The following is a 54,826-nucleotide window of genomic DNA, read 5'->3' as shown; positions in this document are numbered from 1 at the left end:
CACCCACGCCTACAGCCTGCCAGCCGACAATCAGGTGGTTGTCACGCCGCGCAACCACGCGCACAAAGCCGGTTTTGGATTCCAGGGTCATGGCGCGGCCATTGGCCGCAAACGGGAAGCTCGACACGATGCAGTCCATTCCCGCGGCCTTGGCTTCGTCCGGGGTCTTGCCAACCACCACCAATTCCGGGTCTGTAAAGCACACCGCCGGGATCGCCGCCGGGTTGAATTCGCGGGATTTACCGCTGATCAGTTCGGCCACCATCTCGCCCTGAGCCATGGCGCGGTGGGCCAGCATCGGCTCGCCGCTCAGGTCGCCGATCGCCCACACGTTGCGCATGCTGGTCTGGCAACGGCTGTCGATCCTGATCGCCGAACCGTTCATGTCCAGGTTCAGCGCTTCCAGGTTCCAGCCCTGGGTATTGGGTGTGCGACCCACAGCCACCAGCACCTGATCGGTTTCCAGAGACAAGGTGTCGCCATTGGGATCGCGCACTTGCAGGCACTGGTTCTCAAAACCGGTGACGCTGTGTTTCAGGTACAGCTTCACGCCCAGTTGCTTGAGGGATTCGGCCACCGGCAACGTCAGCTCGGCGTCATAGGCGGGCAGGATATGTTCCTGCGCCTCGACCACACTGACTTCGGCGCCAAGCTTGCGGTAGGCAATGCCCAGCTCCAGCCCGATATAGCCGCCGCCCACCACAATCAGACGCTTGGGCACATGCGTGGGTGCCAGGGCTTCGGTGGAAGAGATGATCGGCCCGCCAATCGGCAACATCGGCAGGTTGACGCTCTTCGATCCGGTGGCCAGCAGCAGGTGTTCGCATTGGATACGCTGGTCGCCGACGTCGACCGTCTTGCCATCGGCCACCTTGGCCCAACCGTGGATCACTTGCACTTTGTGCTTTTTCAGCAGGGCGGCGACGCCTGTGGTCAGGCGATCGACAATGCCGTCTTTCCATTCCACGCTCTTGCGGATATCCAGCGTCGGCACGTCGACTTCGATGCCCAACTGCGAACCCTGGCTGTGGTGCACGGTTTGCTGAAATTGCTCAGCCACGTGAATCAAGGCTTTGGACGGAATGCAGCCGATGTTCAGGCAAGTGCCGCCCAGCGCCTGGCCTTCGACCAGAATGGTCGGGATACCCAACTGGCCAGCGCGAATCGCCGCGACGTAACCGCCAGGGCCGCCACCGATGATCAGTAGCGTGGTGTGTAATGTCTGGGACATGCCTTACTCCAAAAACAGGCTGGCGGGTTGTTCGAGCAGGCCGCGAATGGCCTGGATGAATTGCGCCGCGTCCATGCCGTCGACCACGCGGTGATCAAAGGAGCTGGAGAGGTTCATCATCTTGCGGATCACGATCTGGCCCTTGATCACCATCGGCCGCTCAACGATGCGGTTGACGCCGACGATGGCGACTTCCGGCAGGTTCAGCACCGGCGTGCTGACGATGCCGCCCAAGGCGCCGAGGCTGGTCAGGGTAATGGTCGAACCCGACAGCTCGTCGCGACTGGCCTTGCCATTGCGTGCGGCGGTGGCCAAACGCGCGATTTCCTCGGCATTGCCCCACAGGCTGCGCGCTTCGGCGTGACGCACCACTGGCACCATCAGGCCGACGTCGCTCTGGGTAGCGACGCCCACATGCACCGCACCAAGGCGGGTGATGACTTGGGCTTCGTCGTCGTACCGCGCGTTGATCTGCGGAAAATCGCGCAACGCCACGACCATGGCGCGCACGATAAACGGCAGCAGGGTCAGCTTGCCGCGCGTGGCACCGTGCTTCTCGTTGAGGTGCACGCGCAACTCGTCGAGGGCGGTGACGTCGATTTCTTCCACGTAGCTGAAATGCGCGGCGCGCCGGGTGGCGTCCTGCATGCGCTGGGCAATCTTGCGGCGCATGCCGATCACCGGGATTTGTTCTTCGTCGGTGCGTTCGGCATAGGGGTTGGCAGCGGTTTTATTTTGCGCCGGACGCTGGAGCAAGAAAGCCTCCAGATCTTCGTGCAAAATCCGGCCCGCCGGACCAGTGCCCTGCACCAGGCGTAGCTGGATGCCAGCATCCAAGGCATGTTTGCGCACGGCAGGGGAGGCCAGTGGGCGTTCGTCAGCTTCACGGGCCACGTGTGGTTGAGCTGCAACCACAGGCGCGCGCGCAGGCTTGCTTGGCGCTGGCACGGGTTTGGCTTCAGCAACCGCAGTTGGCGCAGGCGCAGCGTTTGCCGGTGCAGCCACCGCCGGTACATCCTTGGCGTTACCCGCGCCTTCCACTTCAATGCTGATCAAAATACTGCCCACGGCCATGACTTCACCCGGCTCGCCGCCGAGGGAAATCACTTTGCCGTGCACCGGCGAGGGAATGTCCACCATCGCCTTATCGGTCATCACATCCGCCAGCACCTGGTCTTCAACCACCAGGTCGCCGACCTTTACGTGCCATACCGACAGTTCAACTTCTGCGATGCCTTCGCCAATGTCCGGCATCTTGATAACGTGCGTGCCCATTCAGACCTCCATGACCCGTTTCAACGCCGCGCCCACACGGGACGGCCCTGGGAAATACGCCCACTCTTGCGCGTGCGGGTAGGGGGTGTCCCAGCCGGTGACGCGTTCGATCGGCGCTTCCAGGTGATGGAAGCAATGCTCTTGGACCAGCGACACCAGCTCGGCACCAAAACCGCAGGTGCGCGTGGCTTCGTGCACCACCACGCAACGGCCGGTCTTTTTCACCGACTTGACGATGGTTTCCAGGTCCAGCGGCCACAGGCTGCGCAGGTCGATGACCTCGGCGTCGATGCCGGTTTCTTCGGCGGCCACTTGCGACACATACACGGTGGTGCCGTAGGTCAGCACGGTGACGGCCGAGCCCGGACGCACGATGGCGGCGACGTCCAGCGGCACGGTGTAGTAACCGTCCGGGACTTGCGCTTGCGGGTGTTTCGACCACGGCGTTACCGGGCGGTCGTGGTGGCCGTCGAACGGGCCGTTGTACAGGCGTTTGGGCTCGAGGAAGATCACCGGGTCATCGTTTTCAATCGAGGCAATCAGCAGGCCTTTGGCGTCATAAGGGTTGGACGGCATCACCGTGCGCAGGCCGCAGACCTGGGTGAACACCGCTTCGATACTCTGGCTGTGGGTCTGGCCGCCATAGATGCCGCCGCCGCAGGGCATGCGCATGGTCAGCGGCGCAGTGAACTGGCCGGCCGAGCGATAACGCAGGCGCGCAGCTTCGGAGATGATCTGGTCGGTCGCGGGGTAGACGTAGTCGGCGAACTGGATTTCTGCCACCGGGCGCAGGCCGTAGGCACCCATGCCCACCGCCACACCGACAATGCCGCTTTCGGAGATCGGCGCGTCGAATACCCGCGAGCTGCCGTACTTGTTCTGCAAGCCCTCGGTGCAACGGAACACGCCGCCGAAGTAACCGACGTCCTGGCCGAATACCACCACGTTATCGTCACGCTCAAGCATCACATCCATGGCCGAGCGCAAGGCCTGGATCATGGTCATGGTGGTGGTGGTCATGGCGGTTTCCACTTCGATACGGTTGTTGTGATCGTTCATGGTCAGATCCCCAACTCTTGACGCTGGCGCTTCAAGTGCTCCGGCATCTCTTTATAAACGTCTTCGAACATGGTCGCGGCGCTTGGAATCTGGCCGCCGGCGAGGGTGCCGTACTGTTCGGCTTCTTTTTGCGCCTTGACCACTTCGGCTTCAAGTTCGGCACTGACCGCCGCGTGTTCCTCTTCGGACCACTGGCCAATCTTGATCAAGTGCTGCTTGAGGCGCGTAATCGGGTCGCCGAGCGGGAAGTGGCTCCAGTCATCGGCGGGGCGGTATTTGGACGGATCATCCGAGGTCGAGTGCGGACCGGCGCGGTAGGTGACCCATTCGATCAGCGTTGGCCCAAGGTTGCGGCGTGCACGCTCGGCCGCCCAGGCGGAGGCGGCGTACACGGCGATGAAGTCGTTGCCGTCCACGCGCAGGGAGGCGATACCGCAACCCACACCGCGTCCGGCGAAGGTGGTGGCTTCACCGCCAGCAATGGCCTGGAAGGTGGAAATGGCCCACTGGTTGTTGACCACGTTGAGAATCACCGGCGCACGGTAGACGTGGGCGAAGGTGAGGGCGGTGTGGAAGTCGGATTCGGCGGTGGCGCCGTCGCCGATCCAGGCCGAGGCGATCTTGGTGTCGCCCTTGATCGCCGAGGCCATGCCCCAGCCCACACCTTGTACGAATTGGGTGGCGAGGTTGCCGGAAATAGTGAAGAAGCCAGCGTCCTTGACCGAGTACATGATGGGCAACTGGCGGCCCTTGAGCGGGTCGCGCTCGTTGGACAGCAGTTGGCAGATCAAGTCCACCAGCGGCACTTCGCGCGCCATCAGAATGCTTTGCTGGCGATAGGTTGGGAAACACATATCGTCGATGTTCAAGGCCAGGGCCTGGGCGCTGCCGATGGCTTCTTCGCCGAGGCTTTGCATGTAGAACGACATTTTTTTCTGCCGCTGGGCGACCACCATGCGGTTGTCGAAGATCCGCGTCTTGAGCATGGCGCGCATGCCTTTGCGCAGGATCTCGACAGGAACGCCTTCGGCCCATGGACCGAGTGCCTGGCCCTGGTCGTCGAGCACGCGGATCAGGCCTTTGGCCAGGTCGGCAGTGTCGGCGGGTTCTACGTCGATGGCGGGTTTGCGGACCAAACCTGCGTCAGTCAGACGCAAGTAGGTAAAGTCGGTCTTGCAGCCTGGGCGGCCCGAGGGTTCGGGAACGTGCAGGCGCAGTGGTTCGTACTGCTGGGTCATGGCTTTCTACGCTCTATCTTGTGAATTTCTTGTAGTGGGCGCGCTAGCTGACAGTCCGTCTCCGGGTAGGAGAAATCTTGTCCTACAACAATCATAGGCGTGGCGTAGAAGAATATTTATCTGTGTTTCGTTGCGCTCGCGATCATTTGCGGATAAAAAAACTGCATAAACATAATAAACAGGTGATTTTGTCTCATGCGCAAACTGGACCGTACCGATATCGGCATTCTCAACGCCCTGCAGGAGAACGCGCGCATCACTAACGCCGACCTGGCCCGCTCGGTCAACCTGTCACCCACACCGTGTTTCAACCGGGTCAAGGCAATGGAAGAGTTGGGCCTGATTCGCGATCAGGTCACGCTGCTCGATGCCGATTTGCTCGGGCTGCACGTCAACGTGTTTATTCATGTGAGCCTGGAAAAGCAGAACGAGCTGGCGCTGCAGCAGTTTGAAGGTGCGATCTCGGACCGCCCGGAAGTGATGGAGTGTTACCTGATGGCCGGTGATCCGGACTACCTGATCCGCGTGCTGGTGCCGACGATCCAGTCGCTGGAGCGCTTCATGATGGACTTTTTGACCAAAGTGCCCGGCGTCGCGAATATCCGCTCCAGCTTTGCGCTCAAGCAAGTGCGCTACAAGACGGCGCTGCCTTTACCCGCCAATGGCATCAACCTCGGCACATGACCTCAGCCGCGCCGCTGTAAAAAAGTGGGCGCGGGCTTGCTCGCGAAAGCGGTGTGCCAGGCACACGATGAGTTGACTGACCCGCCGCTTTCGCGAGCAAGCCCGCTCCCACGTTTAGATCCTCTTTCAGAGTTGATTAAGCGGAATCTTCAGGTAAGTCATACCATTCGCCTCAGCAGGCGGCATATGCCCCGCCCTCACATTCACCTGAATCGCCGGCAACAACAGCGTCGGCATCCCCAGCCCGGCATCACGTTTCGTGCGCATCGCAACAAACGTCGCCTCATCCACCCCGTCATGCACATGAATATTGCCCGCGCGCTGTTCCGCGACTGTGGTCAGGCACTTGGCCTCGCGGCCTTCAGGCGGGTAGTCATGACACACGTACAGTTCTGTTTCCAAAGGAAAGGCCAGCAACTTACGCATCGACGCATACAACTGCCGCGCATCGCCACCCGGGAAATCGCAGCGCGCCGTGCCCACGTCCGGCATGAACAGTGTGTCACCCACCAGAATCAAGCGGTCGTCGATCAAGTAGGCCATGTCCGCCGGGGTATGCCCGGGCACATGCAGCGCCTGCGCTTTCAGGTTGCCGATATGAAAGACCTCATCGGGCGCAAACAAATGGTCGAACTGCGAGCCATCGACGCGAAATTCCGGCTCTAGGTTGAACAGGTTCTTGAACACGTCCTGGACCTTGCTGATCGATTGACCAATGGCGATCTTGCCGCCCAGCGTACGGCGCAGGTACGGCGCGGCAGACAAGTGATCGGCATGCGCATGGGTTTCCAGCAGCCATTGCACCTGCAGGCCGTGCTCACGCACAAACGCGATGACTTTGTCGGCCTGGGCCGTGTCGGTGCGCCCGGAGGCCGGGTCGTAGTTGAGCACCGAGTCGACGATGGCACATGGGCCGCCGTCCATTTCATGGATGACGTAGGTGAAGGTCGACGATGCCTCGTCCAGAAAAGCGTGAATCAACGCTGGCATGGCGGCTGTCCCTGTTGAGGAAGAAAAACGATGAAGAAAAAAGTCGTTACAATCAGTTTACGTTTACACATAATGTTTTTAGCTTAAGTGACGTAAAGGACCCGAAGCAAATGGAATCTACTCTGAGTGAGGGCGAAGTCGCCCAGTTGCGCGCATCGGCGTCCAAGGCCTGCTCCTTGCTCAAGGCGTTGGCCAACGAGGACCGTTTGTTGATCCTGTGCCAATTGACCCAGGGCGAGCGCAACGTGGGTGAACTGGAAGCGCTGACCGGCGTGCGCCAGCCCACGCTGTCTCAACAGTTGGGCATCCTGCGTGACGAAGGGTTGGTCGCCACCCGTCGGGAAGGCAAATACATTTTCTACGGGCTGGCCAGCCATGAAGTGATTCAAGTGATGAAAACCCTGTCCGGGCTGTACTGCGGCGCGGTCATGAAAAGCTGGGCGTGACGCCATCCGGCAGCGACCCTTGTGTGCATGTAAAAGAAAGGCGATTGACCATGAATGACCAACACTGTGGCCCTACCATCAGTGGCGATATCGTAGTCATCGGCGGCGGTTCGGCGGGCATCGGCCTGCTGGCCAGCCTGCTCAAACGTGACCCGCACCTGAACATCACCCTGATCGAACCGAGCGACTATCACTGCTACCAGCCGGCCTGGACCCTGGTCGGCGGCGGCGCCTACGACGTCAAAAAGACCCGGCGGCCACTCGCCGATGTGCTGCCCAATGGCGTCACCTGGGTGCAGGCCGCCGTCACCGAAGTGCTGCCCGAGGCGCAGACCCTGGTGCTCGACAGCGGCCAGCGCGTTACCTGGAACAACCTGATCGTGTGCCCCGGCCTGCGCCTGGCCTGGGAAAAGGTCGAAGGCCTGCAAGACACCTTGGGCCAAAACGGCGTGACCTCCAATTACAGCTACGAGCATGCCGCCTACACCTGGCAACTGGTTCAGCAGCTCAAGGGCGGCAAGGCGATTTTTACCCAGCCGGCCATGCCGATCAAATGCGCGGGGGCGCCGCAAAAGGCGATGTACCTGTCCTGCGATCACTGGCGCAAACAAGGCCATCTGAAAAACATCGACGTCGAATTCGATCTCGCGGGCGCCGCGCTGTTTGGCGTCGCGACCTTTGTGCCGCCATTGATGAAGTACGTCGAAAAATACCAGGCACGCCTGGCGTTCAATTCCAACCTGGTCAAGGTCGATGGCCAGGCGCGCAAGGCCTGGTTCGAGGTGAAAGACGCTGCGGGCACGGTCACGGTTCAAGAGAAATCCTTCGACCTGCTGCACGTGGTCCCGCCGCAAGTCTCTCCGGACTTTATCCGCCAAAGCCCGCTGGCCGACGCCGCCGGCTGGTGTGAAGTGAACCCCCACAGCCTGCAACACCTGCGTTACCCACACATCTTTGGCCTGGGCGATGTGTGCGGCACCACCAATGCCAAGACCGCTGCCGCTGTGCGCAAGCAGATCGTGGTGGTCGCTGAAAACCTGCTGGCCCTGCGTCAACAGGCGCCGCTGCCGCTCAAGTACGACGGCTATGGTTCCTGCCCACTGACGGTGGAGAAGGGCAAGGTGGTACTGGCCGAGTTCGGCTACGGCGGCAAACTGCTGCCGACCTTCCCACTGGACCCGACCCGGGCGCGCCGCTCGATGTGGTTTCTCAAGGCCACGCTGCTGCCGTGGTTCTACTGGAACGGCATGCTCAAGGGCCGCGAGTGGCTGACCCGTCTGAGCAAGGTGGATTAAATGCTGCTGGCAAGCGTGTTGGGCGTGTTGATGGGTCTGGTCATGGGCCTCACGGGCGCGGGCGGCGGCATCCTTGGGGTGCCGGCGCTGGTGCTGGGGTTGGGCTTGACGATGACCCAGGCGGCGCCGGTGTCATTGCTCGCGGTGGGCGCGGCGGCGGCGGTCGGCGCAATCGACGGCTTGCGCCATGGTCTGGTGCGTTACCGCGCGGCCTTATTGATCGCCTTGCTCGGCGCACTGTTTTCGCCCCTGGGTGTATTTTTCGCCCATCAACTGCCGGAGCCCGTGCTGATGGGGCTGTTCAGCGCATTGATGGTGCTGGTGGCCTGGCGCATGTTGCAGCGCGAAAAGGTCGACGCCGGGCCCAGCGATCATGGCGCCGCGTCGTGGGGCCAGAAGAACTGCATGCTTGATCAGCAGACCGGGCGCCTGGCCTGGACGGCCAAGTGCAGCGCCACGTTGGCCGCCCTCGGCGCGGTGACCGGTGCGGTGTCGGGTTTGCTCGGCGTGGGTGGCGGCTTTCTGATCGTGCCGGCGTTCAAGCAGCTGACGGATGTGCAGATGCGCGGCATCGTCGCCACCTCGTTGATGGTGATCAGCCTGATCTCGCTGATTGGCGTCGCGGGTGCGTTTCATGCCGGGGTGAGCATCGAGCCTGTGGGCTGGGTGTTTATCGGCGCGAGCATCGTCGGCATGCTGATTGGGCGGCGCCTGTGTTCGGTGATCAAGGCGCGCACCCTGCAAGTCGGCTTTGCCAGCCTGTGCGTGGTGGTGGCTATTGGCATGGTGCTCAAGGCCACACTCTGACCGACCTGAAATACATTCCAACGGTGGGAGCGGCTTGCTCGCGAAAGCGGTGTGCCAGACACCGAATGAGTCGACTGACCCACCGTCTTCGCGAGCAAGCCCGCTCCACCGTTTTGAACGTGCCCGTTCAAGAGTTCAATTGCTGCCCTGACATGGCAAGATGAACGTCTCTCAGGTTTACTACTCCCTGAGTAATGGATTCACCGACCTTGCACGTCGGCTTATCAAGGCCATCGAATGGACAAATACACCCCCCACACCTGGCAGCCCCACGAGCGACCGAGCCTGCCCGGCTCGCCGTCGACGCCGCTGCACCCCACGCACAAGCGCTGGTTGTTTGCGATGGTCGGTGTGCTGGTGGCAATCACCGGTGGGCTGGGCAACGCGCTGGTGATCGCCAACCTGCAATATTTGCAAGGCGCCTTGGGCGCGACCACCGCCGAAATGGCCTGGCTGCCCGCCGCCTATGTGATGACCAATGTGTGCATGAACCTGCTGCTGGTGAAGTTTCGCCAGCAGTTTGGCCTGCGCGCGTTCACCGAGGTGTTTCTGGTGCTGTATGCGCTGGTCACCTTCGGCCACTTGTTCGTCAACGACCTCAGCTCCGCCATCGCGGTGCGGGCGGCCCACGGTATGGTGGGCGCGGCGCTGAGTTCGCTGGGTTTGTACTACATGATCCAGGCGTTCCCGGCCAAGTGGCGCATGAAAGCCCTGGTGCTCGGCCTGGGCACGGCGCAGCTGGCACTGCCACTGGCGCGGTTGTTCTCTGAAGACCTGCTGCAAATTGCCGAGTGGCGCGGGTTGTACCTGTTCGAACTGGGCATGGCGCTGATCTGCCTGGGTTGCGTCTTCCTGCTCAAACTGCCGCCCGGCGATCGCTTCAAGACCTTTGAAAAACTCGATTTCCTCACCTTCGGCATCCTCGCCACCGGCGTGGCGCTGCTCTGCGCGGTGTTGTCGCTGGGGCGTATCGATTGGTGGCTGGAAGCCCCGTGGATCGGCGTGGCGTCGGCCTGTTCCCTGGTGTTGATCATGGCCGGCCTGGCCATCGAGCATAACCGCGCCAACCCATTGCTGATGACCCGTTGGCTGGGCAGTGGGGTGATGATTCGCCTGGCCCTGGCGGTGGTGTTGATTCGCATGGTGTTGTCGGAGCAATCCACTGGCGCCGTGGGCTTCATGCAAATGTTGAACATGAGCTACCAGCAGATGCACACCCTCTACGTGGTGATGCTGGCCGGGGCAATTGCCGGGCTGGTGGTCAGTGCGCTGACGATCAACCCGGCGCACCTGTTGATGCCCTTGATCATCTCTCTGGCGCTGATGGCCACCGGCTCGGTGATGGACAGCTTCTCAAGTAACCTGACCCGTCCACAGAACCTGTATATCAGCCAGTTCCTGCTAGGCTTTGGCGGCACCTTTTTTCTGGGGCCGACCATGGTGCTGGGCACGCGCAACGTGCTCACCAACCCGCGCAACCTGGTGAGCTTTTCGGTGATGTTCGGCATCTGCCAGAACCTCGGCGGCCTGATAGGCGCGGCGTTGCTGGGCACTTTCCAGATCGTGCGCGAGAAGTATCACTCCAGCATGATCGTCGAGCACCTGACCTTACTGGACCCGCGTGTGGCCGCGCGGGTGCAAAGTGGCGGTTCGGCGTATGGCGGTATCATCGCCGACCCGCAATTGCGCAACCTGATGGGCATTCGCAGCCTGGCCACGGCGGCTACGCGTGAGGCGAATGTGATGGCCTACAACGATGTGTTCATGTTGATTGCGATCATCGCGATCCTCACCATGCTCTGGATCTTCATCCGCAGTCTGTGGCTGATGAGCACCACCAAAGCAGCAGCCCCTCCCGTTCAACCCAGCGGCGTTACTTCATGACCGAAACAACCACGACCACCACCAACGCCATCGCCTCCACCCCGGAAGGCACCGCTCCACCGGGAGCAACCGCGACTGAGCCACGCTCACTGCGGGTGCGCGTCATCTCATCGCTGGGCTTTGCCGCAATTGCCATCGTCGGCGTGCTGATCGTGCTGTATGCCTGGCAATTGCCGCCCTTCAGCAGCGCCGTGGAGAGCACTGAAAACGCACTGGTACGCGGCCAGGTGACGATTATCGGCCCGCAACTGAGCGGCTATGTGTATGAAGTGCCGGTGCAGGACTTCCAGTTCGTCAAGGCCGGCGACCTGCTGGTGCGCCTGGATGATCGCATCTACAAGCAGCGCCTCGACCAGGCGTTGGCGCAACTGGCGGTGCAGAAAGCCTCGTTGGCCAACGTGGTGCAGCAACGCAACAGTGCCGAAGCCACCATCAAGCTGCGCCAGGCCGCGCTGGTCGACAGCCAGGCCCAGGCGCGAAAAAGCACCGCTGACTTGCGCCGTAACGAAGAGCTGATCAGCGATGGCTCGGTGTCCAAGCGTGAACTGGACGTGACGCGCGCCGCCAATGCGCAGACCATCGCCGCCGTGGCCCAGGCCCAGGCCAGCCTGGAAATCGCCCGGCAGGACCTGCAAACCGTGATCGTCAACCGCGGTTCACTGGAGGCCGCCGTGGCCAGTGCCGACGCGGCAGTGGAGCTGGCGCGTATTGACCTGTCCAACACCCGCATCCTCGCGCCGCGTGACGGCCAGCTCGGGCAGATCGGCGTGCGCCTGGGCGCCTTCGTCAACTCCGGTGCGCAGTTGATGGCATTGGTGCCGCCCCAGCTGTGGGTGATCGCCAACATGAAAGAAACCCAAATGGACAATGTGCAGGTGGGCCAGCCGGTAACCTTCACGGTGGACGCGCTGAACCACCGCAAGTTTCACGGCACGGTGCAGCACATTTCCCCGGCGACCGGTTCGGAATTCAGCCTGTTGCAGGCGGACAACGCCACCGGCAACTTTGTGAAGATCGCCCAGCGAGTGCCGGTGCGGATCACCGTTGACCCGGATCAGGCCGAGAGCGAGCGCCTGCGGCCGGGGTTATCGGTGGTGGTGAGTATCGACACGGCGGGGCGCCTGAAAGACACCCCGCCCTGACACAGCACAGGTCACCCTGCGGACGCGGGCGTGCTCGCAAAAGCGCAGTGCCGCAAAGCGCGTGGTTACCGACCCACGGCTTTCGCGGGCAAGCCCGCGTCCCCATGGGCACTGTATTTGAGGGTGAAATCGAGTTGGGTCGACTGGCCTTGCTCCAATAATCTCAGCCCCGGCCTGCCGGGCAGGTGATGGGCATTCACCGGATGGCTCACCGGCTCGATGCAAAAGAATGCCAACCCCGGCGGGCAATACAGCAGGAAGTAATCCGCCCCGGTCGCCCGGCATTCCAGGGTGTAGCCCAAGTGCGGCTGCTCGATCCGGCAATGCCCGTCCCACTGGCAGAACCCATTGTCCACCAGGCCTTCGGGCAAGGCGTTCAATGTGCTGAAATCCCAAGCCTGCGGCACTGGCGCCAATCCTGTGGGCAGCTTTGAGGCATCGCTCATCCATACCTGCCCAGCCTTGGCCTGCAACCGCGTGCCCGACGTACGCGGCAAGTACGGGTGCAAGCCTAAGCCATGCCACGCCGCCTGTTCGGCCAGATGCGTTACGCGCAACGCGATGCTCAGCTCACCGTCGCGCAAGGCAATGCGCTGTTCGGCGTGATAGGCGAACGGCGTGTCGCACCGCAGCCCCAGCACCACTTCATCCGCCGCCTGGCTGACCACGTGCCACGCCTGTTGCCAGGCCGAACCGTGAATCGGCAACGGATCGGTCAGGCTGTTGGCGGTGAGCGCCAGCCAGCCGTCGGGGTTATCGAAACCGCCTTGGGCGATCCGGTTGGACCAGGGCACCAACGGGTAGCACCCCAACTTGCCCGGTAAACCGGTATTTACCGCGTGCTCGTCACTGTGTCGCAACAACGGCTGCCCTGTGGCGCGCTCCGACCAATTGACGATGCTGCCACCCAGGGCCGGGGCCAGGGTGAGGTGGGTGAGTGGGTCGATGAGCTCGATCAAGTCTGAAGGCATGGGTGTCCCGCCGCATGAATAAACCAACACAGAGGTGATTTGTGGACGCTGGCAAGCCTGCGTCCACCGTTGAACCTCGGCCTCGGATAAAGGGTTACAGCACCAGGCCCGGCAGCCACAGCGACAGCGCCGGGATGTAGGTGACGGCCATCAGCACCAGAAACAGCACGCCATAAAACGGCAGCAGGGCTTTGACGGTTTTCTCGATACTGACCTTGCCCACCGCCGCGCCGACAAACAGCACTGCGCCCACTGGCGGGGTGATCAGGCCGATGCCCAGGTTCACCAGCATGATCATGCCGAAGTGCACGGGGTCGACGCCGATGCCGAGAATCACCGGCAGCAGGATGGGCGTGAGGATAAGGATCAGCGGCGCCATGTCCATCACGGTGCCGAGCAACAGCAGCATCATGTTGATGCACATCAGGATCACGTAGCGGTTGTCCGACAGGGTCAGGAACATCGTGGTGATCTTCGCCGGGATCTGCATCAGGGTCATGATGTAGCCGAAGCTGGCGGCGAAGGCGATCAGGATCATCACGATGGATATGGTGCGCACCGTGCGGTGCATCAGCTTGGGCAACTCGCGCCATTTGTAGTCGCGGTAGATGAACATGGTCACGAAAAACGCCCACAGCACGGCAATCGCGGCGGACTCGGTGGCGGTGAAAATACCCGAGAGGATGCCGCCAAGAATGATCACCATCGCCATCAGGCCCCACAGCGCGTCGACGCAGATTTTCAGCGCCTGCTTCAGCGGGATGACTTCACCTTTGGGGTAGTCGCGTTTCTTCGCGAAGATCAGGCACAGCACCATCAGGCACGCGCTCATCAGCAGGCCCGGGACCACGCCGGCCATGAACAGCGAGGCGATCGACACCGTGCCGCCGGCCGCCAGGGAATAGAGCACCGAGTTGTGGCTGGGCGGGGTCAAAAGCGCCTGTACCGAGCCGCTGATGGTCACCGCCGTGGCGAACTCCCTGGGGTAGCCGCGGCGCTCCATTTCCGGAATCAGCACCGAGCCGACCGAGGCGGTGTCTGCCACTGATGAGCCGGAAATGGCGCCGAAAAACGTCGAGGCCATGATGTTGACCAACGACAGGCCGCCGCGCACAAAGCCCACCAGCACGCCGGCAAACGCCACCAGCCGGCGCGACATGCCGCCTTCGGCCATGATCGCCCCGGCGAGCACGAAGAACGGAATCGCCATCAGCGAAAACTTGTTCACCCCGCCTGCCACCTGAATCATCAAGGCCTGGAACGGAATGTCGATCCACCACGCGCCGATCAGCGCCGACAGCCCCAGGGCGTAAGCGACCGGCATGCCGATCAGGATCAACGCGATAAAGCTGCCCAACAGAATCAATGCGTCCATGTCAGGCAGCCCCTTCGCTTTCTTCAACCAGGTCAAAGCGCACCACGCGCCGGTGGCTCTGGTCGCCGAGCAGGAGTTTTTCCAGCACGAACACCAGGGTCAGCAAGCCGCCAATCGGGATCGGCATATAGGTGATGCCCACGCGCAGGGTGGGGATGGCGCTCATGAACTGGTTCCAGGTGGACAGGCACAGCTTGCTGCCCCAAATCGTCATGAACAGGCAGATGGTCGCCATCAACAGTTGCGAGACGATGCCGACGAGTTGGCGTTGGCGCGGTGGCAGGCGGTCGGTGATCATGGCCACCGACATATGCGCCCCGGCGCGGTAGCTGGCGGCGGCGCCGATAAAGGTAAACACCAGCATCAGCAGGATGGCGCTGGGCTCTGGCCAGCTTGCGCCTGTGCCGAGGATGTAGCGGGCGAAAATGCCCCAGGGGATGATCAGCGCGACGCCTAATACCGAGAGTCCGGCGACCCAGATGCAGGTCATGTAGAGGCGGTCGTTGAAGCGCAGCAGTTGATTCTTCATGGCGTTCACCGTAACCGGGCACGTCAAAGCGGACCGCGCCGGGCCTGACTAAGAGGAGGAGGGGGCTTACTCGACGGCGTCGATGCGCTCGATGATGTCGGCGTAAGCTGCGCCGTACTTCGCGCGAACAGGCGCGGTGGCCTCATAGAAGGGCTTTTTGTCGACAGTGATGAACTCGACGCCGGCGGCCTTGAGCTTGGTTTCGCTGCTGGCGGACTTGGCGTCCCACAGCACGCGCTCATCGGCCTGAGCAACCTTGGCGGCGTTTTTGACCATGTCCTGTTGCACGGGGGTGAGTTTGTTCCAGGTGATTTTCGACATCACGATGGGTTCGGGCAGGATCAGGTGTTCGGTGAGGGTGTAGAACTTGGCGTTCTGGAAGTGGTTGTGCTCCAGCAGGGTCGGCGGGTTGTTTTCCGCGCCGTCAATCACGCCGGTCTGCAACGCGCTGAAGATCTCGCCGGTGTCCATGGCAATGCCGTTGGCGCCCATTTCATTGAAAGCGTCGATAAACAGCGGGTTGCCTTGCACGCGAATCTTCATGCCCTTGAGGTCTTCGATCGTACGCACCGGTTTCTTGGTGTAGATATTGCGCGTGCCGCCGTCCATCCAGGCCAAGGCTACCAGGCCGAATTCGGAGTCGGTGATCTTGGCGAGGATCTCGTCGCCGATCGGGCCATCGATGACCTTGCGCATGTGCGCCTGGTCGCGGAACACGAACGGCAGGTTGAACACGTTCACGTCCGGCACCACCGGGCCGACGATGCCGAGGCTGACCCGGGTCATCTGGATCGCGCCAACCTGGGCCTGTTCGACGACTTCTTTTTCAGAGCCCAGGACACCGCCTGGGAAGTACTTGAAGGTCAGTTCGCCGTTGCTTTGCTGGGTCAGGGCTTTGCCCATGTTCTGTTCAGCGACGACGGTGGGGTAGCCGGCGGGATGGATGTCGGCGAACTTGATTTCCAGCGCGTGGGCGGCGCTGCTGAGGGCAACGAGTGTGGCGGCGAGCAAGGTGCGTTTGAAGTCCATGGAATGTCACTCCTGTGTTGTTATTTTTGTATTCAAGGCACAGCCATGCAGCTAGAGGGTGAAGCGGGGTTCGGGCAGTCCTTGTACGCCAGGGTTGAGGGCGAAGACGCCGCCGGACAGCGACTGTTCACTGTGGTCATCACGGATCGAGGTGACGAACAAGGTGTCCAGGCGGCTGCCGCCAAAGGCGCACATGGTGGGTTTTTTCACCGGCACGGTGAGGGAACGGTCCAGGCGACCGTCGGGGGTAAAGCGATGAATCAGCCCCGCGTCGTTGGCGCAGATCCAGTAGCAGCCGTCGGCGTCGACGGCCGCGCCGTCGGGGCGACCGAGAAACTGATGCATGTCGACAAACACGCGACGATTGGAGGGCGTGCCGGTCTGGGTGTCGTAATCGAAGGCCCAGATCTGCTGCACCAGCGGGTGTGAGTCCGAGGCATACATCGTGCGGCCGTCCGGGCTGAATGCCAGGCCGTTGAGGGTGATAAACCCGTCCAGTTGGGCATGCGGCGCGCTACCGCAGGCGTAGCGGTAGAGCGTGCCCTGGGCCGCATTCAAGCCCATGTTCAACACCATGCTGCCGGCCCAGAAGCGACCCTGGCGGTCACAGCGGCCGTCGTTGAGGCGCATGTCGGGGCGCGGGTGCTCGACGCTCGCCAGCGCGGTGGTGTCCAGGCTGCCGTCATCGTGTGGTGTAAGTTGGAAAAACCCGGTTTCCATCCCGGCGACCCAGTTGCCTGCCGTGGTGCGCGCAATGCAGGCGAGCATCTGCGGGGCTTTCCAGGCGGCACTGTGGCCGCTGGCAGCGCTCCAGCGCTGCAGGCCGCCGTTGGGGATGTCCACCCAGTACAGCGCGTTTTCCTCAGGCACCCACACCGGGCATTCGCCCACGGCATTGCGGGCGTCAACAATCAGTTCAGCAGTCATGGCAACTCATTCCCTTGGGTGTGCAGTCAGTCACCGAACGGCCCCGCCGCGCAGAAGGCGCCGCCCTGATAGACCTTGGCCGGGTCATCGGCGGCCACCGGTGGCTGGGTTTCGACCTGGGCGCGGAACACTTCGGAGCTGTCCTTGGGGGTGAAACCCAAGTGCGCGGCGTAGCGGTTGTCCCACCAGGTATCGAGGTTGTCCGACATGCCGTAGACCACCGTGTGACCGACGTTCGGCGTGTACAGCGCGCGCTCGAGCAACTGAGTGAGGTCATCGAAGCTCAGCCAGGTGTGCATCATGCGGCGGTTCTGCGGTTCGGGGAACGAGGAGCCAATGCGGATGCTCACGGTCTCGATGCCGTAGCGGTCGAAGTAGAAACTTGCCATGTCTTCGCCATAGGACTTGGACAAACCGTAGTAGCTGTCCGGGCGGCGAGGCGAGCGGGCGTCGAGGGTTTCGCCTTGCTTGTAGAAGCCGATCACGTGGTTGGAGCTGGCGAAGATCACACGCTTCACGCCGTGGCGGCGAGCGGCTTCATAGATGTGGAACACGCCGCTGATATTGGCGCCGAGGACCTCTTCGAACGAGCGCTCCACTGACACGCCGCCGAAGTGCAGGATGGCGTCGACGCCTTCCACCAAGTGGTGCACGGCTTGTTTATCGGCCAGGTCGCAAGGTTGCACTTCCTCGGATGCATCGGCCGCTGGCGCCATGTTGGCGATGTCCGACAGGCGCAGGACTTGGGCGTAAGGGCGCAGGCGTTCGCGCAAGACTTTGCCCAGGCCGCCGGCGGCACCGGTGAGCAGCAGGCGGTTGAATGGAACAGGCGTGATGGTAGAGGTGGTCATGAGGGTTCCATTGTTGTTGTAGGTTGTCGTATGACTTGCTGGAAGTATCGTTAGGGATTCCCCAGGTTGTCAACGCTGCCAGACGACAGGTTTGAAAAAAGTGAGAGCTGGCTTGCCTGCGATAGCCGTCTGTCAGTGGATAGGCGTTTTGCTGAAACACCGCTATCGCAGGCAAGCCAGCGGCCACATTCATCGCATCACAGCAGCGAAATCGGATAGCTGATAAAAATCCGATTCTCATCAAATTCATTGTTGCTGAAGTCCCGACGCAGGGTCGAATTCCTCCACCGCACGTTCAAGTCCCTCAGCGCGCCGCTTTGCACGGTGTAGGCCAGTTCCGATTCGCGTCCCCATTCCTTGCCGTCGGTGATCGCCCCGGTGTGCACGTTACTGCCGCTGATATAGCGGTTCATCATGGTCAGCCCCGGAATGCCAAGCACCACAAAGTTGAAGTCATGGCGCACCTGCCAGGATTTTTCCTTGGCGTTATCGTAGCTGGCGTTGTAACTGTCGTTGGCGAGTGTGCCGCCGCTGGTGCCGTTGACCCGCATCCACAGGCTGTCACCGGTGAGTTTTTGCAGGCCGACATAAAACGTGTTGCCGTTGTAGCGTGCCGAGAGCAGGGCGGACACGGTCTTGTTATCGAGGTCTCCGGCCAGGGCGCTGCCGTCTTCCTTGCCGTTGAAATAACCGAGGTTGGCGCCCAGGGTCCAGTTGCCTACCGGCTGGCTGTGGGTCAGGTTGAAATACTGCTGCTGGTAGATATCCGTCAGCTCGGCATACCAGACGCCGACCTGTGTGCGCTTGTCGTTGAAGCTGTACTCGCCGCCGCCAAAGTTGAAACGGTCGGAGGTGAACGCGGCTTTGCCGTTCATGAACATGGCTTCCATGCTCGCGTCATTACGGGGGCTGTTGCCGCGAAACTGCCCGCCGTAGAGCGTCAAGCCGGCAATTTCATTGGACGTGACCTGACCACCGCGAAAGGTCTGGGGCAGCGAGCGGCCGTCGTCCGAACGCAGGATCGGCAGCACCGGCATCCATTCGCCGACTTTCAGTTCGGTCTTCGACAGTTTGGTTTTCAGGGCCACGCCCAGACGGCCGAAATTGTCGGCGGGCCGGCCGTCGCTGTGGATCGGCAGCAGCTGCGTGCCGCCGGTGCCTTTGCCGCCATCGAGCTTTTGCGAATACAGGCCCAGCACATCAATCCCAAAACCCACAGTGCCCTGGGTGAAGCCGGATTTGGCATCGAGGATGAAGTTTTGCGTCCACTCCTCGGCCTTGGCCTGCGGGTAGGTCGGGTTGGTGAAGTTACGGTTGAAGTAGGCGTTGCGCAGGTTGAGCGTGGCTTTGGCGTCTTCAAAGAAACCGTCGGCCTGGGCGCTGAGGGGCAGGGTGAACGCCAGGCTGCCGAGACCGATAAGGCCGATACGCGAGGAGGAATTGCGGGCGAATTGATTCACAGAGAAGCTCCCTTTTTCTTTTGTTGTTTTTATTATTTGTTATACGTTGTCGTACAACATTTGACGGGATATTTACGGGGTTTTCGTAGGGTGTCAAGCGGAAGTTGTACGATGACGTGGTGTGTTTCGATCAAAAGCAGGCACAGTTAATGTAGTTGCTGGCTTGCCTGCGATGTAGACACCTCGGTGCATCAGGTGCACCGAGTGGATGCCATCTCAGGCAAGCCCGCTCCCACATCGATTGCATGTCAAAAGAGATGTTCAGTTGGCCATGACCATCGGCGGAAGGGTGCCCAGGAGCGAAACGGCGGCAACTGCACACACCCCCAATCCCCACTCCAGCATCACACTGGCCTTCAAACTGGCCCGGCGCTCTTCGCAGCGCTCAATACGCAACCGGTTCAGCAACGCCAACGCCAGCATGCCCAGCACCAGCAGCACTTTGATCAACAGAATCAGCGCGAACCCGTTGAACAGCGGTGTGGGCCACAGTTGCCCGGTCAGTACGCGCACGTTGATCAAGCCCGTCACCAGCAACCCGCCGACCAGGCCATAACCCACGCCGCTGAAGCGCTTGAGGATCGGCTGCAGCGCATAACCCTGCGGCTGCCTGAAGATCAGCACCAGCACGAGCAGCCCGCCGAGCCACGCGCCGACGCACACCAGGTGCACCACTTGGTTGAGGATCAGAAATTGCCCGCTCAAGCCATTGAGCATGGCGCCATGGCCCACAGGTGCCAGCGTTGCCAACAGCAGCGCAGTCAGTGGCAGGCGCAGGGCGGACCAGGGTTTGATCAGCGCGATCACCAGCAACAGGTTCAGCAGCAGATGCCAGACCCACACCTGGCCGAAAAAGGTCTTGCCCAGCACCAACTGCACGGTGGCCGGTTGCAAGGCCGCGTCCCAGCTGCCGGCCATGCTGGCGGTGATCAGCAGCAGCCAGGCCACGCCAGAGCCCAGCCCCAGCCAGGCCAGCGCGCGGGTGAGGCGCAGCAGTTGCCGGTCCAGCGCCGGCTGCGGTTCAGCGCCCAATAGCCAGGGCCTGAACACACAGGCCCCGAACATCAACAGCACGACGATGAAATGCAGGAAGCGGCACAGCACCAGCAGGGTCGCCATGGGTTATTGGCCGACCTTGAAGCTGTAACTGCCTTCACTCTTGTGGGTGTCCACGGACACGGCGTGCCATTCCACTTTGTAGGTGCCGGCCGCCAGCGGTGCCGCCGGCGTGACCACCAGGACTTTCTTGTCGGCGTCCGGGGTTTCCAGGCCTTTGATCGCGACTTCGGTGCCGTCCTTGCTCAGGGACACTTTGGTGAACGTCGCTTCAACGCCTTCGGTGAAGGTCAGGCGCAGGTCGGCGGGCGCGGCGACGGAGCTGTCAGCCGCCGGTGTCGAACTCTTGAGGTGGGCATGGGCAAAGGCTGCCGAGGCGCCCAGCAAGGAGGCGAGCAGGGCGACGGTGGTCAGGGTTTTCTTGATCAACATTGTTCAATACCTTCAGGTTTAGGGAGTCGGTAAGGCCATGTGCAGCAAGGGAAAGGGTTTGCCTTCGCCATCCAGCGGCGAGCGCGCGACCTGGATAAAACCATAGTGCAGGTAGAAGCCCACGGCCTGCGGGTTTTGTTCGTTCACATCCACCGTCAGCGTGTCGTGGCGTGCGCGGGCGTGGTCGAGCAATTGGCGGCCGATGCCCTGGCCACGGCGATCGGGGTCGATAAACAGCATTTCTACATTGTGGCCGCCGGTGCCGATAAAACCGGCTATGCCGTTCTGGTCTTCATAGACCCAAACATCGAGGGCCGGCATCGGCAGGTAAGCGTCGCGTACCAGTGGCAGCAAACGCTGGATGTCATCCTCGGGGAGGAAGTCATGGGTGGCCCGCACCGAGCGCTCCCACAGTGCTCCCAGCACTGGGTCGTCGGCGGCCACGCGAGGTCGGATAGTCATGGCAATGATCCTTCATGGGGATCGCGATCCTAACCAATCCGTTTTGCAGGGGAAAGGTTCGCGTAAGAAGTTTCATTATGCCCTGTCGCCGCGATCTAGAGCCGATGGTAGTCTTGAGGCCATGTTGTTGTCGGGGAGCCCTTATGGGCAATCACAAGATCGGAATTCGGCGGGTCAACGTCGAAAAAATCCTGCTGGCGGCGGAGAAAATCTTCGCTGAAAAAGGCTACGGCAGCACCGCCATGGCTGACATCGCTGAAGAAGTGCAACTGCCACGCTCCAACCTGCATTACTACTTCACCACCAAAAGCGAACTGTACAGCGCGGTGCTGTTCGACCTGCTGGAGCTGTGGAAGCAGGATGCCCTGAGCTTTGAAACCTTTGATGATCCGCGGGTGGTGCTCAGCAGCTACATCCGCGCCAAGATGCAGCGCTCGCGTACGCGGCCCTATGGCTCGAAAGTCTGGGCCAATGAAATCATCCACGGTGCGCCGACGCTCGGTGAGGCACTGGACGAAAGCCTGTACGACTGGGCCAAGATGAAAGAAGCGAAAATTCGCCAGTGGGTGGAGGACAAACGCATCCTGCCGGTGGAACCGTCGAGCCTGCTGTACATGATCTGGGCATCGACCCAGCACTATGCCGACTTTGATCACCAGGTGAAGATTCTGAATGATCACCAGCCGTTGTCGGACATGCAGTTCGAAAAGGCGATTCAGACCGTGACCGCGGTGATTTTGCGCGGGATTGGGTTGGAGCCTTGAGCCTTGTGTGAGGGCTTATGGCCCTATCGCAGGCAAGCCAGCTCCCACAGTTGACCGCGTTTTGCCTGAAGGAATGCTGTCGGCTGTGGGCGCGGGCTTGCTCGCCAAGGCGGTCCAGTGGGGTTGGAGCTTTGAGCCTTGTGTGAGGGCTGATGGCCCTATCGCAGGCAAGCCAGCTCCCACAGTTGACTGCGTTTTGCCTGAAGGAATGCTGTCGGCTGTGGGCGCAGGCTTGCTCGCCAAGGCGGTCCAGTGGGGTTGGAGCCTTGAGCCTTGTGTGAGGGCTGATGGCCCTATCGCAGGCAAGCCAGCTCCCACAGTTGACTGCGTTTTGCCTGAAGGAATGCTGTCTGCTGTGGGCGCAGGCTTGCTCGCCAAGGCGGTCCAGTGGGGTTGGAGTCTTGAGCCTTGTGTGAGGGCTGATGGCCCTATCGCAGGCAAGCCAGCTCCCACAGTTGACCGTGTTTTGCCTGAAGGATTGCTGTCGGCTGTGGGCGCAGGCCTGCTCGCAAGGCGGTCCAGTTGGGCTGGAGCCTTGAGCCTTGTGTGAGGGCTTATGGCCCTATCGCAGGCAAGCCAGCTCCCACAGTTGATGGGTGAACACATTCAAGTGTGGGAGCTGGCTTGCCTGCGATAGCGGTCTACAGGACTACACCGCCTCCCGATACGGATTACGTGGGTCCTGTGTCCAATTCAAAAACGGCTTGCCCGTCTCCATCGGCACCATCTCGATGCAATCGGCCACCGGGCAGGTGATCTGGCACAAATTGCAGCCCACGCACTCATCATCGATCACCTCGTATTTATGCGTGCCATCCAGTTGCTTCAAGCTCGCGATAGCCTGGTGCGACGTGTCCTCACAGGCAATGTGGCAACGGCCACAGCCAATGCAGGCTTGCTGGTCAATCTTGGCGATCACCTGATAATTGATATCCAGGTACTTCCAATCGGTGGTATTGCCCACCGCCCGCCCGGAAAATTCCTGCAGGCTTTTGTAGCCTTGGCTGTCCATCCACCGCGATAGGCCGTCCTTCATCTCTTCCACAATCCGAAACCCATGCAGCATCGCCGCCGTGCACACCTGCACCGCGCCGCAACCCAGCGCGACGAATTCCGCCGCGTCGCGCCAGTTGCCGATGCCGCCAATCCCGCAGATCGGCAGGCCTTGGGTCTGCGGGTCGCGGGCGATTTCCGCGACCATGTTCAACGCGATCGGCTTCACGGCCGAGCCGCAATACCCGCCATGGGTACTTTGGGTGCCGACCACCGGCAGGGCGACCATGCGCTCAAGGTCGACACTGGTGATGGAGTTGACGGTGTTGATCAGCGACACCGCGTCCGCACCGCCGCGATACGCCGCACGCGCGGCCACGCGGATGTCAGTGATATTGGGCGTGAGCTTGACGATCACCGGCAGCGAGCAATACGTCTTGCACCACCGCGTCACCTGCTCCACGTACTCCGGCACCTGGCCGACCGCTGCGCCCATGCCTCGCTCGGGCATGCCGTGGGGGCAACCGAAGTTCAGCTCGATGCCGTCGCAGCCGGTGGCTTCCACCAGCGGCAGGATGTTTTTCCAGGATTCTTCAACACAGGGCACCATCAGCGACACAATCAGCGCGCGGTCCGGCCAGTCCTTTTTCACCTGTGTGATTTCGCGCAGGTTGATCTCCAGCGAGCGGTCGGTGATCAACTCGATGTTATTGATGCCCAACACTTCACGGTTGGCGCCGAAGTGCGCCGAGTAGCGTGACGACACGTTGACCGCCGCCGGGTCTTCACCGAGGGTTTTCCAGACCACGCCGCCCCAGCCGGCTTCAAAGGCGCGGACCACGTTGTAGGCCTTGTCGGTGGGCGGTGCGGAGGCCAGCCAGAACGGGTTGGGGGCTTTGATACCGGCGAACACAATCGAGAGATCGGCCATTACGCAGCCTCCACATTCAGCATGAGTTGGGCGTGCATGGCTTCAGCCGCCAGCTTGCCGTGTTGTACCGCCTGCACGGTGAGGTCCTGGCCAAGGCTGACGCAATCGCCGCCGGCGTACACCCCGGGAATACTGGTGCGCAGGTGTTCGTCAACAAAGATGCGTTCGCCCACGCGGTGCAGTTGCTGGGCCAGCGGGTCGTGCAATGCCTCGTTGTCGAAGCCCTGACCGATGGCTTTGAAAATCGCATCGGCAGCCAGTTCAAAGGTCTCGCCGGTAGGGTGCAGGCGGCCGTTGTCCATGCGTGTGCGAGCGAAGCGCATGCCGCGCACGTGGCCTTGATCATCGAGCAACACTTCTTCGGGTTGGGCCCAGGTCAGCAGGCGCACCTGATTGGCCTTGGCGATGTCCTGCTCATGGTGGGTGGCGCCCATGTCCGCCAAGCCACGGCGGTACACCAGGTTCACATCGCGGGCGCCGAGGCGGGCCATTTGCACGGCCATGTCGATGGCGGTGTTGCCCGCGCCAAGCACGATGCAGCGGTCGGCCAGCGGCAGTTGGGTAAGGTCATCGGCCTGGCGCAATTCGCGGATGTAGTCGGTGGCGGCCAGCAGGCCGGGGGCGTCCTCGTGTGGCAGGCCGAGCTGTTTGCTGGCGGCGAGGCCGAGGCCAAGAAACACGGAGTCGAATTGCTGGTGCAGCTCGCTCAAGGTCAGGTTGTCACCCAGGCGCTGGCCGTGGCGGATCTCGATGCCGCCAATCTGCAGGAGGAAATCCAGTTCCTTCTGGGCAAAGTCATCCACCAGTTTGTACTTGGCGATTCCGTATTCATTCAGGCCGCCGGCTTTTTCCCGCGCTTCGAAAATCACCACGTCATGGCCGTGCAGGGCGGCGCGATGCGCACAGGCCAACCCCGCAGGCCCGGCGCCGACCACGGCGATGCGCTTGCCGGTGGGCGCGGCGCGCTGGAAGGGGTGTTCGCTGAAGTGCGCATTGTCGATGGCGTAGCGTTGCAACAGGCCGATCAGCACTGGCGCGCATTCTTCGGCGTTGTTACGCACGCAGGCCTGCTGGCACAGAATTTCGGTGGGGCAAACCCGTGCGCAACTGCCGCCGAGGATGTTGGCCGAAAGAATCTTCTGCGCCGCGCCCTGAACGTTTTCAGTGTGGATATTGCGAATGAACGACGGGATATCGATCTCGCTAGGGCACGCATTGACGCACGGCGCGTCGTAGCAATACAGGCAGCGCGACGCTTCAAGTGAAGCCTGGCGCGCATTGAGGGGCGGCGCCAGGTCGGTGAAATGGCTGGCGAGTGTCGGCCCATCTTCATGGGGATGGGGGAGGTGGGTCAGGGTCTGGATCACGGTTTGGCCTCACGGTTATTGAGGTGCTGCCTCTGATGGGCATTGGTTTTTGTGTTGCCTGGGCTGGCCTTGTCGCAGGCAAGCCAGCTCCCACAGTTGGATTGTGTAAACCCGATCGAATGTGGGAGCGAGCTTGCCCGCGATTGGCGGTATCAGCGTTTCACAGCGACAGGCCTGGAATGCTCCGCCCGCTTGCTCAACTGCTCGAACACCGACGGGTATGCCGGGCGTTCTACATAGCGCCCGGCGCCGCGTTCGGCGCGCAGGTCGCCATCGGCCCAGACCAGCTTGCCCTGGCTGACGGTGTGGCTCGGCACGCCGCGTACGGTCTTGCCTTCGAAGATATTGAAATCGACTTTCTGGTGGTGGGTCTTGGCCGAAATCGTCCGCGTACCCTCGGGGTCCCACAGCACCAAGTCAGCATCGGCACCCACGCGAATCGCGCCTTTGCGTGGGTAAAGATTGAAGATCTTTGCAGTATTGGTGGAAGTCAGCGCGACAAATTCCTGCATCGACAGGCGCCCGGTGTTGACGCCTTCGTGCCACAGCAACGCCATGCGGTCTTCGATACCGGCAGTGCCGTTGGGGATTTTGCTGAAATCGTCACGGCCGGCGGCTTTTTGCTCGGCGCAGAAGCAGCAATGGTCGGTGGCGGTGGTGTGCAGGTTGCCCGATTGCAGGCCGTGCCACAGCGCCTCCTGATGCCCGCGCGGGCGGAATGGCGGGCTCATCACGTAGCCGGCAGCGGTTTGCCAGTCAGGGTGTTGGTAAACGCTGTCGTCGAGCAGCAGGTGGCCGGCGAGCACTTCGCCGTACACCGCCTGGCCCTTGCCACGGGCATAGGTGATTTCATCCAGCGCCTCCTTGGTCGATACGTGCACCAGGTACAGCGGCGTGCCGATGGTTTCGGCGATACGAATCGCACGGCTGGCGGCCTCGCCTTCGACCTGGGACGGGCGCGACAGCGGGTGCGCCTCCGGCCCGGTGATGCCCTGGGCCATCAGCTTGCGTTGCAGGTGATACACCAGCTCGCCGTTTTCTGCGTGCACCGTCGGCACTGCGCCGAGTTCAAGGCAGCGCTCGAAGCTGGCGACCAGGGTGTCATCAGCCGCCATGATCGCGTTCTTGTAGGCCATGAAATGCTTGAAGCTGTTAATGCCGTGGTGGCTGACCAGTTCGGCCATTTCCTCGCGCACCTGTTCGCTCCACCAGGTGATCGCCACGTGAAAACCGTAGTCGGAGGCAGACTTTTGCGCCCAGCCGCGCCACTGGTGGAAGGCTTCCATCAAGGATTGCTGCGGGTTGGGAATCACAAAGTCGATGATCGAGGTGGTGCCGCCCGCCAGGCCTGCCGCGGTGCCACTGAAAAAGTCTTCACTGGCCACAGTGCCCATGAAGGGCAATTGCATGTGCGTATGCGGATCGATGCCGCCGGGCATCAAATATTGGCCACTGCCATCGAGTATTTCAGTGCCGGCGGGAATATCCAGATCCGTGCCAATAGCGCGAATTAGACCGCCTGCGCAAAACACATCGGCGCGGTAACTTTCATCATGGGTAATAACGGTGGCGCCACGGATCAACAGCGACATGTCGAGTTCCTCACAGGCTTGACCGGCTTGTGCCAGTTCTAAGTGTTGTAATGCTGCTTGCCGATGAACAATTAAATCCTGTCATCGGTGACAGGAATAGAAACTAGCCGGAGTTTTTCGAATGAGCAAGAAGATTTTTTATAAGCTTATATTTGTTTTAAGTTATTGATTAATAACGATAAAAATATAAATTCACCAAAATGTGGCGACCGTTCACCATTTTGACGCACTTGACAGGTTCTTGATTTGAGCAACATTTCTTATTGCAAATCAGACGCTTGAGATATGCCCCTTGACGGCGACAGGAAATAAAAATAATTGTGTTGCACCAGATTGAGTCCTGACAGTTCGGCAACTTCGCATTATGTAGCCTGAGTGAGGCGGCAAGTTCCGAAGGCGCAATCGGAAAGCTGATTAACATCAGCACGTTATATAAGCGGTGCGGGTTCAAGGTGGCAGGTCGGCACGGTTATTGAGTGCAGTGGCGGCTGGCCGGGCCCGTGATGTCATGTTGTTTACGAGGTACTCCGGCCACCCTGCGCTTAGCGTTGGGTGAGCAACAATAATTCGAAAAAACCGTGGAGCGGCCATGCAACAGAACAGATCGCAAGTCATTGAACGCAACGGCCTGTACGAACTCGACGCCGGCGCCGACGTCCTCGACAGCCCCCGCTACAACCACGACATGGCACCGACCAAGGTGCACGAACGCACCTGGAACAAATGGCACATCACCGCGCTGTGGATCGGCATGTCGATCTGCGTGCCCACCTACACGCTCGGCGGGGTGCTCACCGCCTACTTCGGCTTGTCGGTGGGCGAGGCGCTGATGGCGATTTTGCTGGCCAATATCGTGGTGCTGATCCCGCTGACCCTTAACGCGTTTCCCGGCACCAAGTACGGCATTCCGTTTCCCGTCTTGTTGCGTTCTTCGTTTGGCATCCTCGGCTCCAACGTACCGTGCCTGATTCGCGCGCTGGTCGCGTGCGGCTGGTTTGGCATTCAGACAATGTTCGGCGGGCTGGCAATTCACCTGTTTCTGGGCTCGATTTTCGAGGGTTGGAAATCCCTTGGCGGTACCGGTGAAGTCATCGGTTTCATGATTTTCTGGTGCCTGAACCTGTGGGTGGTGCTGCGCGGCGCCGAGTCGATCAAACGCCTCGAAACCCTGTCTGCGCCGTTGCTGGTGGCGGTGGGGATCGGCCTGCTGGTGTGGGCAATGCCGAACGTGTCAATCAGCGAGCTGATGGCGATTCCACCCAAGCGCCCCGAAGGCGCGAGCCTCACCGGTTACTTCATGGCGGGGCTCACGGCGATGGTGGGTTTCTGGGCGACATTGTCGCTGAATATTCCCGACTTCAGCCGCTACGCCAAAAGTCAGAAGGACCAGATTCTCGGGCAGATTTTCGGCCTGCCGCTGACCATGTTCCTGTTCGCTGCCCTTGGCGTGATCATGACCGCCGCGTCGGTGAAACTGGTGGGCGTCAGCGTCTCCGACCCGGTGACCTTGATCGGGCACATCCAGAGCCCGGTGTGGGTGGCCATCGCCATGCTGCTGATCATCATCGCCACCTTGTCCACCAACACTGCGGCGAACATCGTCTCACCGACCAACGACTTCCAGAACATCGCGCCCAAGCTGATCAACCGCACCACTGCGGTGATCCTCACTGGCCTGGTGGGGCTTGCGTTGATGGGCCATGAACTGCTGAAAAAACTCGGGCTGATCGTCTCGGACGTGAGCCTGGAAACCGTGTATTCGAACTGGTTGCTGGGCTATTCAAGCCTGCTGGGGCCGATTGCCGGGATCATGGTGGTGGACTACTTCATCACCCGCAAACAGCAGCTCGACCTGGCCGGCTTGTACCGTGACGACGTGTACCCGGCGTGGAACTGGAGCGGTTTTATCGCCTTCGGCGTGCCCGTGGTGCTGACCTTGCTGTCGCTGGGCAGTGATGCGTTCAGCTGGTTCTACAGCTATGGCTGGTTTACCGGATCGGCGCTGGGTGGGTTGTTGTATTACGGGTTGAATGCCAAACGTGGTATCAGCCCAGTCACCGCTAAATCACCTTTGTAAAAACGGCCAATGTAGGAGCTGGCTTGCCTGCGATTGCATCACCTCGGCTCTGCAGGAATATCGAGCCGCCTGGAGCGCAGGCAAGCCAGCTCCCACACATATCGGCTCCCCCTATTTGAGCGAGTCAATTCATAAGAACAGTAGCCTGAGGAGATCCCCATGAACGCTGCCATCGACGTGCTGCAATCCACCCATCAGCACATCAACCGCGACCGCTTGTGGCAGTCGCTGATGGACCTGGCCAAATTCGGCGCCACACCCAAAGGCGGTGTGTGCCGACTGGCCCTTACCGACCTTGATCGCAAAGCTCGTGACCTGTTTGTGCAGTGGTGCGAGGAAGCCGGTTGCACCGTGACCGTCGACGGCATCGGCAACATCTTCGCCCGTCGCCCGGGTCGCAATCCCAACTTGCCGCCAGTGATGACGGGCAGCCATATCGACACCCAGCCCACGGGCGGCAAGTTTGACGGTTGCTTCGGCGTGTTGGCGGGTGTGGAAGTGCTGCGCACGCTCAATGACCTCAAGATCGAAACCGAAGCACCGCTGGAAGTGGTGGTGTGGACCAACGAGGAAGGCTCACGCTTTCCGCCGTGCATGATGGGCTCTGGCGTGTTTGCCGAAAAATTTACCCTGGCCGAGACCTTGGCCAAGGTGGATGTGGAGGGCGTGAGCGTGGGGGATGCGCTCAATGCCATTGGCTATGCGGGCACGCGGCCGGTCAGCGGGCATAAAGTCGGGGCTTACTTCGAGGCGCATATCGAACAAGGGCCGATTCTTGAGGATGAAAAGAAAACCATCGGCGTGGTGTTGGGGGCATTGGGACAGAAGTGGTTCGACCTGAAACTGCGCGGTGTTGAGGCGCATGCCGGGCCTACGCCGATGCACTTGCGCAAGGATGCGTTAGTGGGCGCGGCGGCCGTGGTGGCGGCGGTGAATGCGGCGGCGCTGGGGCATCAGCCGCATGCGTGTGGCACTGTCGGTTGCCTGCAGGCGTATCCCGGCTCGCGCAACGTGATTCCGGGTGAGGTGCGCATGACCCTGGACTTGCGTCACCTGGAACCGGCACGCCTGGATTCGATGATTGCCCAGGTGCGCAAGGTGATTGACGAAACCTGTGCCAAGCATGGGCTGACGTTTGAGCTGGAACCCACCGCCGATTTCCCGCCGCTGTATTTCGATAAAGGCTGCGTGGACGCTGTGCGGGATGCGGCGAATGGGCTGGGGCTGTCGAACATGGACATTGTCAGCGGGGCAGGGCACGACGCGATCTTCGTCGCCGAACTCGGCCCGGCCGGGATGATCTTTGTGCCGTGCGAAGGCGGCATCAGCCACAACGAAATCGAGAACGCCGCACCGGATGACCTTGCGGCGGGGTGTGCGGTGTTGTTGAGGGCGATGGTGGCGGCTTCGGCGGCGATCGCCAGCGGCAAGCTGGCTGCCTGACCGGCGGTTGAAAAATGTGGGAGGGGACTTGCCCCCGATGGCAGTGGGTCATTTAGCTGAGCTGGCTCTGATACACCGCGATCGGGGGCAAGCCCCTCCCACCTTTGAACGGGTTTGCTGGGCGCTAGATCCAAATCGCGTCCCATAAAGGGTAGTCGCCAATCCGTTCCACCAACCCGGCCCGCAGTGGATTGGCCACCACATACCTGGCCATCTTCACCACGTCATCTTCCTTACGCAGCGCTCGGTCATGGAAACTTTCCTGCCAGAGCCTTCCCTTGCGCCCACTTGCGCCATTGACGGACCGCGTGCTCTTGGATTTCACATGCCGCATCAAATCCGCCAGCGAGCCTTTTTGCAGTTCGATAATCCAGTGGAAATGGTCCGGCATGATCACCCACGCCAGGGAGTTGGCGAGTCCTTGGTATTGGGCCAGCCGAAATTGCCAGACCACCAGGCGACCCAGATGGAAATTGCTAAAGATGGGAAGACGTTCGTAAGTGTTGGTGGTGATGAGGTAGATGCGGTTGGGTTCGCTGAAGCGTCCAATGCGCAGGCGGTGTGAAGCGGGTAAGTCAGGCATTCCTTGGCCTCTCTCTGGATGGGTGTTGAGAGGCTAGATCGAGTAATCCAGGAGTGATCGACAGGCTTTTGGCAGGATGTGTCTGGAGGGACGCCATCGGGGGCAGGCCCCCTCCCACATTGGATCTGAGGTGTTCATACATGTTGTGTCTGGCGCAGAACCCCTGTGAGAGGGGCAAGCCCCCTCCCACATTGGATCTGAGGTGTTCATACATGCTGTGTCTGGCGCAGAACCCCTGTGAGAGGGGCAAGCCCCCAACCAAATTGGATCTGAGGTGTTAATACATCGCGTGCCTGGCGCAGGCCCCCCTGTGGAAGGGGGCTTGCCCCCGATAGCGGTGTATCAGATACAAATAAGCCTTATGGCACACCGCCATAGGGGGCAAGCCCCCTCCCACATTGGATCTAAGGTATTCATACATTTTGTGTCTGGCGCAGAACCCCTGTGGGAGGGGGCTTGCCCCCGATTGCGGTGTATCAGTTACAAATAAGCCTTATGGCACACCGCCATCGGGGGCAAGCCCCCTCCCACATTGGATCTGAGGTGTTCACACATTGTGTGTCTGGCGCAAAACCCCTGTGGGAGGGGGCTTGCCCCCGATTTCGGTGTATCAGTTACAAATGAGCCCTATGGCGCACCGCCATCGAGGGCGAGCCCTTTCTCACCTTTACAACCGAGCTGAACCTCCAGGCGATCTCAGGCGCCCGGGTGCCACCCACCACCCAGGGCCGTGACCAACCCCACACTCGCCTGCAACTGCCGCGTCTGCACCGCTTGCAAGGTCCTTTGCGCCTGCAGCGCCGCTGTCTGCGCGGTCACCACGTCCAGGTAACTCACGGCTCCGGCCTGATAGCTGTTCATCGCCAGAGATTGCGTGTGCTGCGCCGCATCTGCCGCCGCTTGCTCATCCTGCGCTTCCTGCTGCAAATCCCTTAGCTGCGCCAGGTTGTCTTCCACCTCGCGCACGGCTTTGAGCACGTGGCTGCGGTACTGCGCCGAAGCCTCTTCAAACTCGGCTTTGGCCTGACGTTCATTGGCACTTAAGCGCCCGCCATCAAAGATCGGCAAGTTCATCAACGGCCCCAGCGCCCAGTAGCGGTTACCGGCGGACAGCAGGTTGCCAACTCCCTGAGTTTGCCCGCCAATCAACCCGGTCAAGCTGAAGTCTGGGTACCATGCGGCCTTCGCCACGCCGATATTGGCATTGGCAGCAAACACTCGGCGTTCCGCCGCCGCGATGTCTGGGCGCCGTTGCAACAGGTGGCTGGGCAACTGCGACGGAATCCCTGGCAGCGCAATCAATTGCTGGCTGGGCGGCAAGCTGAAGTTACTGGCTGCCACACCCACCAGTTCGCCAATCGCATGCTCGGTGAGGTTGCGTTGCCCGCGCACTTCGTCGAGTTGCGCCTTGGCTTCGGCCAGTTGATTTTGCGCACGGGTGAGGTCCAGCTCTGAAGCAATCTGGCCCTCGTAACGGCTGCGCGTGAGTTGCAATGCCTGGCTGAAATCATCCAGTGAGCTGTTCAGAATCCGGCTCTGCGCATCCAGCCCGTTGAGCTGCACATACAGCGTCGCCAGTTGATGTTGCAGGCTCAGGCGTGCCACCGCCAGGTCATCGCCGGATGCTTGCGCCTGGGCATCGCCGGCCGCGACCTGGTTGCGGATTTTACCCCACAGGTCCAAGTCGTAGCTCAGCGAGAAGCCCGCCGTATTGCTGTTGTACACCGACGGCTGTGTGTCCCCGCGCAGCGGCCGCGAATCCGATTGGCGCTGACGCAGCGGCTGCGCACTGGCGGTAATTTGCGGGAACAACCCGGCGTGCAACTGGCTGGCATACGCCTGGGACGCGTCGAAATGCGCCAATGCCGCCGCCAGGTCCGGGTTGGCCTTGAGCAGTTGCTGTTGCAGGTCAGTCAGGCGCGGATCGTTGTAGAGCTTCCACCACTCGGGCGCCAGTTGGTCGGACGGTTGCGCGCTGTGCCACGGGCCATCGCTGGTCTGTTCGCGATAGCCGGCCGGCAGGTCCACCGACGGCACCTTGTAGGTGGGCGCCATCGAGCAGCCCTGCAACAGCAGCAGCATCAACGCCGCCAGGGGTTTAAGCCTTGGGCGCATGCGCACCTCCGGCGTCGGCCAGTTGCACGGGGTCGCCTTCGCGCAGGGCATCGGGCGGGTTGTCGACCACGCGGTCGGCGGGTTTCAGGCCTTGGTCGATCACCAGGCGTTCGCCGAGGTCGAGGCCGATGTGGATGTCTTGCAAGTGCACGTGATTTTGCGCGTCCAGCACCGCAACCTGGGTACCTTGGGCGCGGAAGATCAGTGCGCTGGCCGGGATGCTCACGCCGTGGGTGTCCGCCGGAATCGGCAGGGTGGCTTCGGCGTAATCACCGGGCAGCAATTCGCCGTTGGGGTTGTCGGCGACGAACTGCGCAAGCAGGGTGCCGGAGCGGCGGTCGATGGCGGTGGAGTCGCCGATCAGGCGCGCCTTGAAGTGTTCGCCGGGGTGCTCGGGCACCGTCAGCTCGGCTTCTAACCCTGGATGAATCACGGCTGCATAGTTCTGCGGCACCGGCACGTAGAGTCTGAGCTGATGGGTATCGGCAATGTTGAACAGCTCTGGGTCGCTGTCGGTGTCGGCCTTGATCAACTGGCCGATGTCGGTGTTGCGCGCCGTGATGGTGCCGGCGAACGGCGCGCGGATGGTCTTGTAGCTTTCCAGTGCCGACAGCCGTGCGTAGTCGGCGGCGGCCGCCTCGGCGTTGGCTTTGGCGGCGGCAGCGTTGGAGGTTTTTTCATCGGCCTCCTGACGCGACACCGAATGGCTGGCCAACAGGTTCTGCCAGCGCGTGGCGGTGGTTTGGGCCAGGCGTGCGTTGGCCTGCTCCTGCACCAGGCGCGCGTGGGTCTGCGCCATTTGCTGGTCGAGGTCGGGGCTGTCGATTTCGGCGAGCACTTGCCCGGCTTTGACCTGGGTGCCGATGTCGGCTTTCCAGTCCTTCAAGTAGCCGCTGACGCGCGCGTGGATCGGCGCCTTGCTCCATGCCTCAAGGTGCGCGGGCAGGCGCAAGGTATCGCCGGCCACGTTCTGTTTGGGTTGGAACACCATCACTTGCGGGATGGCGGCGGTTTCGGTCCAGGCACTCACCGACTGTTCGTGCATCGTGCGGGCGTGCAGGCCGTTGGCGACCAACAGGGCGGCCAGTGTCAGGCCGCCGACACCCATGAGCATCAGACGCTTGCGCGAGGGTTTGTGATCAGACGACATGTGAAGTTTCTCCAGCAGCAGCGCGAGTAGGGTGACGACCGTGGACCAGGCTGAAGACCACGGGTACAAACAACAGGGTGGCGACGGTGGCGAAGATCAAGCCGCCGATCACCGCCCGGCCAAGGGGCGAGTTCTGCTCTTCGGACAACGCCAGCGGCAACATGCCGATGATCATCGCCAGGGCCGTCATGCACACCGGCCGGAAGCGCGTGTAACCGGCCTCCATGGCGGCCTTCAACGCATCGCCATGTTCGGCCAGGCGTTCACGGCAGAAGCTCACCACCAGGATCGAGTTGGCGGTGGCCACGCCCATGCACAGGATGGCCCCGGTCAACGCCGGTACCGACAGCGAGGTGCCGCTGAGGAACAGCATCCACACGATGCCCGCCAGCGCGGCCGGCAAGGCGGTGATGATCACGAACGGGTCAGCCCAGGACTGGAAGTTGACCACGATCAGCAAGTAGATCAGCACCACGGCGCCGAGCAGGCCGAAGCTCAAACCACTGAAGGCTTCGTGCAGCGCATCGATCTGCCCATGCAGGCTGATCACCGCGCCTTTGGGGCGCATGGAGGCGGTGTCATCCAGCACTTTTTGCACGTCGCGCGCCACGCCGCCGAGGTCGCGGCCCTGCACGTTGGCATACAGGTCCAGGGTGGGTTCGATGTTGTAGTGGGTCACCACCGCCGGGCTTTGCACGCGGGAGATGGTGGCAACGCCGCCGAGGATCTGCGACTGGCCATCGGCCCCGGTGACCGGCAAGGCTTCCAGTGACGGCAGGCTGTCGAGACGGTATTGCGGCGTTGCGGCCACGATGGAGTACGACACGCCGTTCGCCGGGTTGAGCCAGAAGGTCGGCGCGGTTTGCGAGCTGCCGGCGAGGGAGGCGACCATGCTGTTGGTCACGTCCCGCTCGGTGATGCCCAGGCCATTGGCGCGCATGCGATCAACATTGACTTGCAGCGACGGGTAGCCGGTGGACTGCTGGATGCGCAGGTCGGCGATGCCCGGAATGTGCGAAAGGCGACGTTCGAGTTCCACCGCGTAGGTGCGGTTTTCTTCATCGCTGCGCCCGGAGATTTTCACGTCCAGCGGGGCCGGTGCGCCGAAGTTGAGGATCTGGCTGCTGATGTCTGCCGGCAGGAACGCGAAGTGGCTGCCGGGGAAACTTTCGGGCAAGGCTTCACGCAGTTTTTTCACGTAGTCGGCGGTGGGCGCGTGGTCCTTTTTCAGCGTGACCTGGATGTCGCCATCCTGCGGGCCGATGGTGCCGCTGCTGCTGTAGGCCATGTCGATGCCGCTGAGCGGAATGCCGATGTTGTCGACGATGGTGTCGAGTTCTTCGGCGGGTATCACTTCGCGAATCCGCGCTTCAATACGGTCGAACGCCGCCGCGCTTTCTTCAATCCGCGTGCCCAGCGGCAAACGCACATGAAGGGCGAGGGCGCCGGCGTCGGTGGCCGGGAAGAAGTCCTGGCCCAGGCTGGGCAACAGCAGGAACGAGGCGAGCACGCAGGCCAGGAAACCGACGATAAAGCGCTTGCGGTTGCCCAGCGCAAGAATCAGCAAGCCGTGGTAGCTGTCGCGGATATTCGAGAAGTGGCGCTCGAAGCCTTGCTGAAAATTAAGCACCGATTGCAGCACGGCGTTGCGCGGTTTTTTGTGCTGATCGCCTTCGTGGTGGTTGATGAATGCATCTTCGGGGTGATGCCCGGCGCCTTGTTCCGGTGTGTGCGGCTTGAGCAGGAACATCGCCAGGGTCGGCACCAGGGTGCGCGAAAGGATGAACGAGCTGGCCATGGCGAAAATCACCGCCAGCGCCATTGGCCGGAACAGGTAGCCGGCGATGCCTTGCAGCAGGAACATCGGCACGAACACGATGCAGATGCACAGCAGCGAGACGAACGCCGGGCCGACGATTTGTGCGGCGCCGTCGAGGATCGCGGTCTTCACCGCCTTGCCTTGTTCCAGGTGCCAGTTGATGTTTTCGATGGTGACCGTGGCGTCGTCCACCAGAATCCCCACCGCCAACGCCAGCCCGCCCAGGGTCATGACGTTGAGGGTTTGCCCGGTGACCGCCAGCAGCGCGATCGCCGACAGCACCGCCAAGGGAATCGACGCGGCGATGATCAACGTCGAACGCCAGCTGCCGAGGAACAGCAGGATCATCGCACTGGTCAGCAGTGCGGCGATGATGCCTTCCTGGGCCACGCTGCCCACCGATTGCTTGACGAACACCGAGGCGTCGCCCAGCAGCGAGGTCTTCAGCGACGGCGGCAGGGTTTCGTTGATGCGCGGCAACATCTGGCGGATGCCGTCGATGATCGACAAGGTCGAGATGCTGCCGTTTTTCAACGCCGGCATCAGCACCGCACGGTGGCCGTCGACGCGCACGATGTTGGTCTGCGGCGGCGAGCCGTCACGTACGTGGGCCACTTGGCCGATGGTGATCAATGCGCCATCGACCGTCTTGATCGGCAGGTCGTTGAGCTCATCAATCGCCTTGGGGCTGTTGTTGAGCAGAATCGTGTATTCGTCGGGGCCGAGTTTGGCGGTGCCCACCGGGATGATCTGGTTTTGCAGGGCCAGCGCGTTGCCCACGTCCTGAGCCGACAAGCCTTTGGCCGCCAGCGCTTGCGGGTCGAGGTCGAGGGTGATCTGGCGCTGCTTGCCGCCCATGGGCGTGGGCATGGCCAGGCCGGGCAGGGCGCTCAGCGGCAGGCGAATGTTGTTCTGCACCAGGTCACGGATCTTGGCTTCCGAAAGGCTGGGGCTGGAGAACGCCATTTGCAGGATCGGCACCGTGGAGGCGCTGTAGTTGAGGATCAGCGGTGGCGTGATGCCCGGTGGCATCTGCTTGAGCACGGTTTGTGACACCGCGGTCACTTGCGCGTTGGCGGTGCGGATGTCCACCCCGGGCTGGAAAAAGATCTTGACGATGCCCATGCCGGGCAGCGATTGCGATTCGATGTGTTCGATGTCGTTGACGGTGGTGCTCAGGGAGCGTTCGTAGGTGTAGATCACCCGACCGGCCATGGCGTCCGGCGACAGGCCGTTGTACTGCCAGACCACCGCGACGACGGGGATGCCGATATCGGGGAAAACATCAGTAGGGGTTTTCAGGGCCGCCATCGGCCCGACGATACAGATGAATATGGCCAACACGATAAACGTGTACGGCTTTTGCAGTGCGGTCTTTACCAGCCCGAGCATGCGTGAACCTCCGAGGGAGCAGGATTGCAAACCCCGGCAGTCTTGCCCGACCCACCTAACACGCACCTTTCAGCCAGGTGAAGGAACATTTAGTTAACGGCTGAAGATCGTTTCATATGTATTCATTTGTTCTACAAAGGGCAGCTCTCCAAGCTTGTCTCCCATCGGACGCGACACATTTGTACGCCGTCCAACGTTTTTTTCTGATGTCCTTTGGAGCCCTGCCATGTCACTTAAACCGTTGTTGTTGATTCCAGCCCTTGGTGCTGTTTTGTTGTTGTCGGCCTGCGCCGGTCCGATTCCCAAGGCTGACCCGAGCGAAGCCTGGATTGGTTTGAAAGAAGAGGCACCGAACGACCTGATGGCCGAGCGTGTCGACGGCAAGCGCGTGGACGACGGGCGCTTTTTCGAGGTGACACCGGGTGACCATCGCCTGGATGTGACCTTATTCGAGGAGGAGGCAGGCGATGACAATCAGCAGGACTGCCAGGGCCGGGTCGAGTACAAGCATTTCCAGGCGGGTGAGCATTACACCCTGACCGAATCGAGCCTGGGCACCACCGTGCGTGCCGTCCTCAAGGACGGGCACGGCAAGGAAGTGGCAGCGACTCAAGACTTCAATTGCATGCCCGGCTAGGCGTGATGCGCTGCAGCCTTGGGGTGTTCGGCCGGTGCAGCGGGTTTGACGTGGGGGTGGTGATGCCGGCGAGTTACGCGCATGACCCCCCACAACATGGCGCTGGCTACCGCCAGCCAACCGCAGATCAACAGGAAAATCGTTGTTGCAAGGCTCATTAGGGCCTCCTTTCGCCCCGCAGGGGGCACACACAGTCTTCTCAATGGACAGTCTAGCTACCTGGCGGTTGCCTGCTATTGACCAATGGTCGAGTCCATCCAACTTGTTTGCTCTATCCAGCGCATTTTACTGACGCCTCGGGCTATACCCGCCTTGCGGAGCATCCTATGATCAGGGCCCTTACCGGCAGTCGATCAAGAGAGTAAAAAATTGCGGTTACGGTCGAACGTTAAAACATCCCTGCTGCTGGCCTGCGCCCTGGGGCTCGCGGCCTGTTCCGGGCATCCGTCGAGGCTGGCGGGTCTGCCGGAGCGTGTCGAACTCAACGGCGTGCCGACCTTTCGCAGCGAGGCTTACCTGAGTGGCCCCTCGGCTTTAGCCAGCATGCTGTCGCAACAAGGCATTGTCATGACACCCGGTTTGCTCGATAAGCCTCTGCACTTGCCAGGCGGCGAGGCGGACCTGGAGCGCAACATGCAGGTGCTGGCGCGTGAATACGGGCTGATGGTGTATCCGCTGGACAACCAACTGACTGCCGTGCTGGCGCAGGTGGCGGCGGGTTACCCGGTGATGGCGCGGATTAACCCGAGCTTTTGGTCTGGCACGCGCTATGTCGTGGTGGTGGGGTTCAATCAACAGAAGAGCACGGTGCTGTTGCGCTCGGGCATGGACCGGCGTTTGTTGATGAGCTTCAGCGACTTTGAGTCAGCGTGGAAGAGCGCAGGCAACTGGGCCATCCTGACTCAGCGCCCGAGCCAGTTGCCGGCGAATGTGGATGCGCAGCGCTGGCAGGCGGCGGCGAACGCCACCGCCCAAGCCGGCCAGGAGCAGGCAGCGGCGCAGGCGCTCAAGGTGTTGGCGGAACGCAAGTAAAGGCAACGCAGATCCAAACAGGTGGGAGTGGGCTTGCTCGCGAAAGCCGAGTCTCAGTCGATACATTCATGACTGACCCACCGCCTTCGCGAGCATGCCCGCTCCCACATTGACACTGTGGTGCCTAGCGACGCACTTCTGCGGCGTTAGGGCGGTTCTTCAGGTTTTTGTCAGCCTTGTAGCGCAGCGCTACGTCCGGCACTGAGCCGCTCTTGCCGGTTTCAACCCAGTTGCGAATACGCCCGGCATCGGCAAAGTGGGTGAACTTGCCAAAGGCATCCAGAATCACCAACGACACTGGGCGGTTACTCATGCTGGTGACCAGCACCAGGCAGTGGCCGGCCTGGTTGGTGAAACCGGTCTTGGTCAACTTGATGTCCCAGTTGGCGCGGTTGATCAGGTGGTCAGTGTTGGAGAAACCCAGGGTGTAGTTGGGTTTGCGAAACGACACGGTCTTCTCCTTGGTGGTGCTCAACTGACTCAGCATCGGAAACTTGCGCGCATAGGCCAGCAGCTTGCTCAGGTCGCGCGCAGTGGACACGTTGTGAATCGACAGCCCGGTGGGTTCGACATAGTGCGTGCTGGTCATGCCCAGGGCTTTGGCCTTGGCGTTCATTGCGGCAATAAAGGCTGGATAGCCGCCTGGGTAGTGGTGGGCCAGGCTGGCGGCGGCGCGGTTTTCCGAAGACATCAGGGCAATCAGCAGCATTTCCTTGCGCGGCATTTCGCTGCCGATTTTCACGCGCGAGAACACGCCTTTCATTTCTGGCGTGTCTTTAATGTTGATGTCGATGTACTCGTCCATGTTCTGCTTGGCTTCAAGCACGATCAGGCCGGTCATCAGTTTGCTGACGGATGCGATGGGCACGACCACGTCGGGGTTGCTGGAATAGATGACTTTGTTGGTCTGCAGGTCAACCAGCATGGCGCTGCCGGAAGCGATCTGCAGTTTGGAGGTGTCGCGCGGGGCCAGAGTGGTTTCGGCTGCGTGCGCGAAGGTGCCTGTAAATACAAAAAATAGGCTGACAATAGAGAGACGAATTTTCACGCGGGTGAACTCGCTAAAAAGTAAGGAAATACCGTTCAGGAACGGGTTATATGACAAATGCCGTTACATTTTAGGAGTATGGATCAGAAAGCGATAGAGGCCTTTAAATAAAGGCTGTAAGCCGATGATTGGTAAGGGTTGTACCGATTTTGTACCAATCATTGCCTGCTCAAGCTTTCCGACTTCTGACCAGTCCGTGGTTGACGAAAGCCACTTTGCATAGGTCGTCAACAGCACTTGGATGCTGTGCCCAAGCTGTCCCGCGATGAAGGCAGAGTTCATTCCAGCCATCAAACACATAGTGGCATAGGTATGGCGGCAGTTGTACTGGGGCCGAGGCCGTATTTCCAGAGCAGCCAGTGCCTTGGCGAACTGCTCTCCGGTCTGGGAGGGTCGACCGATAAAATCCGAACTGCCCGAAGGCGGGAAAACATACGGCGACTCTGTTTTGATCCTCCTCCGCTGTAGCAAGCGGTCGTCGGCGATTTGCCTGGCCTGCCGCAAGGCATTCAGAGCACGACTGTTGAGCATTACCGTTCTAGCGTACTTCGTCTTGGTACGCTCTTCTACTTCCCCGTCCACAACGATGCGGCATACGTGCGCGGTGCGCGTATCCATGTCGACCTCGCCCCAGCGCAAAGCCGCTATCTCTCCTGTCCTCATCCCGCTGAAAAAAGCGAACTCAAAGTAGGCCGCGAATATCCGCGCGCCAGGCTTACTGAAGTTCGCATACATCCAGTCAATGATTGCAGTCGCCTCAACACCAGAAAACGGGTCCACCTGCTTTTTTGCCTTCTTCGGCAGCTTGATCGGTGTCGCCGGGTTGCGGTCGATTAACTCATCTTGCACCGCGGCCTTGAGCAGCGAGGTGACCCGGGCTATGGATTCACGTTTAATCGATTGGGTTTCCCATACGGTTTCGCTGATGATCCTGCGCAGCACCATGGTGGTGATTGCCGTGATCGGGAGCTGACCGAGCCACGGCATCCAGTAGGTGTTGATCGTTGCACGATAGTTTCTGCGCGTGCCGGGCACGATCTCTAGGCTGTTGATCCAAGCCTGGGCGTACTCGCCGAACGTCATTGTCAGTGAAATTGGCATGTAACTAGAGTTCGGGAAAAGTTCAGCGTAGCGCTGATCATCCAGAACCCCATGCTTTGCCAGGCTTATTACTTGATCGCGTAGATCGGCTGCCGCTTTAATCCCTTTTGGTGTTTGTGGGTGTGCGAGAGTCTCGCAGCGTCGCTCGCCGCGCCAGGTGAACCGAATGCGAACGGACTGGCCAGCGAATTCAACTCCTGTGGGCAGGCCCATTGGCTTTCTAGCCATGCTTCATATCTCCTTAAGCTATAAAAAATCCGACCATCTATCTTGTTCCACACACCCTCAGGGATGACGCCGCGATCCCGCTTGCCTTCCAGGGCGCGCTTGGTGGTGCCAATGATTTCGGCCATACGCGCCTCGGGCACTTTGTCGAGCTGAAACGCTTCTGGTCTTTCTTGTGGCTCAGGCATAGCTACCTCCCGCCGGCCGCCGTGGGCCGAGCTGTCTTTATGATGTGGATGAAAATGCCGAAAGTGATCAGCAGCCAGATGCACGTGCCTGCAAAGGCACCGAGGATGTCTGCCGTCTCGCCATCCATGAGCAGGCAGGGGCCGATCCAAAAGAACCAGCAGGCCGTGGCTGACACGTAGAGCAGAACGCCCAGCATCAGCAGGGTGAGTTTTATTGCGTACATGTGTTGTCCTTGCCGCGCTGGGCGGCAGAAGGTGGGTTAAGGTAGGGCTGCTAGCATGCCTTTGTAGAATTCGTAACCGTCCGGGTGGCCCAAGTCTTCGGCGACCTTCAAAACTTTCAAGGTTGGCAACGTAGGTACCAGTTTCCAGTTGTCGCTTACGTCGCCTCGCGTCCGTGTATTCCATTTGGCAATCGCGCTCTTTCCGTCGTGGTCGCTTATCACCAGGTGGCAGCCGGTGCAGATCACGCAAACCGATCCATAGGGCCTGGATATTTTTGCGTCTGCGGCGCACAGGGGGCATGGAAGCAATCCCACGAAAGCGGCAAGGGCTTGGTCGTCATTATTTATTTCAGGCATGCAGATATCCTCGCCCGCCGCTCACCGGCAGGCATGAAGGGGGATTGGGATTAGGCGCCCTTGAACGGGACGACGTTTTCGAGTTCCCGTTTCACGCCACCGGAATCGCGAAAGGCTTTCCATTCGGCGTGGTGTGCAGGGCAGTAGTCGACGCTGGGCGCTACCTCGGCCGCGTGGTACTCACAGACCGGCCTGTCGCAGGTCTTGCCGTCTCCAACCGGGTAGTCGCAAAGCTGAGTCCCAACATCACCGCATTCAGCACAGTACGGGCCCAGGTCGCCACATAGATGCCCCATCGGCTTGCGGTTCTTGTCGTAGATCCGGTAGCAGGCCATTACTCAGGCCCCTTGTAGATGAAGACGTAGGCGAACCAGAGGGTGGCGATCATGGCGTCACCCGCTTGAACTCGACCACCCAGACCCACGGGTTGGCGTCCCAGTTTCCACCGACGGATTGCCACAAGTCGCGGAATGCTGGAACCGGGTACTTGTGGCAGGCGCCACCTTCGTCGCTCGCGCACCACTCACGAAGCGGGCCTCGGTGAACTCCCTCGGCCGCAGCCTGCTCGGTGGTGATGTCCTGCAGCCGCTCGACGCGCACGTCGGTGATCTCCAGCAGGATGCGGCTGGCCCAGCGCGGCATGTGAATACTCGGGCGCCATGCGCCGTCATACTCCATGGCTTCAGTATCTGGCTTCCATTCCGCTTTCGCTGGAATCTGATTCAGCCCGTAGTCGCCCGGCGGACAGCTTGCCCGGTAGATCCGTGCCGCACCCTGTTCGTCGCCTTTGACCAAGTTGTCTTGCCAGTCGATACAGCAGCCGTCCTCGTTGCCGAGCAAGGCGAAGGTCTCGCGCACCCACAGTCGGTCGCCGGGCTTTCCGTACGGACACTTGCACCCAGACTCGCCATCGCGCCACCAGGCGCCAAAGATCTCTGCCCCTGCCTCTTGATAGCCGTGACGATTCGTTACAGCTACGTTGTACAACTCGACAGTGATGGTGGCGTCGGCGTCGGGCTGCGACTTCATTACCCGCCGCGTGACCGTCTTCCGGCCTTCCAGGATGGCGCGCACCATCGGCGCCGAGAAAAGGATCGGCCGTTCTTTGATTTGGTTCACGGGGTCACCTCCCGGCGTGCCCACCAGCAAACCGGGCCATCGTCCGTGTCGTGAATTGCCAGGCAGAACCAGCCTTCGCCATCAGGCCGATCCGGCTCCCAGTAGCTGCAGTCCGGGTCGCCTGCTTCGAAATAGCGCTCAGAGACAGCTTCGTCACTGTGGTATTCGAGGCTCACCATCTTCACCTGCAAGCCCTGTGTAGCGATCCAGGCCTTGCACTTATCACAGTCGCCCTCGTCGAAGTAGGGCATATCGTGGTGAGCGAACATGCCGTATTCATCGCGTACTACCGGGGCTGGCTGGATCAATTTGATTTCTTCAGGCATGACTTCGTCCTTGCCGCTATAGCGGCTGACTTTGAAGGGGGAGGGGTTACAGGTTTTGCGGGAGGAGTACGGATGTACTCCTATCGGGCTTTGGCAGATTCTTCCTGCTTTGCCTGGCGCGCCTTGAAGCGTTCGTAAGGCCCGTCTGGCAGAGAGGCTATGGCGTTAGCTGCTTTGATAAGCAGATTGCCCTGCTGCTCCAGAGCCTTCGGTATGAAGTGTTTGAAGCGGCTGCCGGTCGGGTAATAGGTGTCGTAGGCTAAGCGGCTACAAAGCGTGGAAGCCTCATCAAGTCCGCAGCTGCGGCCATACGCGATCAGCCTCTCGCGCTCCTGGGTCAATTCATCGATCTGCTGATCCGCTGCGGTCAGGCGCTGTTGCAGGGCTTGCTCGCGGGCGAGCGAATTGTGCAGCTGCAACTGAATGTCAGCCACTTGCTCGGCAGTCATGCTGCCGCAGAGCTTCAGGTAGTCCTGATGCTCTCTGGCGTATCGCTGCGGAAGGGTTTCGTCTTGATGGGTGGGCATGGGGAGTCCTTGCCGGGCCATGCCCGGGCGGTGGAGGGGGGGAGTGGGGGAGTTGTAGGGGGCGCGACTACAAACGGCGGGTATACAACCGAATTCGTCGTGACATAAGAATCATTAGCACCTCAACTAAGCGGTGCTGAAAATGAAACGGCTGACCGAATGGATCAACCTGATCGCCGCCATCCTTCGCCTGATTTCCGAGATCATCCGTACCGGCTGGCTTTGAGCTACGATGGCCCCTTCCTCTAAATGGGCTGGACCATGACCAAGCACGATATTTACGATGAGATCGAAGGCTTTCAGGTTTGGAACTACATGGAGTGTGACAAGGACGAGGAAGGCCGGGAGACCTGGCGTATCAACGTCGAGGTAAAGCGCGGTGGTGAGGTGGTGGTACCGGTTGTCGCGGGTGACCGAGCCTATGTTGATCGTGGCCTGGCGCAGGTGGCTGGGCGCGAAGTTGGCGCCAGGCTGATTGCCGAGCGGGCTTAAAGCTGCTGCAGAAGGCGCCGACCGATCCATCGAACGACGGTGACGGCCTTGCTGTTGCCGATCGCCTTGTAGCGGGGGCCGTCCGGGCACTCGCTAGCTGGCTTGCCGCGCCAGGGGATCAGGGTGTAGTCGTCGGCCATGCCCTGGAGGCGCTCACACTCGACGGGAGTGAGGCGCCGCACCTGTGACGGGGTCAACAGTGCCGGCGGCGGGCTGCATGCATCCAGAGAGGCTGTGTATTCCTCGTACCATTTGCCCGCGCCGCAGGCCGAGGTGTGGTGTAGTTTTGTGGAGTAGGCCAGGTAGTTCTGTTGCTGAGCTCCTGCCTCGGCGGCGAGCGCGCCGACGATCTGTCCATCTGCGCCGATGTATCGAACCTCGCTTCGGCTGTTCTGGGTGAAGGCCAGCACCGCATTCTCACCACCGTTGTTACGGCCGAGGGCATGCGCCAGTTCAACACTTACACAGGGATCTTGCGTGCCATGCACTACCAGATGGCTGTGGCCGTGGTTCGCGTCCTGCCCGGAACAGCCTTGAAGCCGGCCATAGCTTGCGTCGAGTGTCGCGGCGACGCAGGGCACATCATCGTAGGAGTAGCCACCGTTCTTCCGGCCGCCGCCGGCAAGCGTCGGCGCGATGAGGAACGTTTCACTCTCGATGTCGAGCCGGCTGTCTTTGGCCGTTAGCGTGGCTGCGCGCTCGATCGAGCCGCCAAGGCTGTGGCCGCCGAACGCTGGAATACCGCCAAACATATCGACCGCCGGACCTTCGTCACCTTCGCAGTTTGGGCAGCCGTACTGGCCTAGGGATTCAGCGAAGACGCATCCACACCCACACTGGAGCGCAGGGCCGAAAGGAGCTGTTCCGGTAACGTCTTGCCCCTCGCCTCGGCGCGGCGCAGTATCCCGGCGCACGCCTTCGCGCTCAAAAAGTACCTCGGTGGGATCGAACCCGTCTCGAGCACTTGCGACAACGAACACACGACGGCGTCGTTGGGCCAGGCCGAAATATTGGGCGTCCAGGACCCGCCACGCGATTGTTCTTTTGGGTCCATACACACAACCAGCGTCCTGCCATTTTTTCCCTGGAGGCTGCAGCTCGCAGTCTTCCCCAGCAAGCGCGCCAAGAAAGCATCCGAAGGCGTTCCCTTTGTCGCTGAGGACGCCGGGGACGTTCTCCCAGACGATAACGCTGGCGGGCTTTCGCTGGCCGGCGCGAACATAGTCAACTGCATCTGCAAGCTCCACGTATTTGATGGTGAGGGCGCCGCGGGGGTCGGTGAGGCCTTCGCGCATACCGGCCACGCTGAATGCCTGGCACGGGGTGCCTCCGACCAGCACGTCCGGCGCCGGGATCTTTCCGGCCAGCACCAGTGCGGCCAGCTTGGTCATGTCGCCGTGGTTCGGCACGTTGGGGAAGTGGTGGGCCAGGACCGCCGAGGGGAACGGCTCAATCTCGGCGAACCAGGCGGCGCGCATGCCCAGAGGGTGCCACGCTTGTGTTGCAGCCTCGATGCCGGAGCAAACAGAGCCGTAGGTGATTGTCATGGCGGTTCTCGATGTCTGGGTGGGTTAGGCTGCCTGGTCTTGCTGCTTTGGCGGCCACTCCGAAAAACCAACCTTCGGCGCCTTCGTCTTCGGGTTGATGATCGGTTCGCCCTGGGCGTCGACCAGCGTACGCTTGGCCTTTATTCGCATGTCGCGGCACTTACTGCCCTTGCGTGCCAGCTCAATGAAGTGCTCTGCATACTGCGGTGCGTCGAAGAGCGGGCTGAGCTGCTTTATCCTGACCCCCCCCATGATCTGTTCGGCCTTCTGGGTGACCTTGATCAGCCAGTCATCAACCGATAACTCAATCTTGTGTCCGGGCCGCTTCGGGTCGGGCCGCGTCGTTTTGACAGTCTTCCGGGCCTCAGCCATGGCGACATCGAGGGTCATTCCAAAAACTGCAAAGGTGCTCATGGGTTTTCTCCAAGCGTGCGCCTGCCTCGCGGGCTGGCGTGAAGTGAGTTTGTGGGCTATTGGTATCTGCGTAGCTCAACCTGGCAGGAGGCCGATATGAGACTGCAAAGCGATATGGATGCACTCGCAGCAATCGAGGAAGACGCACGCGCGATGCTGAAGCGGATAGGCATTCCCGACGACAAGCAGAAGCTTGAAGTCTTGATCTGCTTGCGACAGATAATCGACCTTGCGAGCTACAGAAACCAGATCGACGAGTATTCGGAGCCATTGGCGCGATAGTGCGCGGCTGGCACGATTCGTTGATATGGGGTATTACGGGTGACCGGCATGGAGCCGGATCAAGGAGAGTCAGATGGCTATCGATTTCACAAAGGGCCGATATAACGTCTACGCGGGCCGAGGCCCAATAGCACCGCTGATTGGTCGTATCGATGAGGACGAGTTCGTGCGAAGCAATTCCGGAGAGCTTCTATATCGGATTGATGGTGACGAGGTCCATACAGCCGGGGCGACCGCCAAATATTTAGGCCGTATCTCGGAGACGGAAGGAGGTCGCGCGATGGTTGTCGATGACAACCATTTTGCTCATTTAACCATCGTCCCCGACTAACACCGTCCCGAAAGTTAGAGAGAGGCGCGTTTAAGTTGTTCGGTGAGCTGAGTCGGCAGCCCACGCAGCGTCAGCGTGCCGCCGGCTTCGTCGAACTCGATCTTGTCGCCCAGTAGGTGCGCTTCGAAGCTAATCGACATCCCCTCAGCCCGTCCGGTGAAGCGCCGGAATTTGTTGAGCGTCCTCTTGTCCGGAGGCAGGGTCTCGGAAAGCCCGTAGTCCTTGGCCTTGATGAAGTCGTAGAAGTTCTTCGGCCGGTCTTCGTCGACCAGGCTCGACAGTTCGTTGAGCGCGATCGGCTCGCCCAGTTTGGCCTGGGCCATGGAGTAGCTGACCAGCGCCTGGGTCTTCTCGCGTGCCGACTCTTCTGGCAGATCCTCGCTTTCAACAAAGTCACTGAACGCCTTGAGCAGCGTCCTGGTTTCGCCTGGGCCGTCGATTCCTTCCTGGCAGCCGATGAAGTCGCGGAAATATTCGTTGATCCGACGGCCCTGTTTGCCCTTGAGGTACGAGATGTACTGCTTCGACTGCGGGTTGTTCTGCCACTCGCTTATATTGATGCGTGCAGCCAGGCGGATGTGATCCAGGTCGAGGCGCTTCACCGTCATCAGGTTGAGCCCTTCGGTCATGGTCACCGCCTCGGTTTCCTGTACCAGGGCGATGACCAGGTATTCGGTCATGCCTTGCTGGTAGTGGCAGAAGAGGGCGTGCCCGCCGGTGCTGAGGTTCGATTCTTCCATCAGCCTGATCAGGTGCTCGACAGCGATTGTGCTGAACTTGAGGAAGTCTCCGACGCCAGCCAGGTACTTGCCGAGCCATCCGCTGAACGGATGAGCGCCTGATTCATGGTGAAAGAAGCCCCAGGCCTTGCCGGTGATGGCGTTGTAGCTTTCGTTGAGCTGCTGTATCAGGTCGTCGCGAGACTGGCTATCTACCTGTTCGACGCTTGCCAGGTGAAGAGCTGCCGGTGTGCCGTCGGGCTTCTTGTCGATCTTGTGGATTACGCTGTGGAGTACGGGCATTGCGTTTACCTCAGGTAGGCGCCGCCCTCCGGTGTCCGGAGGTGGCAATTTGGTTTGGCTTGGGTAATATCTGGGGTTCGGCATGGAGCCGACTCAAGGAGCTAACAAATGTATGCAGGTGAAGTGTCCGTAGACTCAATGAAAGCATTTGGCATAGACATCGATACAAGGCATGGCAAAGCAAATGAGTTAGCCGAGATGCTGAGTTTCTGTGTTGCCATTGCAAAAACGGGATTGCAAAGCCGGGTGATTAGCCTGTTCTACGATTCCAACAGCTGCTGCTGCACATTCGAACTGTGCCCCTCAATTGAAGAATTCGATGAGGTCGCTGAAGGCATCAAGCGTGCAGCTTTAAAAACGATCGGTCAGTTTGAATGGTTTGGCACCATCAACCATGGAGCCCCGATTGAAGCTGATCTGGAGCTATAACTTCGTCACCTGGGTCGCGCCTAATCTCGGCCAAGCTTTGATTTCTGAATTCCAGCGCCACGTTTTCGTCAATCAGGATTTCGTGGCGCGGATAACTTAAGAACGCCGCAAGATCGTCGTCTGCCATCAAGTCCATCTTCATAATGGCGATCTGCAGGACCTCGCTGATGATCGGCACCTGGCCGCGCAGCCGGATACGCTCCATGGCCTGCTCGATTCCCGGCCTGACTTTGTGCCGCAGTTCCTTCTCGGCGACCGCCAGGCGCTTTTGCGCAGCTTTGGCTGACCGCTCCTGTACTGATTTGGCCATGGCCTACCTCTTCTATTCCGCTGGCCGGCAGTGCGAGCCAGGTTTGTCGTTTGCGTTGCTGGGTGCGGGCTATGCGGCGCATGAATCGACCTTTACCTGGTTCCACGCGCCGACAGCTTCGAAGATCCGCGCGGCGTGCGCCTCTTCCAGCGATATCGCTTCGGGTATAGCGATCCAGCCCGAAGCCACCATCTGGCTTTGATTGGCCTCGTCGCGCAGCTTCTTGTAGCAATGCTCGATCACGTCTTCCAGGTGGTCTGAGAGGTAGACGCCATCGGGCGCAACTTCCACCGATTTGCTGTAGCGGTCGCCGCGGGCGTCGATGCAAAGCGCGCTGAGGTAGATCGTCCACCGGTGGGGAATTCCGCAGACGGCCTGGCCGATCTTCCCCGGCGCAATGTTTTTGAGCGATTTGTAGTTGATCATGCCCTGGCGGCCACTGGGGTCGATGTTGACCACGGCGACGTGATTGGTTGCGAGCAGCGAGCGGCACGACCGGGCCGTGCGCGCCTGCAGGTTATGGGGCTTGCGTTTGCTCATAATGCCTCCGCAAGTTTGCGCAGCGCCTCACGCTCGGCCCGGGTGATGGGTGGCTTGCGGCGCTTGAGAATGGTCGCAGGGTCGATCACTTCCTTACGCTTGGCCGGCTCTGGATTGATCGCCGGGCTCTCGCCGATTGTGATCTTCCCGCCGGCGGCCAAGTGCCGACAAACCTGACTGGAAAGCTCCAGCGCTTTCTCGCGCCGAAACTCGATGTCTGATTTCAGGTTACTGATCATGATCAGGCTCCTAGGCGATGGGCTTGCGCCCGGGCTTTGTCCGCTACTTCATCAACCATCCTGCCAAGCTCCAGATTGAACTGGACGAGTTCCTGATGAAGCATCGCGATGTACTCCTCATCGCGCTCGATGGTCTCGATATACAGCCGGCAGTCTTCATCCTGGCGTGGATCGAATGATAGGAAATCCCACCACTCTCGGCCCGTGACGAACATGCAGCCCTGAACCTGCGGCTTATGTTCCTCGGGCATGCCTTCGAGCCAGGTGCGGACGTGGACGGCCTCATTGAATGGGCATTTCGACTCAAGACCCCCGTCCTCGCCAATCAAGCCGTCCGGCGAACAGCCCAGCCAGTCGTATTTTGGATGAACGACGAAGCCCGACTTGATGACGCTGTTACCAGTCAGGATTTCGTAGAAGTCGTGGCTCGACTGCTCAACCTCGGTTCCCCAGGCCATCGACTTGCTGCTGACCGAATGTTTCGATCGGTTGGCCAGGCGCTCAAAAGCCAACTCGCGCATGTAGGTGGTGCGGGCCGCAAGCGGCTTACGTTTGCCGTGTTTGTCACGGTCGCCCCATGCAATAACATCCTTGAATCGGCTGGCGGTGAGTCGCCCGCTGCGATCTTGATGCCACTGCTCGGTGCGCTGGAGGTCTACAGAGGCGTTCATTGAGCACCGTCCTGACTATCGACGCCGGCGGCAGCGTCGGCGCTATCACTGACAGTTGTGAACTCGGCGTCGATGGTTTGTGCAATGGCCTTCAGTTCGCCGTGACGGGTCACGCCAATGGCGCCGCGTTGTTGTGGTTTCAGTGCTTTCCAAGCTTTTTCATAGCCTTCAATGCCCTGCTCTTGAGCGATTTTTTTCAGCTGTTCGAAAAGGTCGGAAGTCGCTTCTGTAGTGTCGCCCTGGGGTACTGAGGCGGCACCTACGTCAGCAGGCTTTTCGCTGGTAGATCTCGGGGTAACGTCTGTTTCTGGCAGCGTATAGCCGTCGTCCAGTTCTTCGCGGGTGTATACGCCAAGGATCACGTCAGGGCAGTACAGGCGAGCCCATTTTTTGAGGGCCAGGTAGGCGATCTGCTGCTTCGGATCGTCTGCCCACAGCGTCGAGTTCCGGGTGCGTGCCTGAGTCATCAAAGTGGTCAGTTCGCGCGGGGTATCCTCGCCCACGAACGTAGCCCAAACGCGGACGCCCAGCCCTTTCTCGTCATTGATGTTCCAGTTTGGGACGCGGTACTTCTTCGGTTGCCCGTGGTCATCCGTTTGTTTTTTGCTCTCAATCTCGCGGAAATTGCCAATGATCTTGTCCCAGTCGCCAAACCACTCGTAGTGGATTCGATCAATGGTCGGGGCTCGCGTGGTGATGACAGCGTTGACCAGCTGGGCTTCATAGCTCAGCTGGCCGCCGTTGACGATGAAGGTCTTCTGCGCCACTTGGAATGGGTTCATTCCCCACTGCATGGACTGCATGATCACTGCCATGCAGTCGGCGGTATTGCCGTGAAAGTGTTTCGGCAGGGTGGTTTTGCCCCCAGCCATGATGCCCGCGAGCTCAGTCATCGACTGCATGCTGTCGCGGTTGAGGATCAGCCCTGTCGGGCTGGTGTCCATTGGTACGGTAGAAATTTGGGTTTGGGCGTTCATTGCTAACTCCATAGCCGACGACTTTGGTCGGCCTCCGGGGTGGCTTCAGGGTTCTTTAGAACGACATGGCACGCAGCCAGGCAGAGGCCTCGTCATTGGTGACACAGAAGGCCAGGGCTACGACCTCGATCACTTCGCTGGCGCTTGGAATGCTCGAGTCAGCGAATTCGTCCACCGCTGGGGCCGGATCAACTGCCGCTACAACCGCTTGTGCTGGGTCAGTAATCACTGGGGCCGCAACGACAGCTACTGCTGGAGCGGGCGCAGCAGCCTGGGCGCGCAGACGGGCCAGCTCTTCCTGATCGCGCTGATACTGCGCGTCACGTTCACGCTGCTGGCGCTGCTGCTCCTCCTGCTGCTCACGCTGCTGGCGTTGCTGCGCTTCCATGTCACGGCGCTGCCGGTCCAGCTCGTCCTGCTGTTTCTTCAAGCGCTGACGGTCTTCTTCGGCGCGCTGTCTGCGCAGCTCATCAGCCTCAGCGTCGGCGATACGTTGCTTCTCGCGCAGCTCGTCGAGCTCTTTCTGCTGAGCCAACAGCTTGGCGGCAGCCTCTTCACGGTCAACTGCAGCCCTGTGAAGCGTTTCAAGCTGCTCAATGGCGTTATCGCGAGCAATGGTGCCTTCGGCTTCAAATTCGCCGTATTCTTCGGGAAGAATTACCGAGTCTTTGACATTCTGAAGAACGCTTGCGACGTCGGTAGCGCTGCGGCTTGCGTATGCGGCAGCGACAGAGCTGAAGCGGGTAATCTTTGCCCGGATGGCTTCGACACGCTCCGCTTCGATACGCTCGCGCTCTGCCTTGGCATCAGCTACGCGTTTTTCTTCGGCCTTGATTGCTTCGTCAACAGGAGTCTCGATTGCCAAGACTCGATCTTTCAGCGTCTCGCCGAACTCCTTTACTTGGTTGACGCGAGCCTGGGCGTCTTTAACCGCCTGCTGGTAGGGAGCCAGGGCCGTTTTGGTGGTGTTGGCCAGGGCATAACGCACGTCGCGGATATCGACGCGAACCTCCTTTGCATTCGCCAAGCCTTCGCTGGTCGAGCAGTCAACCACCAGTTTCCCGTAGGTTGTCTCTAGGCGAACGATTTGCTCCTCGTGCGGCCGATACTCCGCGATGTCGGTGACGGCGACAGCGGGGGCAATGGACTTCTTGGATTCCTTGGTTTTGCTCGCTTCAAGCGATTCTTGTGCGGGTGCTTGGTTGGTATTTTTGGACATGACGATCCCTCGCCGCGCCAGGCGCAGCATTGAAAGTAGTGGGAGTGATTGGAGTTATGCGGCGGAAGCACGCGAGGTGTTGTAGTCGGCAAAGATCTTGTCGATACACGCTTGGTAATGGCGGTGCTCAGCTTCGTCGATGGCACGCAGCATGAACGCCAGGGTGATGCATGACCTTGCGGCCGCACTCGCGTTGGGCTTTCCTACGTCGTGGAGAAGGTTTTCGATCTCGGCCTCTATCCAGCCCACGGCTATCTGATGGTCTCTCTGTGCTACGTTCATTCGACACTACCTACTGGCGGGCAGATAAGCTCCATATGAGCCATGGCGGAACCTATGCGCAGCTTGAGGCTGGCGCGATCTTTGATGCGCCGAGCCTCGCGCTCAGCAAGGTCGTCAGCCGTGTACTCGTGGAACAGGTCGACGTGCTGTTTCTTCCCGAAATTCGGTAAATCCCAGCGCCTGTCGGATTCCCTGGCCTGGGCGCTATCCGCGTAGCTGGTTGGCATGGCGAGTCTCCAGGCTCCGGGCGAGGGCGCAGGCTTCGTTGTGATCGCGGCGGAAACCCATCACTTTATCGGTCCGGGTATCAACCACATGGAAGAAGTCACGTCCCGCCGGCTTCACCGTCATCCTGAAGTGGACCACGGGCTCCGGCCGCCCAATCAGCCGGTAGAAGTCGGCAGTGGCGATACGAGAGCGCTGACGCAAACCGTCGACAATGTCGCGGCGTGATTGGATGCTGTGGTGCATGGTCACCTCCAAAGTGGCGGGTTGTTCACCTGTATTCGTCAACACTCATGCCTCCCGCTGGTTGCCGATGGGCGCGGGGGAGGAGTGCTGACGGGTAGAGGTGGGAATCCGAAAAATCGGATTGATATGAGAGGACAGGGAGTCCTCAATGCATTGCTGTAGGAATGGTGGAGCTGATGCCCTGTTCAGAGCAGTCAGCCACCACTAGGGGAGGTGCGATTACTGGTGAATGCTGGTCTTGCTGATGGCAATCCAAGAAATAGCGAATATGCCAGCAACAAATATCACCGGACTGCCGAAAACTTTGTAGTAAAGCCAAAGATCAAATGGCGTGGAAAAAGCGACCGCAACGTTCAACACAGCCATAGTTGCGAGAAGCAACGCCAGTGAAAGTGCACACATGCGCCATTGTGGTTTTGACAGATTTAAACGTTTTCCAAAAATGCATTGAAGTAGATTGAGCTTGAATCCGGCTTCAGCGATAACTACTACCAGAGCTAATGATCCGTACAAAATTGTAGGCTTAATCAATATGATGAATGAGCTCGGCAGTAGGAGTTTTCCAAGCAGTACACCAAATACCAAACCGAAAATTTGGAACAATAGAAACGCGCGCCACAAAAGCGCAAAGGACAGACTCAGCCAATTTTTTGTCACACTCATTCTACGAGACCTTAAGGTGTTCATCATGTAGCGGCGGTATGCCGTTTCACGTTTAGGGTTTCAGTTCTAAACTACTAGATTGTATTGGCTCCATAAAGTACGAAAATTTTGTCATGCAGGTGACCGGGCATTTAACGACAGGCTATCGTGGCGCTGGTTGTTCAGATAACTGCCGTCATGGTCTTGGAGCCGTCGCCGTGTTCCGTGGTGAACGTCAGCGGAGCCGGCCGTCCATTACGGCGGATCAATGCGTTCGCCTGTGCAAAAACAGAGTATGGCTCGCCAGCTCCATCAGGCAGCAACGTGTTGCACGTCAAATTCGAGCAGTCTTCACCGTTCGGGCCTTCGCCATCGTGGCCAATGGAAAAGCTCGCCATCATCGCGATGCCGTGTTCCTTACAGATCGCAATGACCTGCCGCATGAGCGGGCTGATCTGAGCGTCGTAAATCTGTTCTTTGTTCATGGTCATGCTCCGGTTGTTTTCCCGCTGCCCACCGCTCTGGATGGGCATCAGTGAAAAGGTCCGTCATGCTGCGAACAGGTCTTGTTGGCCCGCTTTAGGGTTGAACGGCTTGCGGCTGGCGAACGACTCCTCAAGCCAGTACCGCTTCGGCTTGAAAAAGCTGCTCAGGTAACCAGGTTCCGACCTGCCGACAGTTGCGTGGGTGTTCATGTTTTTCCATTCCGAGAATTCAGGCCAAGGAGTGGGGTGGATGTTTTCCGGCCCGCCCACTGCCTGGAAGAAATGGTCTCTACTCACCTCGATCATGCTCATCGCTGTAT

General features: G+C 60.4%; 61 protein-coding genes (1 of these 61 only partly in view). 15 read left to right on the top strand and 46 right to left on the bottom strand.

The window, feature by feature from the left end; all coding sequences use genetic code 11:
• The 4 genes in view from lpdA to AACV02_RS16355 are tightly spaced (at most 3 nt apart) and all read right to left on the bottom strand, a layout consistent with a single transcriptional unit that may run on beyond the window.
• A protein-coding gene (gene lpdA / locus AACV02_RS16370) for a dihydrolipoyl dehydrogenase (protein ID WP_119735712.1) crosses the window boundary here: on the bottom strand, positions 1 to 1,231 show its 5' portion. Its footprint begins 149 nt before the window's first position; 1,231 of the gene's 1,380 nt are visible here — the first part of the coding sequence; it begins with the start codon at positions 1,229 to 1,231; its stop codon lies off the left edge, out of view.
• Between the two features lie 3 nt (positions 1,232 to 1,234).
• On the bottom strand, positions 1,235 to 2,506 hold the full coding sequence (locus tag AACV02_RS16365) for a dihydrolipoamide acetyltransferase family protein (RefSeq protein ID WP_119735710.1): 1,272 nt from the start codon (positions 2,504 to 2,506) through the stop codon (positions 1,235 to 1,237).
• A complete protein-coding gene (locus tag AACV02_RS16360) occupies positions 2,507 to 3,565 on the bottom strand; it encodes an alpha-ketoacid dehydrogenase subunit beta (protein WP_119735708.1) in 1,059 nt (352 codons plus the stop codon). It lies immediately after the preceding gene.
• Positions 3,566 to 3,567: 2 nt separating this feature from the next.
• Complete coding sequence (locus AACV02_RS16355) at positions 3,568 to 4,803, bottom strand: 3-methyl-2-oxobutanoate dehydrogenase (2-methylpropanoyl-transferring) subunit alpha (protein ID WP_106578876.1); 1,236 nt, start codon at positions 4,801 to 4,803, stop codon at positions 3,568 to 3,570.
• Between the two features lie 195 nt (positions 4,804 to 4,998).
• On the opposite strand from AACV02_RS16355, the gene bkdR reads away from it, so the two are divergent.
• On the top strand, positions 4,999 to 5,487 hold the full coding sequence (gene bkdR, locus AACV02_RS16350) for a Bkd operon transcriptional regulator BkdR (protein WP_078743488.1): 489 nt from the start codon (positions 4,999 to 5,001) through the stop codon (positions 5,485 to 5,487).
• 126 nt (positions 5,488 to 5,613) lie between these two features.
• Here bkdR and AACV02_RS16345 read toward each other — a convergent pair whose 3' ends face one another.
• On the bottom strand, positions 5,614 to 6,477 hold the full coding sequence (locus AACV02_RS16345; RefSeq protein ID WP_119735705.1) for an MBL fold metallo-hydrolase: 864 nt from the start codon (positions 6,475 to 6,477) through the stop codon (positions 5,614 to 5,616).
• A gap of 110 nt (positions 6,478 to 6,587) precedes the next feature.
• Here AACV02_RS16345 and AACV02_RS16340 point away from each other — a divergent pair, with 110 nt between their 5' ends.
• From AACV02_RS16340 to AACV02_RS16320, 5 genes are all read left to right on the top strand, one after another.
• Positions 6,588 to 6,923, top strand: coding sequence for an ArsR/SmtB family transcription factor (locus AACV02_RS16340; RefSeq protein WP_016974127.1), 336 nt, complete (start codon positions 6,588 to 6,590; stop codon positions 6,921 to 6,923).
• A 50-nt stretch (positions 6,924 to 6,973) separates the two neighbouring features.
• Positions 6,974 to 8,218, top strand: a complete 1,245-nt coding sequence (locus AACV02_RS16335) for an NAD(P)/FAD-dependent oxidoreductase (RefSeq protein ID WP_119735702.1) — start codon at positions 6,974 to 6,976, stop codon at positions 8,216 to 8,218.
• A complete protein-coding gene (locus AACV02_RS16330; RefSeq protein WP_119735700.1) occupies positions 8,219 to 9,025 on the top strand; it encodes a sulfite exporter TauE/SafE family protein in 807 nt (268 codons plus the stop codon). It begins immediately after the preceding gene.
• 237 nt (positions 9,026 to 9,262) lie between these two features.
• Positions 9,263 to 10,909 (top strand): MFS transporter, encoded by a 1,647-nt coding sequence (locus tag AACV02_RS16325; RefSeq protein ID WP_106578871.1) that lies wholly within the window; start codon positions 9,263 to 9,265, stop codon positions 10,907 to 10,909.
• Complete coding sequence (locus tag AACV02_RS16320; RefSeq protein WP_119735698.1) at positions 10,906 to 12,051, top strand: HlyD family secretion protein; 1,146 nt, start codon at positions 10,906 to 10,908, stop codon at positions 12,049 to 12,051. The genes AACV02_RS16325 and AACV02_RS16320 overlap by 4 nt, the downstream gene beginning before the upstream one ends.
• A 65-nt stretch (positions 12,052 to 12,116) precedes the next feature.
• Here AACV02_RS16320 and AACV02_RS16315 read toward each other — a convergent pair whose 3' ends face one another.
• The 10 genes from AACV02_RS16315 to AACV02_RS16270 form a co-directional block, all read right to left on the bottom strand.
• Positions 12,117 to 13,022, bottom strand: coding sequence for an aldose 1-epimerase (locus AACV02_RS16315; RefSeq protein WP_177413655.1), 906 nt, complete (start codon positions 13,020 to 13,022; stop codon positions 12,117 to 12,119).
• A 94-nt stretch (positions 13,023 to 13,116) separates the two neighbouring features.
• Entirely contained in the window at positions 13,117 to 14,397 is a 1,281-nt protein-coding gene (locus AACV02_RS16310; RefSeq protein WP_106578869.1) for a TRAP transporter large permease, read from the bottom strand.
• Position 14,398: 1 nt separating this feature from the next.
• Positions 14,399 to 14,926 carry a TRAP transporter small permease gene (locus AACV02_RS16305; protein WP_106578868.1) on the bottom strand — a complete coding sequence of 176 codons (528 nt, stop codon included), beginning with the start codon at positions 14,924 to 14,926 and terminating at the stop codon, positions 14,399 to 14,401.
• A 66-nt stretch (positions 14,927 to 14,992) separates the two neighbouring features.
• Positions 14,993 to 15,955, bottom strand: coding sequence for a TRAP transporter substrate-binding protein (locus AACV02_RS16300; protein WP_119735696.1), 963 nt, complete (start codon positions 15,953 to 15,955; stop codon positions 14,993 to 14,995).
• A 51-nt stretch (positions 15,956 to 16,006) separates the two neighbouring features.
• Positions 16,007 to 16,882: an SMP-30/gluconolactonase/LRE family protein gene (locus AACV02_RS16295; RefSeq protein WP_119735694.1), complete on the bottom strand. Its 876-nt coding sequence runs from the start codon at positions 16,880 to 16,882 to the stop codon at positions 16,007 to 16,009.
• 26 nt (positions 16,883 to 16,908) lie between these two features.
• Entirely contained in the window at positions 16,909 to 17,733 is an 825-nt protein-coding gene (locus AACV02_RS16290) for an NAD-dependent epimerase/dehydratase family protein (RefSeq protein ID WP_106578865.1), read from the bottom strand.
• A 197-nt stretch (positions 17,734 to 17,930) separates the two neighbouring features.
• Positions 17,931 to 19,193, bottom strand: a complete 1,263-nt coding sequence (locus AACV02_RS16285; protein WP_119735692.1) for an OprD family porin — start codon at positions 19,191 to 19,193, stop codon at positions 17,931 to 17,933.
• Between the two features lie 261 nt (positions 19,194 to 19,454).
• The gene (gene copD / locus AACV02_RS16280) at positions 19,455 to 20,312 is read right to left on the bottom strand and encodes a copper homeostasis membrane protein CopD (protein WP_119735690.1); all 858 of its coding nucleotides are present in this window, start codon (positions 20,310 to 20,312) and stop codon (positions 19,455 to 19,457) included.
• 3 nt (positions 20,313 to 20,315) lie between these two features.
• On the bottom strand, positions 20,316 to 20,681 hold the full coding sequence (copC, locus tag AACV02_RS16275) for a copper homeostasis periplasmic binding protein CopC (RefSeq protein ID WP_106578862.1): 366 nt from the start codon (positions 20,679 to 20,681) through the stop codon (positions 20,316 to 20,318).
• Positions 20,682 to 20,699: 18 nt separating this feature from the next.
• Positions 20,700 to 21,143: a GNAT family N-acetyltransferase gene (locus tag AACV02_RS16270; protein WP_106578861.1), complete on the bottom strand. Its 444-nt coding sequence runs from the start codon at positions 21,141 to 21,143 to the stop codon at positions 20,700 to 20,702.
• Between the two features lie 143 nt (positions 21,144 to 21,286).
• Between AACV02_RS16270 and AACV02_RS16265 the strand changes: the two genes are divergently transcribed.
• The gene (locus AACV02_RS16265) at positions 21,287 to 21,907 is read left to right on the top strand and encodes a TetR/AcrR family transcriptional regulator (RefSeq protein ID WP_119735688.1); all 621 of its coding nucleotides are present in this window, start codon (positions 21,287 to 21,289) and stop codon (positions 21,905 to 21,907) included.
• Between the two features lie 649 nt (positions 21,908 to 22,556).
• Here the strand turns inward: AACV02_RS16265 and preA are convergent.
• From preA to hydA, 3 genes are all read right to left on the bottom strand, one after another.
• Positions 22,557 to 23,831, bottom strand: a complete 1,275-nt coding sequence (gene preA, locus AACV02_RS16260) for an NAD-dependent dihydropyrimidine dehydrogenase subunit PreA (protein ID WP_119735684.1) — start codon at positions 23,829 to 23,831, stop codon at positions 22,557 to 22,559.
• Positions 23,831 to 25,198: an NAD(P)-dependent oxidoreductase gene (locus AACV02_RS16255; protein WP_119735682.1), complete on the bottom strand. Its 1,368-nt coding sequence runs from the start codon at positions 25,196 to 25,198 to the stop codon at positions 23,831 to 23,833. The genes preA and AACV02_RS16255 overlap by 1 nt, the downstream gene beginning before the upstream one ends.
• Before the next feature lie 152 nt (positions 25,199 to 25,350).
• Positions 25,351 to 26,790, bottom strand: coding sequence for a dihydropyrimidinase (hydA, locus tag AACV02_RS16250; RefSeq protein WP_106578857.1), 1,440 nt, complete (start codon positions 26,788 to 26,790; stop codon positions 25,351 to 25,353).
• Between the two features lie 589 nt (positions 26,791 to 27,379).
• Here hydA and AACV02_RS16245 point away from each other — a divergent pair.
• Both AACV02_RS16245 and AACV02_RS16240 read left to right on the top strand, forming a co-directional pair.
• Positions 27,380 to 28,867, top strand: a complete 1,488-nt coding sequence (locus AACV02_RS16245) for an NCS1 family nucleobase:cation symporter-1 (protein WP_119735680.1) — start codon at positions 27,380 to 27,382, stop codon at positions 28,865 to 28,867.
• Positions 28,868 to 29,026: 159 nt separating this feature from the next.
• Positions 29,027 to 30,310 (top strand): Zn-dependent hydrolase, encoded by a 1,284-nt coding sequence (locus AACV02_RS16240; RefSeq protein WP_119735678.1) that lies wholly within the window; start codon positions 29,027 to 29,029, stop codon positions 30,308 to 30,310.
• A 124-nt stretch (positions 30,311 to 30,434) separates the two neighbouring features.
• Here the strand turns inward: AACV02_RS16240 and AACV02_RS16235 are convergent, their stop codons facing one another.
• The 4 genes from AACV02_RS16235 to AACV02_RS16220 all read right to left on the bottom strand — a co-directional run bounded on the left by AACV02_RS16235 (position 30,435) and on the right by AACV02_RS16220 (position 37,369).
• Positions 30,435 to 30,893 (bottom strand): REP-associated tyrosine transposase, encoded by a 459-nt coding sequence (locus AACV02_RS16235; RefSeq protein WP_119735676.1) that lies wholly within the window; start codon positions 30,891 to 30,893, stop codon positions 30,435 to 30,437.
• 696 nt (positions 30,894 to 31,589) lie between these two features.
• A complete protein-coding gene (locus tag AACV02_RS16230; RefSeq protein ID WP_119735674.1) occupies positions 31,590 to 33,008 on the bottom strand; it encodes an efflux transporter outer membrane subunit in 1,419 nt (472 codons plus the stop codon).
• A complete protein-coding gene (locus AACV02_RS16225; protein WP_119735671.1) occupies positions 32,992 to 34,158 on the bottom strand; it encodes an efflux RND transporter periplasmic adaptor subunit in 1,167 nt (388 codons plus the stop codon). Before AACV02_RS16225 ends, AACV02_RS16230 begins: the two co-directional genes overlap by 17 nt.
• Entirely contained in the window at positions 34,148 to 37,369 is a 3,222-nt protein-coding gene (locus AACV02_RS16220) for an efflux RND transporter permease subunit (RefSeq protein WP_119735669.1), read from the bottom strand. The genes AACV02_RS16225 and AACV02_RS16220 overlap by 11 nt, the downstream gene beginning before the upstream one ends.
• Before the next feature lie 226 nt (positions 37,370 to 37,595).
• Between AACV02_RS16220 and AACV02_RS16215 the strand changes: the two genes are divergently transcribed.
• Complete coding sequence (locus AACV02_RS16215; protein ID WP_106578850.1) at positions 37,596 to 38,006, top strand: PA0061/PA0062 family lipoprotein; 411 nt, start codon at positions 37,596 to 37,598, stop codon at positions 38,004 to 38,006.
• Here AACV02_RS16215 and AACV02_RS16210 read toward each other — a convergent pair.
• Positions 38,003 to 38,164 (bottom strand): hypothetical protein, encoded by a 162-nt coding sequence (locus AACV02_RS16210; RefSeq protein WP_164487950.1) that lies wholly within the window; start codon positions 38,162 to 38,164, stop codon positions 38,003 to 38,005. The genes AACV02_RS16215 and AACV02_RS16210 overlap by 4 nt on opposite strands.
• A gap of 211 nt (positions 38,165 to 38,375) precedes the next feature.
• Between AACV02_RS16210 and AACV02_RS16205 the strand changes: the two genes are divergently transcribed.
• A complete protein-coding gene (locus AACV02_RS16205; protein WP_119735666.1) occupies positions 38,376 to 39,038 on the top strand; it encodes a peptidase C39 family protein in 663 nt (220 codons plus the stop codon).
• 124 nt (positions 39,039 to 39,162) lie between these two features.
• Here the strand turns inward: AACV02_RS16205 and pbpG are convergent, their stop codons facing one another.
• The 8 genes from pbpG to AACV02_RS16165 form a co-directional block, all read right to left on the bottom strand.
• Positions 39,163 to 40,086 carry a D-alanyl-D-alanine endopeptidase gene (gene pbpG / locus AACV02_RS16200; RefSeq protein ID WP_106578962.1) on the bottom strand — a complete coding sequence of 308 codons (924 nt, stop codon included), beginning with the start codon at positions 40,084 to 40,086 and terminating at the stop codon, positions 39,163 to 39,165.
• A gap of 63 nt (positions 40,087 to 40,149) precedes the next feature.
• Positions 40,150 to 41,355 (bottom strand): tyrosine-type recombinase/integrase, encoded by a 1,206-nt coding sequence (locus AACV02_RS16195; protein ID WP_256680261.1) that lies wholly within the window; start codon positions 41,353 to 41,355, stop codon positions 40,150 to 40,152.
• On the bottom strand, positions 41,256 to 41,600 hold the full coding sequence (locus AACV02_RS16190) for a hypothetical protein (protein WP_256676495.1): 345 nt from the start codon (positions 41,598 to 41,600) through the stop codon (positions 41,256 to 41,258). The genes AACV02_RS16195 and AACV02_RS16190 overlap by 100 nt, the downstream gene beginning before the upstream one ends.
• A gap of 2 nt (positions 41,601 to 41,602) precedes the next feature.
• Complete coding sequence (locus AACV02_RS16185; RefSeq protein ID WP_119735662.1) at positions 41,603 to 41,824, bottom strand: hypothetical protein; 222 nt, start codon at positions 41,822 to 41,824, stop codon at positions 41,603 to 41,605.
• A 407-nt stretch (positions 41,825 to 42,231) separates the two neighbouring features.
• The gene (locus AACV02_RS16180) at positions 42,232 to 42,516 is read right to left on the bottom strand and encodes a hypothetical protein (protein WP_218568282.1); all 285 of its coding nucleotides are present in this window, start codon (positions 42,514 to 42,516) and stop codon (positions 42,232 to 42,234) included.
• Between the two features lie 49 nt (positions 42,517 to 42,565).
• Positions 42,566 to 43,291 carry a morphogenetic protein gene (locus AACV02_RS16175; protein ID WP_372239718.1) on the bottom strand — a complete coding sequence of 242 codons (726 nt, stop codon included), beginning with the start codon at positions 43,289 to 43,291 and terminating at the stop codon, positions 42,566 to 42,568.
• 5 nt (positions 43,292 to 43,296) lie between these two features.
• A complete protein-coding gene (locus AACV02_RS16170; protein ID WP_119735658.1) occupies positions 43,297 to 43,626 on the bottom strand; it encodes a hypothetical protein in 330 nt (109 codons plus the stop codon).
• Between the two features lie 80 nt (positions 43,627 to 43,706).
• On the bottom strand, positions 43,707 to 44,153 hold the full coding sequence (locus AACV02_RS16165) for a hypothetical protein (protein ID WP_119735656.1): 447 nt from the start codon (positions 44,151 to 44,153) through the stop codon (positions 43,707 to 43,709).
• Positions 44,154 to 44,414: 261 nt separating this feature from the next.
• On the opposite strand from AACV02_RS16165, the gene AACV02_RS16160 reads away from it, so the two are divergent.
• On the top strand, positions 44,415 to 44,645 hold the full coding sequence (locus AACV02_RS16160) for a hypothetical protein (RefSeq protein WP_119735858.1): 231 nt from the start codon (positions 44,415 to 44,417) through the stop codon (positions 44,643 to 44,645).
• Here AACV02_RS16160 and AACV02_RS16155 read toward each other — a convergent pair.
• Positions 44,642 to 46,192, bottom strand: a complete 1,551-nt coding sequence (locus AACV02_RS16155) for a DNA cytosine methyltransferase (RefSeq protein ID WP_119735653.1) — start codon at positions 46,190 to 46,192, stop codon at positions 44,642 to 44,644. The genes AACV02_RS16160 and AACV02_RS16155 overlap by 4 nt on opposite strands.
• Before the next feature lie 24 nt (positions 46,193 to 46,216).
• On the bottom strand, positions 46,217 to 46,606 hold the full coding sequence (locus tag AACV02_RS16150; protein WP_119735651.1) for a hypothetical protein: 390 nt from the start codon (positions 46,604 to 46,606) through the stop codon (positions 46,217 to 46,219).
• 96 nt (positions 46,607 to 46,702) lie between these two features.
• Between AACV02_RS16150 and AACV02_RS16145 the strand changes: the two genes are divergently transcribed.
• Together AACV02_RS16145 and AACV02_RS16140 are read left to right on the top strand one after the other, a co-directional pair.
• Positions 46,703 to 46,888 (top strand): hypothetical protein, encoded by a 186-nt coding sequence (locus AACV02_RS16145; RefSeq protein ID WP_119735649.1) that lies wholly within the window; start codon positions 46,703 to 46,705, stop codon positions 46,886 to 46,888.
• Between the two features lie 73 nt (positions 46,889 to 46,961).
• Entirely contained in the window at positions 46,962 to 47,219 is a 258-nt protein-coding gene (locus AACV02_RS16140; RefSeq protein WP_119735646.1) for a hypothetical protein, read from the top strand.
• A gap of 14 nt (positions 47,220 to 47,233) precedes the next feature.
• On the opposite strand, the gene yejK is transcribed toward AACV02_RS16140, so the two are convergent.
• The gene (yejK, locus tag AACV02_RS16135; RefSeq protein ID WP_119735644.1) at positions 47,234 to 48,241 is read right to left on the bottom strand and encodes a nucleoid-associated protein YejK; all 1,008 of its coding nucleotides are present in this window, start codon (positions 48,239 to 48,241) and stop codon (positions 47,234 to 47,236) included.
• 108 nt (positions 48,242 to 48,349) lie between these two features.
• Here yejK and AACV02_RS16130 point away from each other — a divergent pair, with 108 nt between their 5' ends.
• Positions 48,350 to 48,670: a hypothetical protein gene (locus AACV02_RS16130; protein ID WP_119735642.1), complete on the top strand. Its 321-nt coding sequence runs from the start codon at positions 48,350 to 48,352 to the stop codon at positions 48,668 to 48,670.
• Here the strand turns inward: AACV02_RS16130 and AACV02_RS16125 are convergent.
• The 12 genes from AACV02_RS16125 to AACV02_RS16070 form a co-directional block, all read right to left on the bottom strand.
• The gene (locus AACV02_RS16125) at positions 48,630 to 48,980 is read right to left on the bottom strand and encodes a hypothetical protein (protein ID WP_119735639.1); all 351 of its coding nucleotides are present in this window, start codon (positions 48,978 to 48,980) and stop codon (positions 48,630 to 48,632) included. The genes AACV02_RS16130 and AACV02_RS16125 overlap by 41 nt on opposite strands.
• 69 nt (positions 48,981 to 49,049) lie before the next feature.
• Positions 49,050 to 49,520: a hypothetical protein gene (locus AACV02_RS16120; RefSeq protein WP_119735637.1), complete on the bottom strand. Its 471-nt coding sequence runs from the start codon at positions 49,518 to 49,520 to the stop codon at positions 49,050 to 49,052.
• Positions 49,517 to 49,759: a hypothetical protein gene (locus AACV02_RS16115; RefSeq protein WP_119735635.1), complete on the bottom strand. Its 243-nt coding sequence runs from the start codon at positions 49,757 to 49,759 to the stop codon at positions 49,517 to 49,519. The genes AACV02_RS16120 and AACV02_RS16115 overlap by 4 nt, the downstream gene beginning before the upstream one ends.
• A gap of 2 nt (positions 49,760 to 49,761) precedes the next feature.
• Positions 49,762 to 50,430 (bottom strand): lambda exonuclease family protein, encoded by a 669-nt coding sequence (locus tag AACV02_RS16110; protein ID WP_119735633.1) that lies wholly within the window; start codon positions 50,428 to 50,430, stop codon positions 49,762 to 49,764.
• Entirely contained in the window at positions 50,427 to 51,407 is a 981-nt protein-coding gene (locus tag AACV02_RS16105; protein ID WP_119735630.1) for a RecT family recombinase, read from the bottom strand. Before AACV02_RS16105 ends, AACV02_RS16110 begins: the two co-directional genes overlap by 4 nt.
• A 55-nt stretch (positions 51,408 to 51,462) precedes the next feature.
• The gene (locus tag AACV02_RS16100; protein ID WP_119735628.1) at positions 51,463 to 52,626 is read right to left on the bottom strand and encodes a hypothetical protein; all 1,164 of its coding nucleotides are present in this window, start codon (positions 52,624 to 52,626) and stop codon (positions 51,463 to 51,465) included.
• A 54-nt stretch (positions 52,627 to 52,680) separates the two neighbouring features.
• Positions 52,681 to 52,908, bottom strand: a complete 228-nt coding sequence (locus AACV02_RS16095) for a hypothetical protein (RefSeq protein ID WP_119735626.1) — start codon at positions 52,906 to 52,908, stop codon at positions 52,681 to 52,683.
• Positions 52,905 to 53,135, bottom strand: coding sequence for a hypothetical protein (locus AACV02_RS16090; protein WP_119735624.1), 231 nt, complete (start codon positions 53,133 to 53,135; stop codon positions 52,905 to 52,907). The genes AACV02_RS16095 and AACV02_RS16090 overlap by 4 nt, the downstream gene beginning before the upstream one ends.
• Positions 53,113 to 53,379: a hypothetical protein gene (locus AACV02_RS16085; RefSeq protein ID WP_119735623.1), complete on the bottom strand. Its 267-nt coding sequence runs from the start codon at positions 53,377 to 53,379 to the stop codon at positions 53,113 to 53,115. The genes AACV02_RS16090 and AACV02_RS16085 overlap by 23 nt, the downstream gene beginning before the upstream one ends.
• A gap of 219 nt (positions 53,380 to 53,598) precedes the next feature.
• Entirely contained in the window at positions 53,599 to 54,042 is a 444-nt protein-coding gene (locus AACV02_RS16080; RefSeq protein ID WP_119735622.1) for a septation protein IspZ, read from the bottom strand.
• 161 nt (positions 54,043 to 54,203) lie between these two features.
• Positions 54,204 to 54,506, bottom strand: a complete 303-nt coding sequence (locus tag AACV02_RS16075; RefSeq protein ID WP_003212724.1) for a hypothetical protein — start codon at positions 54,504 to 54,506, stop codon at positions 54,204 to 54,206.
• 63 nt (positions 54,507 to 54,569) lie between these two features.
• On the bottom strand, positions 54,570 to 54,826 hold a 257-nt coding region (locus tag AACV02_RS16070), incomplete at its 5' end, for a hypothetical protein (RefSeq protein ID WP_218568280.1).

The sequence above is a fragment of the Pseudomonas sp. Larv2_ips genome (assembly GCF_963879675.1).
Taxonomy (GTDB): domain Bacteria; phylum Pseudomonadota; class Gammaproteobacteria; order Pseudomonadales; family Pseudomonadaceae; genus Aquipseudomonas.
This window is presented reverse-complemented; position numbering and strand designations above follow the sequence as displayed.

Coding starts and splice junctions, on each gene's coding strand:
- AACV02_RS16185 (WP_119735662.1), bottom strand. CDS start 41,824: ATGTACGCAATAAAACTCACCCTGCTGATGCTGGGCGTTCTGCTCTAC.
- preA (WP_119735684.1), bottom strand. CDS start 23,831: ATGGCCGATCTCTCGATTGTGTTCGCCGGTATCAAAGCCCCCAACCCG.
- AACV02_RS16140 (WP_119735646.1), top strand. CDS start 46,962: ATGGCTATCGATTTCACAAAGGGCCGATATAACGTCTACGCGGGCCGA.
- AACV02_RS16145 (WP_119735649.1), top strand. CDS start 46,703: ATGAGACTGCAAAGCGATATGGATGCACTCGCAGCAATCGAGGAAGAC.
- AACV02_RS16110 (WP_119735633.1), bottom strand. CDS start 50,430: ATGAACGCCTCTGTAGACCTCCAGCGCACCGAGCAGTGGCATCAAGAT.
- AACV02_RS16335 (WP_119735702.1), top strand. CDS start 6,974: ATGAATGACCAACACTGTGGCCCTACCATCAGTGGCGATATCGTAGTC.
- AACV02_RS16295 (WP_119735694.1), bottom strand. CDS start 16,882: ATGACTGCTGAACTGATTGTTGACGCCCGCAATGCCGTGGGCGAATGC.
- copD (WP_119735690.1), bottom strand. CDS start 20,312: ATGGCGACCCTGCTGGTGCTGTGCCGCTTCCTGCATTTCATCGTCGTG.
- AACV02_RS16160 (WP_119735858.1), top strand. CDS start 44,415: ATGACCAAGCACGATATTTACGATGAGATCGAAGGCTTTCAGGTTTGG.
- AACV02_RS16240 (WP_119735678.1), top strand. CDS start 29,027: ATGAACGCTGCCATCGACGTGCTGCAATCCACCCATCAGCACATCAAC.
- AACV02_RS16125 (WP_119735639.1), bottom strand. CDS start 48,980: ATGGCCAAATCAGTACAGGAGCGGTCAGCCAAAGCTGCGCAAAAGCGC.
- AACV02_RS16325 (WP_106578871.1), top strand. CDS start 9,263: ATGGACAAATACACCCCCCACACCTGGCAGCCCCACGAGCGACCGAGC.
- AACV02_RS16095 (WP_119735626.1), bottom strand. CDS start 52,908: ATGAACGTAGCACAGAGAGACCATCAGATAGCCGTGGGCTGGATAGAG.
- AACV02_RS16190 (WP_256676495.1), bottom strand. CDS start 41,600: ATGCCTGAGCCACAAGAAAGACCAGAAGCGTTTCAGCTCGACAAAGTG.
- AACV02_RS16315 (WP_177413655.1), bottom strand. CDS start 13,022: ATGCCTTCAGACTTGATCGAGCTCATCGACCCACTCACCCACCTCACC.
- AACV02_RS16310 (WP_106578869.1), bottom strand. CDS start 14,397: ATGGACGCATTGATTCTGTTGGGCAGCTTTATCGCGTTGATCCTGATC.
- AACV02_RS16355 (WP_106578876.1), bottom strand. CDS start 4,803: ATGACCCAGCAGTACGAACCACTGCGCCTGCACGTTCCCGAACCCTCG.
- AACV02_RS16180 (WP_218568282.1), bottom strand. CDS start 42,516: ATGGCCTGCTACCGGATCTACGACAAGAACCGCAAGCCGATGGGGCAT.
- AACV02_RS16210 (WP_164487950.1), bottom strand. CDS start 38,164: ATGAGCCTTGCAACAACGATTTTCCTGTTGATCTGCGGTTGGCTGGCG.
- yejK (WP_119735644.1), bottom strand. CDS start 48,241: ATGCCCGTACTCCACAGCGTAATCCACAAGATCGACAAGAAGCCCGAC.
- AACV02_RS16120 (WP_119735637.1), bottom strand. CDS start 49,520: ATGAGCAAACGCAAGCCCCATAACCTGCAGGCGCGCACGGCCCGGTCG.
- AACV02_RS16225 (WP_119735671.1), bottom strand. CDS start 34,158: ATGTCGTCTGATCACAAACCCTCGCGCAAGCGTCTGATGCTCATGGGT.
- AACV02_RS16080 (WP_119735622.1), bottom strand. CDS start 54,042: ATGAGTGTGACAAAAAATTGGCTGAGTCTGTCCTTTGCGCTTTTGTGG.
- AACV02_RS16130 (WP_119735642.1), top strand. CDS start 48,350: ATGTATGCAGGTGAAGTGTCCGTAGACTCAATGAAAGCATTTGGCATA.
- AACV02_RS16345 (WP_119735705.1), bottom strand. CDS start 6,477: ATGCCAGCGTTGATTCACGCTTTTCTGGACGAGGCATCGTCGACCTTC.
- AACV02_RS16165 (WP_119735656.1), bottom strand. CDS start 44,153: ATGCCCACCCATCAAGACGAAACCCTTCCGCAGCGATACGCCAGAGAG.
- AACV02_RS16085 (WP_119735623.1), bottom strand. CDS start 53,379: ATGCACCACAGCATCCAATCACGCCGCGACATTGTCGACGGTTTGCGT.
- AACV02_RS16230 (WP_119735674.1), bottom strand. CDS start 33,008: ATGCGCCCAAGGCTTAAACCCCTGGCGGCGTTGATGCTGCTGCTGTTG.
- copC (WP_106578862.1), bottom strand. CDS start 20,681: ATGTTGATCAAGAAAACCCTGACCACCGTCGCCCTGCTCGCCTCCTTG.
- bkdR (WP_078743488.1), top strand. CDS start 4,999: ATGCGCAAACTGGACCGTACCGATATCGGCATTCTCAACGCCCTGCAG.
- AACV02_RS16105 (WP_119735630.1), bottom strand. CDS start 51,407: ATGAACGCCCAAACCCAAATTTCTACCGTACCAATGGACACCAGCCCG.
- AACV02_RS16365 (WP_119735710.1), bottom strand. CDS start 2,506: ATGGGCACGCACGTTATCAAGATGCCGGACATTGGCGAAGGCATCGCA.
- AACV02_RS16155 (WP_119735653.1), bottom strand. CDS start 46,192: ATGACAATCACCTACGGCTCTGTTTGCTCCGGCATCGAGGCTGCAACA.
- AACV02_RS16265 (WP_119735688.1), top strand. CDS start 21,287: ATGGGCAATCACAAGATCGGAATTCGGCGGGTCAACGTCGAAAAAATC.
- AACV02_RS16100 (WP_119735628.1), bottom strand. CDS start 52,626: ATGTCCAAAAATACCAACCAAGCACCCGCACAAGAATCGCTTGAAGCG.
- AACV02_RS16330 (WP_119735700.1), top strand. CDS start 8,219: ATGCTGCTGGCAAGCGTGTTGGGCGTGTTGATGGGTCTGGTCATGGGC.
- AACV02_RS16270 (WP_106578861.1), bottom strand. CDS start 21,143: ATGACTATCCGACCTCGCGTGGCCGCCGACGACCCAGTGCTGGGAGCA.
- AACV02_RS16075 (WP_003212724.1), bottom strand. CDS start 54,506: ATGAACAAAGAACAGATTTACGACGCTCAGATCAGCCCGCTCATGCGG.
- AACV02_RS16305 (WP_106578868.1), bottom strand. CDS start 14,926: ATGAAGAATCAACTGCTGCGCTTCAACGACCGCCTCTACATGACCTGC.
- AACV02_RS16360 (WP_119735708.1), bottom strand. CDS start 3,565: ATGAACGATCACAACAACCGTATCGAAGTGGAAACCGCCATGACCACC.
- AACV02_RS16235 (WP_119735676.1), bottom strand. CDS start 30,893: ATGCCTGACTTACCCGCTTCACACCGCCTGCGCATTGGACGCTTCAGC.
- AACV02_RS16320 (WP_119735698.1), top strand. CDS start 10,906: ATGACCGAAACAACCACGACCACCACCAACGCCATCGCCTCCACCCCG.
- AACV02_RS16220 (WP_119735669.1), bottom strand. CDS start 37,369: ATGCTCGGGCTGGTAAAGACCGCACTGCAAAAGCCGTACACGTTTATC.
- hydA (WP_106578857.1), bottom strand. CDS start 26,790: ATGTCGCTGTTGATCCGTGGCGCCACCGTTATTACCCATGATGAAAGT.
- AACV02_RS16115 (WP_119735635.1), bottom strand. CDS start 49,759: ATGATCAGTAACCTGAAATCAGACATCGAGTTTCGGCGCGAGAAAGCG.
- AACV02_RS16215 (WP_106578850.1), top strand. CDS start 37,596: ATGTCACTTAAACCGTTGTTGTTGATTCCAGCCCTTGGTGCTGTTTTG.
- AACV02_RS16090 (WP_119735624.1), bottom strand. CDS start 53,135: ATGCCAACCAGCTACGCGGATAGCGCCCAGGCCAGGGAATCCGACAGG.
- AACV02_RS16290 (WP_106578865.1), bottom strand. CDS start 17,733: ATGACCACCTCTACCATCACGCCTGTTCCATTCAACCGCCTGCTGCTC.
- AACV02_RS16170 (WP_119735658.1), bottom strand. CDS start 43,626: ATGCCTGAAGAAATCAAATTGATCCAGCCAGCCCCGGTAGTACGCGAT.
- AACV02_RS16245 (WP_119735680.1), top strand. CDS start 27,380: ATGCAACAGAACAGATCGCAAGTCATTGAACGCAACGGCCTGTACGAA.
- AACV02_RS16300 (WP_119735696.1), bottom strand. CDS start 15,955: ATGGACTTCAAACGCACCTTGCTCGCCGCCACACTCGTTGCCCTCAGC.
- AACV02_RS16340 (WP_016974127.1), top strand. CDS start 6,588: ATGGAATCTACTCTGAGTGAGGGCGAAGTCGCCCAGTTGCGCGCATCG.
- AACV02_RS16150 (WP_119735651.1), bottom strand. CDS start 46,606: ATGAGCACCTTTGCAGTTTTTGGAATGACCCTCGATGTCGCCATGGCT.